We start from the raw sequence: 57,671 nt of genomic DNA, 5'->3' as shown, positions 1-57,671 counted from the left end.
ATCCATGGGCGACATGGCCGATTTGAATTACGACGCCGCAACCCTTGTCGTGTGGGGCTGGTCGCGATAAGTACGCCGATGTCGCTGGCAGGAATGTTCAAGGTCGCAAGCTTGAGCATCATCCGAGCCATAAAAAGGCCAACTGTCGGCTGCTGGAGATGAACATGTCCGAAACCTTCCTCAATCCGGTCACTACCCAGACCTGGGCCAACGGCCGCCACATCGTGCGCTGCGTCAAGGTCATCCAGGAGACCTGGGACGTGCGCACCTTCTGCTTCATGGCAGACCAGCCGATCATGTTCTTCTTCAAGCCCGGGCAATTCGTGACCCTGGAGCTGGAAATCGAAGGCAAGCCGGTGATGCGTTCCTACACCATATCCAGCTCGCCATCGGTGCCCTACAGCTTCTCCATCACGGTCAAGCGCGTACCCGGCGGACTGGTGTCCAACTTCCTGCATGACACCATGCACGAAGGTGCCGAGCTGCCGGTACACGGACCTGTGGGGCTGTTCAACGCCATCGATTTTCCAGGCGCCAAGGTGCTGTACCTGTCTGGCGGCGTGGGCATCACCCCGGTCATGTCCATGGCCCGCTGGTTCTATGACACCAACGCCAATGTCGACATGGTCTTCGTTCACAGTGCCCGTTCACCCAAGGACATCATCTACCATCGCGAACTGGAGCAGATGGCGTCCCGCGTGCCCAATTTCAGCCTGCACATCATCTGCGAGAAGCATGGCCTGGGCGAGCCTTGGGCGGGCTACCGTGGCTACCTGAACCAACGGCTGATGGAGCTGATCGCGCCGGACTACATGGAGCGTGTGGTGTTCTGCTGTGGCCCGACCCCTTACATGACGGCGGTCAAGCGCATGCTCGAGGCTGTCGGCTTCGACATGAACAATTACCACGAGGAGTCGTTCGGGGCGACGCCAGCCGAAGCCAAGGCCGATGCGGTCGAACACGCCGAAGCGGCCGCCGAGGCACCCGAAGTGGACGCCGCCGACCTCAACCTGGTTGAGTTCATCGGCAGCGAGAAGAGCATCCGCATCGCCCCCGGCGAAACCGTGCACGCTGCAGCGGCCAAGGTCGGCCTGATGATCCCGAAAGCTTGCGGCATGGGCATTTGCGGTACCTGCAAGGTGCTCAAGCTGGGCGGCGAAGTCGAAATGGAGCACAACGGCGGTATCACCGAGGAAGATGAAGCCGAGGGGTACATCCTGTCGTGCTGCAGCGTGCCGAAAGGGGATGTGCGCATCGATTATTGAGGGCCAGGCTGGGGTTGTGTTTGTGCAGCCTGACTGACCGGTGGTTGACTCAGGTCGGAACAAGCAGGTGGATACCCTGTCAATCTGCGGGGCGGAAACCTTGTGAATCCGATATTTAATGGCGATGGGCGGCACTTTTCTTTATCGTGTGCGCCCCTCGCAACAACCTGAGATAGACCCATGCTTGAAGCCTCCCTCAATCAAATCGAGCAGCTGGTCAGCGACCTGATGCAAAAAAACGCTCAACTCACCGAGCAGAACACCGCCCTGGGCCAGGAACTGGCCAAGGCAAAGGAAGAAAACGAAACCCTGCAGCTGTCGCTGATGGAGCAGGAAGAGCAGAACGGCAGCACTGCCGCCCGCCTGCAGGCCCTGCTGGAACGCGCCAACGCGGGTGCAGTAGGCGCATGACCTCCCACTCAAGCCCGGTCAATGTCGTTTCCATTCTGGGCAATGACTATTCCCTCAAGGCACCCGCTGGTCAGGAAGAAACCCTGGCCCAGGCTGCTCGCATGCTCAATGCAGTGCTGGCTGAGACCAAGCGCCAGTTTCCGACACTCATCGGCGACAAGCTCATGGTCTTGGCAGCACTGAACCTGTGTTCGCGGCAGATCGAACAGCAGCGTGAACATCAGCAAGTGTTGGAGCAGACTCAGGCCAAGGTTGATGCGACCGTCGAGGCGATCGTCAAGACTCTGCAGGCTCCCGAAGGCCTCGGATAGTTTGCAGTACGATACCGGGGGGGGGCTGCCTTCTGTTCGAAAGCAATTGCCCCACCCGCCTCACGGTATAACGGCCAACATGCATGGCAGCATCTTTTATGGGCCCGATCAAGGTCACTTCCCCGGCAGCGTAGATGAGCGACTGCATTCCGGGTATTAGCCCTGCGACGCCCTCAGTGCGCAGCGTCGAACCTAACGCTACTGCCGCTTCTGTTGTGAAAAGTCCGGCGCTGGCCAGGCCGAGATTGTCGACCAAACCTGTACGGTCCGCCGCCTCAGGTGGCAAAAACAACTCGATGGTATCCGACACTGCCGGTGTTGCCAGAGCATGAAACCCCGCAATTCTGCGAGCCCTGTGAAGGGCCGGAAAAGATGCCCCTGGCTGCTGACGCTGCAGTTGGCGGTGCTCAATGGCTATCTCGGCGAATGACATGCCCATACCCACCACAGAGCCGAACGCGTTTGCCCCCCTCGCTGCGTAATGCTGGACAAGAGAAGGCTGTGAATTTACTGGACTTCGGCGCAGCGGTGCGTGGCCAGACGGGTCTGTGAAGTTGACCGGATCGTTGGTGCAGTACGCATAACAGTTGGGGCCACCGGCCCCCATCGGGCTGAGCGGATCGGGGGATCGGAACCTCATTAGCAAAGGGGAGTAGGCCCGCCGTCCGTTACCTAGCAAATAGGCAGAACTTGCCGGGTCCAGCACTTCACCGACAAAGGCTATGTGCATGTTGCACAGAGGTGGCTTATACCCGAATGGCGTAAAGGCCGGTGAGGGCCTCAACGTGGATCGTGGACACGCTGGTGATAAACGGGTTGGCATGAGGGGTGCTTTCGTGGGACCGTACGCCCACCATAACAACCCTGCACCGGCCCACCTACTGGCACATTTGTCAGTACGCCTGTGTCAATGACTGACAAAGCTGCGTATGTCCACTGCCAGCTCTCGCATCTTCCCTATCCCAAGCGCGCATGAACCCTGCGCCGTCGCTGCCGATGAGGGTGTTGAACCACAAGCCCTTCACGATTTTTTTTATCGTTATTGAATGACTGAAGGTATTTTTTACATTGATCGCGTTTCTCCAGTTCACAAGAGTGATTCCCCGGCCAGGTGCAAGCAGCCTATCGTTCTGTCCGGGAGGGAGAAACTGGCAGAAGTATCAAGTGCCGGCGATGGCCCGGATGTCTGCCGCCAGCTCGCGCACACGTTCTTCTTCAGTGTCCCAGGAACACATGAACCGCGCACCGCCGCTGCCGATGAAGGTATAGAAGCGCCAGCCCTTGCCTCGCAAGGCCTCGATCACCGGTTCGGGCATTTGCAGGAACACCCCGTTGGCTTCCACTGGGAACATCAGCTCGATGCCTGGCAAATCACTCACCAGTGATGCCAATAATTGGGCGCAGTGGTTGGCATGCTTGCCGTGCCGCATCCAGGCGCCGTCTTCGAGTATCCCGACCCAAGGCGCAGACAGAAACCGCATCTTCGAAGCCAATTGCCCGGCTTGCTTGCAACGGTAGTCGAAGTCTTCGGCCAACTGCCGGTTGAAGAACAGGATGGCTTCCCCGACGGCCATGCCGTTCTTGGTGCCGCCAAAACACAATACGTCGACGCCGGCTTTCCAGGTCAGTTCGGCCGGGCTGCAGCCCAGGAAAGCGCAAGCATTGGTAAAGCGCGCGCCGTCCATGTGCAAGTTAAGGCCCAATTCCTTGCAGGTGGCGCTGATCGCCTTGAGTTCGTCGGGGCGGTAGACGGTGCCGACTTCCGTGGCTTGCGTGAGCGTGACCACGCGGGGCTTTGGATAGTGAATGTCCTGGCGCTTGAGCGCCACTTCGCGGATCGACTCGGGGGTGAGCTTGCCGTTGGTACTTGGGGCGGTAAGCAGCTTGGAGCCGTTGGAGAAAAATTCCGGGGCGCCGCACTCGTCTGTTTCGACATGCGCGGTCTCCGAGCAGATCACGCTGTGGTAGCTCTGGCACAGCGAGGCCAGGGCCAGCGAGTTGGCGGCGGTGCCGTTGAAGGCGAAGAACACTTCGCAGTCGGTTTCGAACAAGGCCCGAAAGTATTCCGAGGCGCGCGCCGTCCATTGATCGTCGCCGTAGGCGCGGTCGTGGCCGTGGTTGGCTTTTTCCATCGCAGACCAGGCTTCCGGGCAGATGCCGGAATAGTTGTCGCTGGCGAATTGTTGGCTCTTATCTGTCATGACACTGTCCTGTGAACGACGCAGGACAGCACTCTAAACCATCGATTCAGCGGTTGACTATACAACCCCGATACCCATGCGTTTCAAGCGCACTTGTTCACGGGCTTCGCTGTATCCAAATCCAGGCAGGCGTGCCGAAGCGTCAGGTCAGTGAGCTTGGCCCGATGAAGAAACGGGCCGTGGCCTGGCGGGTGTTCAGGCCAGCGCCCCCCAACGCAAGCCGTACGTGTGGTCAGTGTGATCGGGACGCTGACCAATGTCGTAAACGCGCCATTGCAAGGCGTGCGCAGGCATCTGGCACACCCCGGCCAGCCCTACCATCGCCACAAAGGGTCAAAGTGAACCCTCCGAACAAAAAATGATCGCTGCCGGGAGATACAAGATGTTCAGCAAGCAAGACCAGATTCAAGGTTACGACGATGCACTGCTGGCGGCGATGAGTGCCGAAGAGCAGCGTCAGGAAGACCACATCGAGCTGATCGCCTCGGAGAACTACACGTCCAAGCGCGTGATGCAGGCCCAAGGCAGCGGCCTGACCAACAAATACGCCGAAGGCTACCCAGGCAAGCGCTACTACGGTGGCTGCGAGCATGTCGACAAGGTCGAAGCGCTGGCCATCGAGCGCGCCAAGCAGCTGTTCGGTGCCGACTATGCCAACGTCCAGCCGCACTCCGGCTCCTCGGCCAACAGCGCTGTATACCTGGCGTTGCTGCAGCCTGGCGACACCATTTTGGGCATGAGCCTGGCCCATGGCGGCCACCTGACCCACGGCGCCAAGGTGTCGTCTTCGGGCAAGCTGTACAACGCCGTGCAGTACGGCATCGACACCGATACCGGCCTGATCGACTACGACGAAGTCGAGCGACTGGCGGTCGAGCACAAGCCTAGAATGATCGTCGCAGGCTTCTCGGCCTACTCCAAGACCCTGGATTTCCCGCGTTTTCGCGCCATCGCCGACAAAGTCGGGGCGCTGTTGTTCGTGGACATGGCCCACGTGGCCGGCCTGGTCGCTGCGGGCCTTTACCCGAACCCGGTCCCGTTCGCGGACGTGGTGACCACCACCACCCACAAGACCTTGCGCGGCCCGCGTGGCGGCCTGATCCTGGCCAAGTCGAACGAAGAGATCGAGAAGAAACTCAACGCTGCCGTCTTCCCGGGCGCCCAGGGCGGCCCGCTGATGCACGTGATCGCCGGCAAGGCGGTGTGCTTCAAGGAAGCGCTTGAGCCTGAGTTCAAGAGCTACCAGAAGCAGGTCATCGAAAACGCCCAGGCCATGGCGCAGGTGTTCATCGAACGCGGCTATGACGTGGTTTCCGGTGGCACCGACAACCACCTGTTCCTGGTCAGCCTGATTCGCCAGGGCCTGACGGGCAAAGATGCCGACGCTGCCCTGGGCCGCGCGCACATTACCGTCAACAAGAACGCCGTTCCCAACGACCCGCAATCGCCGTTCGTGACCTCGGGCCTGCGCATCGGCACCCCGGCGGTCACCACCCGTGGCTTCAAGGTCGCCCAATGCGTGGCCCTGGCCGGCTGGATCTGCGACGTGCTCGACAACCTCGGTGACGCTGACGTCGAAGCCGATGTGGCCAGCAATGTCGCGGCGCTGTGCGCAGATTTCCCTGTTTACCGCTGAGTGGAGTCCCACACCATGCAACGTTACTCGGGCTTCGGCCTTCTCAAGCACTCCCTCAGCCACCACGAGAACTGGCAGCGCATGTGGCGTACGCCGACACCGAAGAAGGTGTACGACGTGGTCATCGTCGGCGGTGGCGGCCACGGCCTGGCCACGGCCTACTACCTGGCCAAGGAACACGGCATCACCAATGTCGCGGTGATCGAAAAAGGTTACCTGGGCGGCGGCAACACCGCCCGTAACACCACCATCGTGCGCTCCAACTACCTGTGGGACGAGTCGGCCCACCTCTACGAGCACGCCATGAAGCTGTGGGAGGGCCTGTCCCAGGACCTCAACTACAACGTCATGTTCTCCCAGCGCGGCGTGTACAACCTGTGCCATACCCTGCAGGACATGCGTGACTCCGAACGCCGGGTCAGCGCCAACCGCCTTAATGGCGTCGATGGCGAGCTGCTCAATACCGCCCAGGTCGCGGCCGAGATTCCGTACCTGGACTGCTCCAAGAACACCCGTTACCCAATCCTGGGTGCTACCGTACAGCGCCGTGGCGGCGTTGCCCGTCACGATGCCGTGGCCTGGGGTTACGCCCGTGCCGCCGACGCCCTGGGCGTGGATTTGATCCAGCAGACCGAAGTGACGGGTTTCCGCAAGGAAAACGGCGCGGTCATCGGCGTGGAAACCACCAAGGGCTTCATCGGCGCCAAGCGCGTGGGCGTGGTCACGGCAGGTAACTCCGGCCACATGGCCAAGCTGGCCGGCTTCCGCCTGCCGCTCGAATCGCACCCCTTGCAGGCACTGGTTTCCGAACCGATCAAGCCCATCATCGACAGCGTCATCATGTCCAACGCCGTGCACGGCTACATCAGCCAGTCGGACAAAGGTGACCTGGTGATCGGTGCGGGTATCGACAGCTGGGTCGGCTACGGCCAGCGTGGTTCTTACCCGGTGATCGAGCACACCTTGCAGGCCATCGTCGAGATGTTCCCCAACCTCTCGCGTGTACGCATGAACCGCCAATGGGGCGGCATCGTCGACACCTCGCCGGACGCCTGCCCGATCATCACCAAGACCCCGGTCAAGAACATGTTCTTCAACTGCGGATGGGGTACTGGCGGCTTCAAGGCGACCCCAGGTTCGGGCAACGTCTTCGCCGCGAGCCTGGCCAAGGGCGAGATGCACCCACTGGCCGCGCCGTTCTCCATGGACCGCTTCTACAACGGCGCCCTGATCGACGAACACGGCGCTGCCGCCGTCGCCCACTAACCGGAGACACCGTCATGTTGCATATTTTCTGTCCCCACTGCGGCGAGCTGCGCTCCGAAGAAGAGTTCCACGCCTCTGGCCAGGCGCACATTGCCCGCCCGCTGGACCCCAACGCCTGCTCCGACCAGGAGTGGGGCACGTACATGTTCTACCGTGACAACCCGCGCGGTATCCACCACGAACTGTGGGATCACGTTGCCGGCTGCCGTCAGTATTTCAACGTCACCCGTAACACCGAAACCTACGAGATTCTGGAAACCTACAAGATTGGCGAGAAGCCGCAAGTCAGCGCCCGTGAACACACACCGGCGCGCTCGGCTGCTGTAAACGAACGGGGAGTCAACGTATGAGCCAGACCTATCGCCTCGCCAGCGGCGGCCGTATCGACCGCAGCAAGGTGTTGAACTTCACCTTCAACGGCAAGACTTACCAGGGCTATGCCGGCGACAGCCTGGCAGCGGCCCTGCTGGCCAACGGCGTCGACATCGTTGGCCGCAGCTTCAAGTACTCGCGTCCGCGCGGCATCATTGCCGCAGGCACCGAGGAGCCGAACGCCATCTTGCAGATCGGCTCCAGCGAAGCCACCCAGATCCCCAACGTGCGCGCCACCCAGCAAGCCCTGTATTCGGGCCTGGTCGCCACCAGCACCAATGGCTGGCCGAACGTCAACAATGACGTCATGGGTATCCTCGGCAAGGTGGGCGGCAGCATGATGCCGCCGGGCTTCTACTACAAAACTTTCATGTACCCTAAGTCGTTCTGGATGACGTACGAGAAGTACATCCGTAAGGCAGCCGGCCTTGGCCGCGCGCCGCTGCAGAATGATCCGGACAGCTACGACTACATGAACCAGCACTGCGACGTACTGATCGTCGGTGCAGGGCCTGCGGGCCTGGCGGCAGCTCTTGCCGCTGCGCGCAGCGGTGCTCGCGTGATTCTGGCGGACGAGCAGGAAGAATTCGGTGGCAGCCTGCTGGACACCCGTGAAACCCTCGACGGCAAGCCGGCCGCTGAATGGGTCAGTGGCGTCATCAAGGAGCTCGAAGGCCTGCCGGAAGTGACCTTGCTGCCACGCGCCACGGTCAACGGTTACCACGACCACAACTTCCTGACCATCCATGAGCGCCTCACCGACCACTTGGGCGACCGTGCTCCGCTTGGTCAGGTGCGCCACCGCGTGCACCGTGTACGGGCCAAACGTGTCGTACTGGCCACCGGCGCCCATGAGCGCCCGCTGGTGTACGGCAACAACGACGTGCCGGGCAACATGCTGGCCGGCGCTGTTTCGACCTACGTCCGTCGCTACGGCGTAGCACCTGGCCGCAAGCTGGTGCTGTCGACCAACAACGACCACGCCTATCGTACCGCGCTGGACTGGCACGATGCTGGGCTGCAAGTGGTGGCCATCGCCGATGCGCGCCACAACCCACGTGGCTCGCTGGTCGAAGAAGCGCGCGCCAAGGGTATTCGTATCCTCACTTCCAGTGCCGTCATCGAAGCCAAGGGCAGCAAGCACGTCACCGGCGCTCGTGTGGCGGCCATCGATGTGCAGGCCCACAAGGTCACCAGCCCTGGTGAAACCCTCGAGTGCGATTTGATCGCCACCTCCGGGGGCTATAGCCCTGTGGTTCACCTGGCTTCGCACCTGGGCGGCCGTCCGGTATGGCGTGAAGACATCCTGGGCTTCGTGCCGGGCAATGCCCCGCAAAAGCGCGAGTGCGTTGGCGGCATCAACGGTGTCTACCCGTTGGGCGATGCCATTGCCGACGGCTTCGAAGGCGGCGTGCGTGCAGCCACCGAAGCAGGTTTCAAGGCCAGCGTAGGCACCTTGCCGAAAACCGTTTCGCGCAAGGAAGACGCCACCCTGGCGCTGTTCCAGGTGCCACACGACAAGGGCACCGCCCGTGCGCCGAAGCAGTTCGTCGATCAGCAGAACGACGTCACGGCCGCTGCCATCGAGCTGGCTACCCGTGAAGGCTTCGAGTCGGTCGAGCACGTCAAGCGCTACACCGCGCTGGGTTTCGGTACCGACCAGGGCAAGCTGGGCAACATCAACGGCCTAGCCATTGCGGCGCGTTCGATGGGCATTACCATTCCGGAAATGGGCACCACCATGTTCCGCCCCAACTACACGCCGGTGACGTTCGGCGCGGTGGCGGGCCGTCACTGTGGGCACTTGTTCGAGCCCGTGCGCTTTACGGCCCTGCATGCCTGGCACGTGAAGAACGGCGCCGAGTTCGAGGACGTCGGCCAGTGGAAGCGCCCGTGGTACTTCCCCAAGGCCGGTGAAGACATTCACGCCGCCGTTGCCCGCGAATGCAAGGCCGTGCGTGACAGCGTCGGCTTCCTGGACGCCTCTACCCTGGGCAAGATCGATATTCAGGGCCCGGATTCGCGCGAGTTCCTCAACCGCGTGTACACCAACGCCTGGACCAAGCTCGATGTGGGCAAGGCGCGCTATGGCCTGATGTGCAAGGAAGACGGCATGGTGTTCGACGACGGCGTGACCGCCTGCGTCGGCGACAATCACTTCATCATGACCACCACCACTGGCGGCGCGGCGCGCGTGTTGCAGTGGCTGGAGCTGTACCACCAGACCGAGTGGCCGGACCTTAAGGTGTACTTCACCTCGGTGACCGACCACTGGGCGACCATGACCTTGTCCGGGCCGAACAGCCGCAAGCTGCTCAGCGAGTTGACCGACATCGACATGGACAAGGAAGCCTTCCCGTTCATGACCTGGAAGGAAGGCAACGTCGGCGGTGTGCCGGCCCGTGTCTTCCGTATCTCGTTCACCGGTGAACTGTCGTACGAAATCAACGTGCAGGCCAACTACGCCATGGGCGTGCTGGAGCAGATCGTCGAGGCAGGCAAGAAGTACAACCTGACCCCGTACGGCACCGAGACCATGCACGTGTTGCGTGCCGAGAAGGGCTTCATCATCGTCGGCCAGGACACGGACGGCTCGATGACCCCGGACGACCTGAACATGAGCTGGTGCGTAGGGCGCAACAAGCCGTATTCGTGGATCGGCCTGCGCGGCATGAACCGTGAAGACTGCGTGCGTGAAAACCGCAAGCAGCTGGTTGGCCTGAAACCGATCGACCCGAACCAGTGGCTGCCTGAAGGCGCTCAACTGGTGTTCGATCCGAAGCAGCCCATCCCGATGGACATGGTTGGCCACGTTACCTCCAGCTACGCTGCCAACTCTCTGGGCTACTCGTTCGCCATGGGTGTGGTCAAGGGCGGCCTCAAGCGCATGGGCGAGCGTGTCTACTCGCCTCAGGCCGATGGCAGCGTGATCGAGGCGGAAATCGTGTCTTCGGTGTTCTTCGATCCGAAGGGTGAGCGGCAGAACGTTTGACTCCGGGCTCCATTAGGAGCAGGCCAGGCCTGCTCCTAATGGCGCGATGCAGATGTCAAGGATCGGCGCAGGCTCGCCGGCGATGAGGCCGGCAGAGTTTGCAGGACCGGATGTCTGCATCCCATCGACGAACAAGAATTCTAGGCAGGTATGAAATGAGCGCTATCAACGTCTTCGAGCAAAACCCTGGTGCCTTGGCCAAGGCCGAGTCGCCATTGCACCACGCCGACCTGGCGAGCCTGGTGGGTAAGGGCCGCAAAAATGCCGGCGTGACCTTGCGCGAGCGCAAGTTCCTCGGTCACCTGACCCTGCGTGGCAACGGCCATGATCCCGCCTTTGCCGGTGGCGTCCACAAGGCCCTGGGCCTGGAGTTGCCGGTGGCGCTGACCGTCGTTGCCAATGGCGACCTGTCGCTGCAATGGGTCGGCCCTGACGAATGGCTGCTGATCGTTCCGGGTGGGCAGGAAGTGGCGATTGAGCAGAAGTTGCGCGATGCCCTGGAAGGGCAACACATCCAGGTGGTCAACGTCAGCGGTGGGCAGAGCCTGCTGGAACTGCGCGGCCCGAACGTGCGCGAAGTGCTGATGAAATCCACCAGCTATGACGTGCATCCGAACAACTTCCCGGTCGGCAAGGCTGTCGGCACGGTGTTTGCCAAGTCGCAACTGGTGATTCGGCGCACCGCCGAAGACACCTGGGAACTGGTCATCCGCCGCAGCTTCTCCGATTACTGGTGGCTGTGGCTGCAGGACGCATCGGCTGAGTACGGACTGGCCATCGAGGCTTAAGGAGAAACACCATGAGTCGGGCACCGGATACCTGGATTCTCACCGCCGACTGCCCGAGCATGCTCGGTACCGTCGACGTGGTGACGCGTTACCTCTTCGAGCAACGCTGCTACGTGACGGAGCACCATTCCTTCGATGATCGGCTGTCAGGGCGCTTCTTCATTCGCGTGGAGTTTCGCGTGCCTGATGGCTTCGACGAAGACGGGTTGCGTGCAGGCCTTGCCGAGCGCAGCGAGGCGTTTGGCATGGCGTTCGAGCTGACGGCGCCCAACCATCGCCCCAAGGTGGTGATCATGGTCTCCAAGGCCGATCATTGCCTGAACGACCTGCTGTATCGCCAGCGCATCGGTCAACTGGGCATGGACGTGGCGGCGGTGGTTTCCAACCACCCCGACCTCGAGCCTTTGGCACACTGGCACAAGATTCCCTACTACCACTTCGCGCTCGATCCCAAAGACAAGCCTGCGCAGGAGCGCAAGGTATTGCAGGTGATCGAGGACACGGGCGCAGAGCTGGTCATCCTCGCCCGCTACATGCAGGTGCTCTCGCCTGAACTGTGCCGCCAGCTCGATGGCCGCGCGATCAACATCCACCATTCGCTACTACCGGGTTTCAAGGGCGCCAAGCCTTACCACCAGGCGTACAACAAAGGTGTGAAGATGGTCGGGGCCACGGCGCACTACATCAACAACGACCTGGACGAAGGGCCGATCATCGCCCAGGGCGTGGAGGTGGTGGACCACACCTATTACCCCGAGGACCTGATCGCCAAAGGGCGAGACATCGAGTGCCTGACCTTGGCGCGGGCGGTGGGGTACCACATTGAAAGGCGGGTGTTTCTGAACGCCAATCGGACGGTTGTGCTCTGACCGGTTGTGCTGGCTGTTTGGACATCAGGGCAGTGGATGCCCGTGTGGGAGCCGGCATGCTGGCTATGAGCCATAGAAATTAGATGGATCATGTCGACGGCTGTAAAAAGAGCTTTGGCGAATATCGATAGTTCTCTGAACGAAGTCGGGTATCAGTCCAGATGGAGGACTGGATGATCGACTTTCAGCGGGCGTCGAGTCCCTTGACGAGTTCGCTGAAGATGCAGGGGAGTGGGGCTGCTGCCGGTAGGGGCTTGATGGCCGTGAAGTTTGAATGGGTGTGACCACGGCCGTGGGTTTTGGGTTTATATTTACGTTGAATATAAATGAGTCACTTCTGGGGTCCTCTATCCAATCAGACCTAGGGCTGGGATTGGGGTTGTCAGAACGTAATACGGCCTGCCGGGGTAAAAGCCCAGCGGGTTTCCTTGACGCAGGCGGTTGTGCGGCCGCCACCGTCTTGTTGTTGTTTGTTAAGTTTGACAACCCGGTGGTGGGAGGCGGTGAGTGGCGGGGTCGTCGGGTACTCGCATTATGAGCACTCACGGACGGCTTGGCGTTCCTCCCTAAGCGTTTCATTTGCCCGCTGGGGTCTATGTAATTGACGGGATCCCCTTCACAGTAACAGTAAGTATTCAAACCGCCCGCCTCGAAAGGGCTCAACCTATCGGGCGTATTGAAGCGCATCCTCACCGGACTGAAACAGCGATGGCCTTGGCCAAGGGCGTAGTCATCTTGCAACGCAATTAATACTTCGCCGTTGAACCCCAGCAGCGTCATGTAGGACGGCAGTTTCGGATCGTACCCGTAAGCTGTGTAGTGGTGTGGTTCGTTCTGACCAGCACAGCCGGCCCGCAGTACGGTGCCGCTCCCCTCGACTGCGAGCAGGCTCGTGCCCAGTTGTCCTGATAATTGTTCGGCTAAGGGTGTGCCTGCGGTGCGAAAAACTGAGCGGTGGTCGCCACTCTGTTGCACTGCGATGAGTCTGTTGGCCTGGTAGAAATAAAGTGAACGGTTCGTTGTCGTCATGATGAACGTCTCTGTGCAACGGATGAGCGCGGTTGACACACGTCCATTCTCAACACCCGCCGTGCCTCTACCACTGGCAAAACTAATAGGTTGCCAAACGGGGCACGGTGAAAAAGTATCCCCTGCTGTCTCCAGTCACCGCACAGCGGCTTAACACGCCCACCACCCCTACATTTCAATGACACGGGCTGCCCATGGAGGGTGACGCGTTCACCACCGCTGGCTGCATACAAATAAATGTCAGGTAGCGGCTTGGCTGCGACCGCTCACCCTCCAGGCGGTAGGCGCCGCTAACAGGCATACCCCTGTCGCAACCAGTCACTGTGACATCGCCCATCGAGCCCACAATTCCCCCATCCAGTAACACATGCCGCCCATGGATGGCGGCGCGTTCACCACCGCTGCATAAATACAAATAAAGCGAGGTAAGAGCATGTCTGGCAATCGTGGAGTGGTGTATCTCGGCGCGGGCAAGGTCGAGGTGCAGAAAATCGACTACCCGAAAATGCAAGACCCACGCGGCAAGAAGATCGAGCACGGCGTGATCCTCAAGGTGGTTTCCACCAACATCTGCGGTTCCGACCAGCACATGGTCCGAGGCCGTACCACGGCCCAGGTCGGTCTGGTGCTGGGCCACGAAATCACCGGCGAAATTGTCGAGAAGGGCAGTGACGTCGAGCGCATGCAGATCGGCGATCTGGTCTCGGTACCGTTCAACGTCGCCTGTGGTCGCTGCCGCTCCTGCAAGGAAATGCATACGGGCGTCTGCCTGACCGTCAACCCGGCCCGTGCTGGTGGTGCCTACGGTTATGTCGACATGGGTGACTGGACGGGCGGCCAGGCCGAATACGTGCTGGTGCCGTACGCTGACTTCAACCTGTTGAAACTGCCAGAACGCGACAAGGCCATGGAGAAGATCCGTGACCTGACCTGCCTGTCCGATATTCTGCCGACCGGCTACCACGGTGCGGTGACCGCTGGGGTCGGCCCTGGCAGCACCGTCTACGTAGCCGGTGCTGGCCCTGTAGGCCTGGCTGCTGCCGCTTCGGCCCGCCTGCTGGGCGCCGCCTGCGTCATCGTCGGTGACCTGAACCCTGCGCGCCTGGCCCACGCCAAGTCCCAGGGTTTCGAAGTGGTCGACCTGTCCAAGGACACGCCGCTTCACGAACAGATCGTGGACATTCTCGGCGAGCCGGAAGTGGATTGCGCCGTCGATGCCGTAGGCTTCGAAGCTCGCGGTCATGGCCATGAAGGCGCCAAGCACGAGGCGCCGGCAACTGTATTGAACTCGCTGATGCAGGTGACCCGTGTGGCTGGGCAGATCGGTATTCCGGGCCTGTACGTGACCGAAGACCCGGGTGCGGTGGACGCTGCTGCCAAAATCGGTGCACTGAGCATCCGCTTCGGCTTGGGCTGGGCCAAATCGCACAGCTTCCACACCGGCCAGACCCCAACCATGAAGTACAACCGCCAGCTGATGCAGGCAATCATGTGGGACCGCATCAACATTGCCGAAGTGGTGGGCGTGCAGGTGATCAACCTGGATCAGGCGCCAGAAGGGTATGGCGAGTTTGATGCGGGTGTGCCGAAGAAGTTTGTGATTGACCCGCATAAGATGTGGGGGGCGGCGTAATTAGCGTCGAATAATGGAGGCCCCTCAATTCGAGGGGCTTTCTGCATCAAGGGAACAAGTAAGTTGATCCCAGGCGTATTTATAGCAAGTTAATTTAATCACGCTGATTCGACCGTGGTTCATTCTCCCAGCAGACTGTCGCGACGCAAACGATTTGCGTGTGCATCATACTCCCCGTTAAATCTTATAAGTCGGACAACGTTTCGGATGCCGCCAAGCGCTGCTCTATGAATTGAGCTTAAAGCGTTTATGTCTCGCAGATAGGGATTCAGCTCCAAGCCCAGGCTTTGTCCAAACCTCCTAGGGACACCGGGGAGTACGCCAGACCGGACGGCTTCCATGGTGGCATCTGTATCTGAGATTATTGACATGTACCGCTCGATGACCGGCACGGCATAGCTTCTATTGGATTGGGCGGTCTTTGCAAAGGCGGCGGCATCTTGGAAAGTAAGATTGCTGATGATTGATTCAAATATGTCAGGCTCCCTGATCCTCTTGTAATAGTCTTCTGTGGGAGGAACATATTTGGGTGGGTTTGGATTCAGCGCGCTAGCATGAGAGGTTGTGCGTCTTAGCCTGGATAGCTTGAACACATTAGGCAGGGGCCCCGCGTGGTTCTTATAAGGTTGCAGTGTTTGACCATTTTTCAAGTGGACAAGTGCATGGCCTGTGGGGTCGGTGTAGTTGACGGGGGCATTGCTACAGTAGGCATAACAGTTGATCCCCCCCCCGCCTAAAAGGGCTTAGGTTGTCTGGCGATTGAAAGCGCATCAGTGCAGGCGTATACATGCGGTATTCCAAATCTAGTAGATAGGCGCCGAGCTGTAGCTCAATGAACTCTCCATTGAAGCCTTGTAGTATTCGCTGGCTGGGGAATTTACTGAATATCCGAAAGGCAGATAGGTGTGAGCGTCTAGATCCCGGCCAGAGCGGTCATGCAGAATGATGTTTCTTTGGTCCGTAGCCTAGCAGAAGAGGTGCTCCACTCCTATCGGAATTATGTTCTGCCAGACTATGTTTATCGGACCGAAAGAGGGAGCGTTGACGATGAGCGTCAGTGACTGTGCACAAGGTGCTGTGTTGGTAGAATAGATTAAGCAAGAAAGCCTCCATTGCCCTATGGGTCAACTACTCGTAAGATATTTGAGGCCGGTTGGGGCGTCATTGTTGTGTCTTGAAAAGGCTAAAGCTTTCTTCATGCTCAAATTTTTGTACATTTCTTAGTGTGGCACTAGAGCTGTCTCGAACCTATAAATTTCCGACTGGTCAGTCTTGCCTTACCTTTTTTTGTTGATCAATTGGCATGAATATTTTGGGGCGGTAGTTGAAGGGCACGTCCGGAGAGACACTGATTTGCGCATCGGTGTGATTGCGAGCGTCCTTTTTCAAGATTTGAATTTCAAATTTTCCGGATTTTTTATATTCACTCACGAGGTGAAATACGATGCCATCGAACGCTTTGATTGGACGGCCGGTAAAGTTGGCGAATGTTTGCCCAAAAGAAATCGAATTATTCTCGGCGGTGCTGGCTGAATAACACATGCATAACGTTATTTTTTTGTATTTTTCAGCAAACACGCCATTCTCTTGAAGAAACGCATTAAATTCCGCTGCACCCAGTCTTTCACTGCCCACGAGCGCCTCGCCTGGCCCACCATGAGCCTGGATGGTAAGCGACCTGCTAAAAGGTTTTTTTTCGCGATTGCCAGTACACCTAGTTTGTTTATCAGCGGTATGCCTGGGGCACGTCCGGAAGGATCGGATTTATTGATGGGGTCGTCTAGCACGTAGCAATAGGGATTGATGCCGCCAATGTCGAATGGGCTAAGGCTGTCAGCCGCCAAGTAACGCAACAGTGCCGGACTGTATAGCCGGTAGCCATTGCCGAGCGGGTAACCTGCCGATATTGGATCGAGCCGTTCACCGTTAAAGGCTACGAGTTGCAGCCCTGATGGCGCAGCGCGGTGGTAGCCGTATGGGGTATACACCTTGAGTTGGTCAGCTGAGTTAACAGCGTGCATGGCTGAGCCGTTTTGATCGGTTGCGAGCAATCCCGTAGGGAGCGTGCTGTTGAGTTCAGCCAGTGGCAGGACTCCGCCACGCAGGAGGACGCTGTGAGTTGCTCCTGAAACGGTATGCAAATGGCTACCAGAGTAGAACAATTGAGTGATATTCATACTCGTTGGCATGGGAGACTTCCCGTCATGATTCACTGAGATGTGACCGATCATGGATCGGATGAGGGGGGAGCCGCTACTGACAAAAATGCTAGGCGCTGTACGAATCCCTAGAACGCCGACCCGCGCCCTTCGGACGGCACGTTCACAACGACGGGCCGAGACCATCATGCAGCCCAGTGTAAAAGCGACCTAGAGCGCCGGCAAGTATCTTTCAAAAGCCTCCACCAGGGAATAATGCACATTCAAATGTTCGGGAATTTGAGCAACCTCCGGTGCGGATGGAGTCATGGCGACGGTAGCAGCGTTCGTTTAATAAAGTAAATCAGTCCGTTGGTTAGGGTTTCTGATGGCTTGGCTGTTTGTAGTATGCCTCCGAGCTGATCTGATGGGTTCGAAAACTACCCGGCTGGAGTAAGCTGATTTACTGCCGGTCAACTTATTGAACGTAGACTCTTTTTCGATGAGTTTGAAATTGGAGTGGAGTGCGGGTGCGCGGATAAAGGGGGCGTTCACAATGTCTTTATAAGCAATGGTTTCGATGTTATAGTCTTTTGTGATTGATTCGGCCAAGTGTGCAGATCTGCAGCCTATGATATGTAAGGGCATTCCTTTCTTGAGTACCTTGGCATTGGTTAATAACGTCATTAATTCTCGATAGTCTACAGTTGTTCTATTGCCAAAGCCCTGCTCTCCAGAATGCGCCATTATCGTTAGAGCCTTCACCTCGGGGTTAACAGGGGAGGGGGCATAGAAGGCTTTGCCCGGGAGATTTTTGACTGGCAATAATGGATATTTGTAAGTTATGCTTTTACTGAATATCGTAAAGTGGCCCGTTGGATCGCTACCGTTAATCGGGTCGTTGAGTGTGAAGCAATAGCAATTCAGGCCCCCTCTGAAAAATGGGCTCTCTGTATCGGGGCTTATGAATCGCATTAATGCCGGGTAATAGCCGCGGGTGCCATTTCCTAAAAGGTAGAGTGTTAAAGACTTATCTATGGGCTCTCCGTTGAACCCTAGGCGTGTCGCGTTCGATGACAACGCTCGCCACTGCCCATAGGCAGTATAAGTACGTGTTTCAATCAACTCCATCTTTCAGACCTCCTGGATGTTTGAGAGTACTTGGCGTCCCATGGACTATCAGTATCTTGATTGGTTTATGTCCATCTACTGGTATAAGTGATAGGTGAAGGATCGCTGCCTCAGCACCTGGTTTCATCCTGGCGATTGAGGGGCTAAAGCAAAAGTTGCTTGAGCAAAAGAAGGTCATCAGGAAGGTCACCAGACAGAGAATTCATGGCCCCGGTTTATACAGGGTTTCACCACGGAGCGCGGCCCCAGAACCTGATCAGGACGATTAAGCCCAGATCGTGTCTCTAGTTTCTGCGCAAACGCACGTCACTGTCGTAACTCCCGGCTACGCCATCGGTTCCTTTAGGAGCGCTCGTTTCTGACCATCGAGCAGTCAACCAAACTGCCGGACTTCCGCCGCATGCTGTGGGGCGACCGCCTATAATCGGTATGGTAGCTATAATACAGATTGCGTAATGTACTGTATCGGAACTCCAGCTTTTCAATGCGCTCAAGATTGTCTAGCGATACTGACTCCTGCCGGATCGCTTTATATTCAAGATATGACCTTGCTCGATGAAGCTTAGTGGTTGTTGTACTGTAGATTGTAACCAATCCTCGATAACCCTCTGTCAATTTTTGACGTGAAGGTATGGGTAATAAGGTTGGGCCGCGAATGGGGGCTGTGTCATGTCTGGCTCAAGCTTTATAGGTTTCATCTCAGTATAGAGCTTTGCAGATCTCATGCGAACCTCCTCGTCGTAATAGTGGAATTTAACCCAGTCGGCTGTTTGAACCTGTCTGCGTGGCGTACCCGTTTCAGCAAACATAGACACGGAGGTCGAGGTTCTTTTCAGGATGCTTCTTGGGCGTCCCGCCACACTTCTAAAATTGCCCGTTGGGTCTGAATAGTTGATAGGGTCTCCAGAACAATAACTGTACATATTGATACCCCCCCGTCATCAAATGGGCTTAAGCTGTCCGATGCATTGAAGCGCATCAGCATGGGACTGTATGATCGAAAGCCCTGCCCTAGCATGTGTAAGCTACTGAGTAGGTCGCACCGCTCTCCGTTAAGCCCAAGGATGGCGAGCTGGTGAGATTGACTGTTGTACTCGTAAGCGCTGTAGGCCGTTGTCACCGTGTAGGCTCCGCAAGGACGTGTCGGCTAAGTGTTCCTCACAGTAAGGCCATCCACAACTAGCAGAATTGCTAGACGCCACGCGTTCAAGCTGTGTTTCACAAGCCGACCTGTCCCAACACAAAGCACGTCTGCTTCTAGGCTCTGTCTGAAATCCCAAGAAACTGAAATGTGGCCGCGGAACAGCCTGGGTTCGGTACAGTCGCCGACCATCAACGGAAAGGAATTCTGTGATGGCAAAGCGTTATGAGCTCTCTGATGAAGCATGGGAGGTGGTCGCCGACCTCTTTACGGCAGTCCACGTCAGGGGCAGGCCCCGCAGCAGTGATCGCTTGATGCTCGATGGTGTTCTCTGGGTGCTCTGCTCAGGAGCAGCCTGGCGAGATATGCCCGAGCGTTTCGGGTCTTGGGCGACTGTCTATCACCGCTTCCGAGTCTGGCGAAACCGCGGAACGTTCGATCAGATGCTCAGACGATTGCACCTCAGACTCAATGACAAAGGCTTGATCGATCTCCACACCTGGATGATCGATTCGACCGCTGTTAGAGCAACCCGTGCTTCATCTGGAGCGCGGAAAAAAGGAGGCCTGACGAGCCTGCCGATCACGCTCTAGGCCGAAGTCGTGGCGGCCTGACAACCAAAATCCACATGCTCTGCGATGCCAACGGGATACCGTTGCGCTTTCTCCTCTCTGGCGGTCAAGCCAGTGACATCAGCTACGCACAACCACTGCTGGACGAGGTCAGCATTCCATCGAGCCGACGTGGCCGTCCGCGCAAGCGCTGTAAATGGCTACTTGCCGACAAGGGCTACGACGCCGAAGCGCTACGCCGCTACTGCGATCAATATCGAATGCAACCCGTCATCCCGCTGCGCTCGATGAAGCGCAAGCCCAAGCCTGGCTTACCCAGACTGTTCGACCGGCCCAAATACCGACAGCGCAACATCATCGAACGCATGTTTGGCTGGTTGAAAGAGAACCGCCGGATCGTCACGCGCTTCGACAAGCTCGCAAAAAGTTACGCCGCGATGGTTTCGCTGGCTTGTGTCCTGCGGTGTATGCGACGGCTTTTTTCAGACAGAGCCTAGGCTCTGTACAAAATTCGTAGAAACCCAGTTATCTCCACGCATCCCCAATGATTTCGTACATTCCCCGGCCATCAACGGAAAGGAATCCTGTGATGGCAAAGCGATACGAAATCTCGCATGAGGCCTGGGATGCGGTTTCCGATCTTTTAATCGAAACCCGTAGGCATGGTCGGCCTCGAGTAAGTGACCGGCTGATGCTCGATGGCGTGCTTTGGGTACTTTGTTCCGTTGTGCTCGCTTTGAAGGCGGAACATATTTTTCGCCCCGTTACCATGGGTACTGCTTAGTATCTCGGCGATCTGCGCACACCGCTACTGGCAGAAATAACAGGGAGTGGCTAACGGTTCTGGTCGGAAAACACCCGCTGACAACAGTATCGGAACAATCTCCCAATTACCGAGTCAAAATCGTCGTTTCCCAGGCCATCCCGGCCAACGAGGTCCCTCCCGATGCAAGCGTTCACCCTGGCAACCCTGGTGACCCTCACCGCAAGCCCTGTGTTCGCCTTCAACCTCAGCGACGCTGCCAACGCCGTCCCCGCCATGCAGAACCCGCAGCAACAAAGCCAGGTGTAGGCGCCTGAAGGGCAGGCCAACCTGCTCAACACGCTGGGCAGCCGGTTGAATATCACCCCCGAGCAGGCCGTGGGCGGGGCAGGGGCGATGCTGGGGCTGGCGCGTAACAACCTGAGCAGCGACGACTATGGCCAGTTGACCAAGGTCATGCCGCGCCTGGACCTGCTGTCGGGCGCCAATGTCCTGGGCGGGTTGAGCGGGCTGGGTGAATTGCTGGGCAATGACAAGGGCAGCCAGTCCGCCTTGAACAAGGCGTTGGGCTACGATGTGCAGAGCCGGAGCGACCTGGACAATGCGTTCAAAGCGCTGGGGATGGATACCGGGATGATCGGGAAGTTTGCGCCGTTGATTCTGCAGTACCTGGGGCAGCAGGGGATTGCCGGGTCGTTGTTGCAGAATCTGGGTAGTCTATGGACTATGCCAGCAGCGGCAGCCACTCCGTCGGTGTGAAATAGCGTGCTTTATCGCCGGATTTGTTGCAGGCGTAACTGGATTGCTTCCTTTTTCAACTGCACTTTACGGAGGCTGTGATTGATCGACTCAAGCCGGCGCCGATAATCGGGTAAGAGGTCATACGCTCGATAGTTGCTTCGAGTGACAGGGCTCCAGAGTTGATTGAGGTCGTTATTCAGTTCCTCATTGAATGTATGAAGCCGATTCATTTCGTTGATAAGTTTTTTTCGCTCTTGGTACTCCCTGTAATGAGCAGAGCGGTTCCTTTCAAAGATGGTGTCTTCCGCAAAACTCACGCTTTTTGCCTTCTGCTTCATTTTAATCGCACGGGCGGCGGGTTGCTCGTGGTGCCTATTTGTTTTGGTAAAGATTTGCTGTTCGGCACGGGCCGATGAAACAGGCTTCAGCTTATTGATGGCCGCAGTCAGTTGCGCGGGCGTCGGAGCACGCCCTGAGTCGTCTTGGTAATTAACGGGATCACCCTTGCAATAAATATAGGTATTAAACCCTCCTTCTAGAAACGGACTGAGGTCGTCTGGCCCTTGGAAACGCATCAATGTCGGGCTGTAGCAACGGTAGCCTTGACCCAAGGCATACCCATAAGTAAACGGGTCGTATCGCTCACCATTGAAGCCAAGCATAGATGCAGGGCTTGCTTGATTTTGGTGGTACCCATAAGGGCAATAGGCAGGCAGCGTTGTTGACACAGGGTTTGGCCTTGCAAGTCGGTAAGCCTGAGTCTTGGCGCTTTCGAGGCCAGGTACAACTAGCAGAATTACTAGTGCACGCCGCTGGCTTCAGACTACTTCAGGGGAGCTGCCCTGGCGTAGCGGCTCCGGAATTTCAGCTTCGCCGTGGAGACTGCCAGGACAGCTACGCGGCCCTTTCCGACCGGTCCGGCGCCCCGGCAAGGCCGCTCAAGGGGCCGCGCAGGCCGCGAGATGATTGGGTCAGGCAGCCTCGGTGAAGTCCACCAGGCGCACCGGGCGGCGGAAGCCGGCGGTAAGCACTGCCAGGTATGCCAGCCCCAGCGCAAACCAGCACAGGCCAATCACCAAGGTCAGCGCCGACAGACTGGTCCACAGCCACAGCGTCAATCCCAAGCCCACCAGTGGCACTACGCCATAGCTCAATAGCCCTTTCGCAGTGCGCAGGCTTGCATCGTCCATCAGATGCGTCTTCACCACCGCCAGGTTCACCGCCGAGAACGCCACCAAGGCGCCGAAGCTGATCAGCGAGGCCAGGGTGGACAAGTCGATCACCAGCGCCAGCAGTGAGAACGCCGACACCACCACGATGGCGAATACCGGTGTACCGAGGCGTGGCGACAGGTGACCGAAGGTGCGCTGCGGCAGCACCCGGTCACGGCCCATGGTGTAGAGAATGCGCGACACTGCGGCCTGCGATGCCAAGGCCGAGCCGAGGCTACCGGCGACATAAGCGGCAGTGAAGAAGTTGGCCAGGAACTGCCCGCCTGCCTTGAGCATGACCTCATTCGCAGCAGCATCGGCATTGGCGAAGGTGCTGCCTGGCAGCACCAGTTGGCTCGCATAGGCCAGCACGGTGAACAGCAGGCCGGCGAACAGCGTGGTGAGGATGATTGCCCGAGGCACGTCACGCCGAGCATCGCGGCTTTCCTCGGCGAGGGTGGAGACGGCATCGAACCCCAGGAAGGACAGGCATAGCACTGCCGCGCCTGCCATCATCGGACCAAAGCCAGGTGCGCTACCGTCACCGTGCAGCGGCGCCAGCCAGTCGATGGGCTGGCCGTGGTTGAGGGTCTGCCAGGACAGCGCGATGAACACCCCAATGAAGACGATTTGCGCGCCCACGATCAGGTTGCTGGTCTTGGCCACCGAGCTGATACCGAGCACGTTGAGGACGGTCACCAAGGCGATGCAGGCGAGTACGAAAGCCCAAGCCGGCACTGCTGGGAAGGCGATATTCAGGAACAGGCCGATGAGCAGGTAGTTGATCATCGGCAGGAACAGGTAGTCGAGCAGCAGCGACCAGCCCGCCAGAAAGCCTGTGTTCTGGCCGAAAGCCATGTGGGTGTAGGAGTAGGCCGAACCCGCGACCGGGAAGCGTTTGACCATGAAACTGTAGGACGCGGCTGTGAACAGCATGGCCATCAGCGTGATCAGATAGGCGCCTGACGTGCGGCCACCGGTAAGCTCGGTGACGATGCCGTAGGTGGTGAAAATGGTCAGCGGGACCATGTACACAAGGCCGAAGAATACCAGGGCAGGGAGGCCCAGAACTCGACGGAGTTGGGGTGGGGCTGAGCTTGATGGTTGGGTCATCGATCGATCCAGAGTTTTTTGTAGTTGTCTGTGATCGATCTTTATCCACAAAAGGGGTGTGTGACAAGAAGTATCAGGAGGCCGAAAAAAAAACTTGGCGGGCATTGGCAGGCTGTTCCAGCGTCAAGTAGCCCGGCCGCCTTAATGTCCGATGGCTATCATGATCCTTCAGGCCCCGGCTTGCCGGCGCTAGAGCCACAGAAGCAACAAAGTGCATTCATTCCCAACGCAACCGCCCGATCCGCTCATCCTTTTCCAGCCACAGCTGGTTCACCCACGCCTGCACTGTCTGACGGAAAACAGGATCGCTTTCGTAATCGCCCGCCCACAGCGCTGGGTCGAGCTCGCGCACCTGAATGTCGATAATTACCCGGCTGACACTGCCATTGAGCAAGTCCCAGAAACCTGGCGCCTTGTCGCCTGGGTACACAATGGTGACGTCCAGCAACGCATCGAGCTGCTCACCCAGCGCTGCGAGCACGAACGCCACGCCACCGGCCTTGGGCTTTAGCAGATGGCGGTAAGGTGAGTGTTGCGCCTGGCGCTTGGCCTCGGTGAAGCGGGTGCCTTCCAGGTAATTGACCACGGTCACCGGTTGGCGCTTGAACAGCTCGCAGGCAGCCTTGGTGATTTCCAGATCCTTGCCCTTGAGCTCGGGGTGCTTCTCCAGAAAGGCCTTGCTGTAGCGCTTCATGAACGGATAGTCCAGGCCCCACCACGCCAGGCCCAGCAGCGGCACCCAGATCAATTCCTTTTTCAGGAAGAACTTGAAGAAGGGGGTACGCCGGTTGAGGCTCTCGATCAAGGCGGGAATGTCCACCCAGCTCTGGTGATTGCTCATTGCAAGGTACGAGGTGTCACGACGCAGGTTTTCGATACCGCGAATGTCCCATTGGGTGGGTGTGCACAAGGCAAAGATGGCTTTGTCGATTTCCGACCAGGTTTCGGCCACCCACATCACGGCCCCTGATGCACGGTCGCGCCCACGGCCAGGTAGCACCAGTTTGAACAAGGCGAACACCAGCAGGGGCCCGATCAACACCAAGGTGTTGAGCAGCAGCAAGGTGGCTGTGAGTATGCCGGTCAGCACGCGACGCATAAGGAGACTCTTTCTGTCAGAACCATAACGATCGGCAATGATAAGCAGGCTTGCAGACTACGCCAAACCTCCAATGCCCGGCGGCACGGACAAATGTTTCACATTATGTTGGTTAGGCTTTGGACCGCGAACCTGGGCTGCTTGTGCGGTCTAACCCGTAAATCGATCAAGGAAGCTTGCTTGTGAAATCACTGTTTGCCGTGCTGACGTTGTTGACGCTACCGGTGATGGCCGCCGAACCTACGCTGTACGGGCGCTACGAGAATATCGCGCTGCCGGAGATTGGCCAGACGCTCAAGGCCAAGATGGATACTGGCGCCTATACGGCGTCGCTGTCGGCCAAGGACATCGAGTTGTTCACCCGCGATGGGCAGGAGTGGGTACGTTTCCGCCTGGCGACCAAGGATGCCGACGGCAAGGTTTACGAGCACCAGGTCTCGCGTATCAGCAAGATCAAGGGCCGTGCCGATGACGAGGATGAGGGCGATACACCCGAGAGTGCCAAGCGCCCGGTGGTAGACCTGGAACTGTGCCTGGGAGACGTGAAGCGAACCGTGGAGGTCAACCTGGTGGATCGCAGCAACTTCAACTACCCGCTGTTGGTGGGTGCCAAGGCGCTGCGCGAGTTCAAGGGCGCGGTGAATCCGGCAAAACGATTCACCGCTGGCAAGCCTGACTGCTGATCATCGTTGCCTGAGCAGGCGCATCGGTGCGGCCGCTCCACTGGCCGTCTGTCAGGCAGCCGGTGCCGTTGCCACCATCGAAGGCCGCGTGCTCACCTCGGCATACCAGGCCGCCAGGCCAGGCTGGCGTTCACGCCAGCCGAACGTAGGCTGGCGCAAGTCCAGGTACCCCAATGCGCAAGCCACGCCGATCGCGGCCAAGTCGAACCCTGACGTCAGCTCCGCCAGGTGGGCTCGCTCAAGGTTGGCCAGGCTGCGGCGGATCTTGTCCCCCTGCGCTTCTAGCCACCCATCCCAACGTTTCTCGACCGGTCGCACGAATGTTTCGTAGCGGCTCGAGACGGCCGCATCCAGAATGGCATCCGCCTGAGAGGCCAGCGTCATGCGTCGCCAGCGAGCAGAGCCTTCACGGGGCAGCAGCGGCAACCCCACATGTTGCTGATCCAGGTACTCGCAGATCACCCGGCTGTCGTGCAGCACGGTACCGTCTGCCAGGCGCAGCGCCGGAATCTTGCCAATCGGATTGCCGGCGTTGAGCAGCTCGTCCCCGTTGACCGGGCTGATGTTCACAGGCTCAAGTGCCACTCGGTCCAGTTGGCCGGTCTCGTGCAACACCACCATGACCTTGCGTACGAATGGCGACAGGGGCGAGTGGAACAGGGTCATGGTGCTCATGCTCAGTTTCCTTGCAAACTGGCCGGCATGCACACGCCCGTGCCGCCGATACCGCAGTAGCCGTCCGGGTTCTTGGCCAGGTACTGCTGGTGGTAGGCCTCGGCGAAGTACACCGTCGGTGCCTGGTCGATTTCAGTGGTGATTTCGCCGAAGCCAGCCTTGCTCAGTTCGGCCTGGAAAGCGTCGCGGCTGGCCTTGGCTTGTTCCAACTGTTCGGGGCTGGTGCAGTAGATGGCCGAGCGGTACTGCGTGCCGACATCGTTGCCCTGGCGCATGCCCTGGGTCGGGTTGTGCAGTTCCCAGAACATGGTCAGCAGTTCACCGTAGCTCACTTTGCTCTTGTCGAAGACCACCAGCACCACTTCGGTGTGCCCGGTCAGGCCTGAGCAGACCTCTTCGTAGGTAGGGTTCGGCGTAAAGCCGCCGGCATAACCCACAACGGTACTGACCACCCCCTCACGCTGCCAGAATCGGCGTTCCGCGCCCCAGAAACACCCCAGGCCGAAAATCGCGAAATCCACGTCCTCGAAGAATGGCCCAAGCAGCGGCGTCTCCTTGAACACGTAGTGGAACTCGGGCAGGCTCATCGGCGTTTCGCGGCCGGGCAGGGCCTGCTCCGCAGTAGGCATGACATTTTTGTTCACCAGTATTTCCGAACGCAGGACCATGGCCGTTCCTCTGTGTCTATTCAGTTGGATAGCGTCAGGGCCATCGCCGCCAAGTCCGTTCCCGATCACATGACCTGCGCGATCTGTGAGGACGGACCAGCCTGCGATGCAGCCCGAATGGTTTCTAGTGTGCCCGAGGTTTGCGCTGCTGTCAGGCGGCTGGGCCTCGCGGGTAGCGTTGCAGGCGCTCTGCCAGCTCTCGCCCCGGGATAGGCCGGTCAAACAGATAGCCCTGCCCGATGTCACACCGGTGTCGACGCAGGAAACCCAGCTGCGCAGGAGTTTCAATGCCCTCGGCCACCACCTTCAGCTTGAGGTTGTGGGCCATGGCGATCACCGCCGAGGTGATTTCCATGTCGTCCTGGTTGTCGGGGATGTCCTTGATGAAGCTGCGGTCGATCTTGAGAATGTCGATCGGAAACTTCTTCAGGTAGCTCAGCGAGGAGTAACCGGTGCCGAAGTCATCCATGGCCAGGGTCAGACCCAATGCCTTGAGCTCGTCGAGTTGCCGATGGGTGTCTTCACTGGCTTCGAGCAGCAACCCTTCGGTCAGCTCCAGCTCCAGTTGGTGCGCAGGCAAGCCTTCTTCCCCGATGATGCTACTGATCGAGGCGACCAGATCAGGGTCGGAAAACTGCTTGGGCGACAGGTTGATCGCAACGTGCAGGTTGCCAAGCCCTGCTGCACGCAGATCGTTGCTCATGCGGCACGACTGGCGCACCACCCATTTGCCGATGGGAATGATCAGACCGGTTTCTTCGGCCACGCTGATGAACTGGTCAGGGCGGATCATGCCCCGTTCGGGATGGTTCCAGCGCAGCAGGGCTTCCAAGCCCAGCAGCCGGCCGCTGCGCAGGCACAGCTTGGGCTGATAGAACACCTCCAGCTCGTTCTGGGTCAATGCGCGGCGCAGGTTGTTCTCGACGAACAGTTTGTAGCTGGCTTCGGCGTTGAGGACCTCAGTGAATACCTGCACCTGGTGCTTGCCGTTGGCCTTGGCCTTGTGCAGTGCCAACCCGGCGTTTTTCATCAGGCTGGTGGGGTCGGCACCATGCTGGGGAGCGCTGGCCAGGCCCACCGATGCAGTGACATTGATCAGCTGGTTGTCGACGAACATTGGTTTGTCGAGGGTGCGCAACAGTTGTTGGGCAACCCCCTGGCCGGCCTCCAGGCTGGTGTCGTCGAGCAACACGGCAAACTCGTTGCTGGCAAATCGGGCCAGGATGCCGCCGGCATGCAGGCTGTTGCGCAGGCGCCTGGCCAGGCTGATAAGCAACTTGTCGCCCGTATGATGGCCCAGGCTGTCGTTGATGCGCTTGAAGTTGTCGATGTCCACCAGCAGCAGGCACATCGGATTCTGCACATCCCGGGCGAAGCATTCGTCCAGGCTGCGGATGAACGCCGGACGGTTACCCAGGTTGGTCAGGTTGTCAGTGTAGGCCAGCCGCTCGATGCGCTGCTGCGCAAGCTTGCTCTGGGTGACATCTTCGTAGATGCCGATGTAGTGGGTCAGCTCGCGGTTGTCACCATACACCTTGGAAATCGACAGCTGCCCCCAGTAGGGCTCCAGGTTCTTGCGCCGGCTCTTGAATTCGCCCTGCCAGCTGTTACCCATGGCCAGGCTCGAAGGCGAGTCGAACAGCAACTCGTTGAGGTTCTCCAGGGCGGGCAATTCACCCAGGTGACGCCCTTGCACTTCCTCGGTGCTGTATTGGGTGATGGCAGTGAAGCTCGGGTTCACATACTCAACCTGCCCATCCCGGTTCACCAGCAGGAAGGCACTGGCGCTCTGCTCCACGGCGCGTTGGAACAGGTGCAGCGCACTGGCCGCCGCACGGCGGTTGTGGTTGGTGATGACCTGGGCGAACTGGTCGGCCAGCTCACCGGCAAAGGCGATCTCATCGGACTGCCAGGCGCGTGGCTGGCCGGCCTGCTCCAGGCACAAGACGCCCACCACCTGTCCGTCGACGCGGATGCTGGCATCGAGCATCGCCTTGTTGCCAGGCCCCAGGCTCTGCATTAATGCACGTGTACGGGGATCGTGCCCGGCGTTGTGCGCGTCGATCGCACGGCTGGCATGCAGGGCCTCGAGGTAATCCGGGAAACGGCTGGCATCGATGGCTTCGGGCTGGCGGTGCGCTTGCACGTCGCTGTACCAGGCGGTGATCGGCTCAAGCCGTTGGCCTTCCAAGTGCCAGATACCGGCGCAGTCGATCTTGTAGATCTCACAAGCGCTACGGGTGATCAGTTCGGCGGCTTCGAGCAACGAGTTCTCGGCGCTGTAGCGTTGACGGGCCAGGCGCAGGATGAGGTCCTGCTGGCTGCGCACGCGCTCCAGGTGCTCGAGCTGCTCACGCTGGGCACGCTGGTTCAGTTGCAGGGCCAACTGCAGGCGGTTGTTGCGTGATTCCAGGTCACTGGCGGTCTCGCCCGTGTCTTCCGGGTGATCGTCGAGTACGCTCAGGTAACCACATAACAACTGGCGGGCATGCTGTTTGAAAACTTCGCCGACCTCCAGCATGCGCACGCAGGCGCCTGGCGTGTGCAGGGTGTAGCGCACGCGGTAATAGCCGCGTTGCGACAGTTGCAGCTGGATGTCGTCATGAAGTCGGTAGCGGGCCTCGGGTTCCATGAGGCTGGCGTAAGGGGCATCGACCAGCGCGCAAAGGTCACTGGCATGAACGCCGAACTGGCGCTCGCAGGCTGGGTCCAGGTAGAGCAGCGACCAACTGGCTTCGTTGAGCCTTTCAAAGCGCAGCATGCCCAACCGCGAGGGCACGGGTAACTGCGTGACGACCTCGCCCGTCACACGGTTGCCAGCATCGGGTTGGCTTTTCATCGAAGACTCGCTTGAAGAGGGAACGCGCCCGTTGGACCGCGTCGAATCTGGCAAGGTTGCATCATGTCCCTATAGCTGGCAAGCGGCCATGTACGAAGCTGTAACAGGGTTATCGGCCGACACCACGGAATCTGTAGGACGGCTGTTCAGTGCGGGTTTGCAGCGATGCTCGGCAACGCGGCCGTACGCCGGGGCCATCCTGTTCCCGCTCAGCGCCTACTTTGCTCCAGGCAAAAAAAGCCCCGTCAATCGACGGGGTTGAGGTACGAGCGTGGCAGCTCGAAAAAGAAGCTGCCCCTCACCAGGAGGGGCAGTGCGCTGCCTTACAGCAGCATGGTGCGGATATCGCCCAGCACATCGCCCAGACGCTTGGTGAAGCGCGCAGCGGCGGCGCCGTTGATCACACGGTGATCGTACGACAGCGACAGCGGCAGCATCAGCTTGGGCTGGAAGGCCTTGCCGTCCCAGACAGGCTGCATGGTCGCCTTGGAGACGCCCAGGATGGCCACCTCGGGGGCGTTGACGATCGGCGTGAAGCCGGTGCCGCCAATGTGACCAAGGCTGGAGATGGTGAAGCAGGCGCCCTGCATCTCGTCCGCCGACAGTTTCTTGGTGCGCGCCTTCTCGGCCAGCGCAGCCGCTTCGGCAGCCAGCTGCAGCAGGCTCTTCTGGTCGACGTTCTTGATTACCGGTACCAGCAGGCCGTCAGGCGTGTCCACGGCAAAACCGATGTGCACGTATTTCTTGCGGATGACTGCTTTGCCGCTTGGTGCCAGCGAGCTGTTGAAGTCTGGCAGTTCCTTGAGCAGGAAGGCGCAGGCCTTGAGCAGCAGCGGCAGGACGGTCAGCTTGACGCCGGCCTTTTCTGCGACGGCTTTCTGGGCAACGCGGAAGGCTTCGAGCTCAGTGATGTCAGCGGAGTCGAACTGGGTCACGTGCGGCACGTTCAGCCAGCTGCGGTGCAGGTTGGCAGCACCGACCTGCATCAGGCGGGTCATGGCCACTTCTTCGACTTCACCGAACTTGCTGAAATCGACTACCGGAATTGGCGGAATGCCAGCGCCGCCGGTTGCACCGGCAGCTGCCGGCGCTTCCTTGGCCTTCTGCATCATGGCCTTGACGTAAACCTGCACGTCTTCTTTCAGGATGCGGCCGTGTGGGCCGGTCGCTGCCACGGCACCGAGTTCTACGCCGAACTCACGGGCCAGCTGACGCACGGCTGGGCCGGCATGCACCTTGGCGTTGTTGCCGGCAGCCGGGGCGGTTGCGGCTGGCGCAGGCGCAGCGGCAGCCGGGGCAGCAGCGGCAGGGGCAGCGGCGGGTGCGGCTTCGGTCTTGGCCGGTGCAGCGGCGGCTGGAGCCTGCGCTGGGGCAGGCGCTGCACCTGCAATTTCCAGCTTGAGGATCAGGTCGCCGGTGCCCACTTCGTCATCAAGCTTGGCAATGACTTCCTTGACCACGCCAGCGGCAGGCGAAGGGATTTCCATGGAGGCCTTGTCGGACTCCAGGGTGATCAGCGACTGATCGGCTTCGACGGTATCGCCTGCCTTGACCAGCACTTCGATGATCTTGGCCTTACCCGACGAGCCAATGTCCGGCACGTGGATGTCCTGCACGCTAGCGGCAGCCGGAGCGGCAGCGGATGCTGGCGCGGCCTCGGCAGCAGGTGCCGGTGCGGCCGCTTCGGCCTGCGCTGGCTTCTGTTCGGCCGCAGGTGCCTCAGGGGCCGCATCAGCGGCACCCTCGGCTTCCAGAACCAGGAGTTCGTCGCCTTCTTTCAGGCGATCACCCAGCTTGACTTTCAGTTCCTTGACGATGCCGGCCTTTGGCGCCGGAATCTCCATGGAGGCCTTGTCGGACTCCAGGGTCAGCAGGCTTTGGTCAGCCTCGATACGGTCACCGACCTTGACGAACAGCTCGATGATTTCACCTTCACCGCTGCCGATGTCAGGTACGCGAATGAGTTCGCTCACTTAAAAATACTCCTCAGCAGTCCAATGGGTTGCGCTTGTCCGGGTCGATGCCGAACTTGACGATGGCGTCAGCCACAACCTTGGGTTCGATCTCGCCACGGTCAGCCAGCGCTTCCAGGGCAGCCAGTACCACGAAGTGACGGTCTACTTCGAAGAAGTGACGCAGCTTCTTGCGGCTGTCGCTGCGACCGTAACCGTCGGTACCCAGGACCTTGAACTCTTTGCTCGGCACCCACTGGCGGATCTGCTCGGCGAACAGCTTCATGTAGTCGGTGGAAGCGATGACTGGCCCCTTGCGGCCGCTCAGGCACTGCTCGACGTAGGTCTGCTGTGGCTTCTGGCCAGGCTTGAGGCGGTTGGCACGTTCCACGGCCAGGCCGTCGCGACGCAGTTCGTTGAAGCTGGTGACGCTCCACACGTCGGCACCGACGTTGAACTCTTCACGCAGAATCTTCGCCGCTTCGCGCACTTCGCGCAGGATGGTGCCCGAACCCATCAGCTGCACGTGGTGTGCGGCTTCGCGAGTGTCTTCCTCGAGCAGGTACATACCCTTGATGATGCCTTCCTCGGCACCGGCCGGAATGGCTGGCTGCTGGTAAGACTCGTTCATCACGGTGATGTAGTAGAAGATGTCCTGTTGTTCTTCGGTCATCTTCTTCATGCCGTCTTGGATGATCACCGCCAGCTCGTAGCCGTAGGTCGGATCATAGGTGCGGCAGTTCGGGATGGTACCGGCCATCATGTGGCTGTGACCGTCCTCGTGCTGCAGGCCTTCGCCGTTGAGCGTGGTACGGCCGGCGGTGCCGCCGATCAGGAAGCCACGGGTACGGCTGTCGCCAGCGGCCCAGGCCAGGTCGCCGATACGCTGGAAGCCGAACATCGAGTAGAAGATGTAGAACGGCAGCATAGGCTGGTTGTGGCAGCTGTAGGAAGTACCGGCAGCGATGAACGACGACATGGCGCCGGCTTCGTTGATGCCTTCTTCGAGGATCTGACCTTTCTTGTCCTCGCGGTAGAACATCACCTGGTCCTTGTCGACCGGCTCGTAGAGCTGGCCAACCGACGAGTAGATGCCCAGCTGGCGGAACATGCCTTCCATGCCGAAGGTGCGGGCTTCGTCAGGAATGATCGGGACGATGCGCTGACCGATTTCCTTGTCCTTGACCAACTGCGCCAGGATGCGCACGAACGCCATGGTAGTGGAAATTTCGCGGTCGCCCGAGCCGTCCAGGATCGCCTTGAGGGTTTCCAGAGGCGGGGTCGGCACGCTGAAGCTCTTGGCGCGACGCTGAGGCACGAAGCCGCCCAGGGCTGCACGGCGCTCGGCCAGGTAACGGGCCTCGGCAGAACCTTCTTCGGGCTTGTAGAACGGCAGGTTCTCCAGGTCCGCATCCTTGACGGGAATATCGAAGCGGTCACGGAAGTGACGCAGGCTGTCGACATCGACCTTCTTGGTGTTGTGCGCGGTGTTCTTGGCTTCGCCGGCACCGGTACCGTAACCCTTGATGGTCTTGGCCAGGATGACGGTAGGCTGGTCCTTGTGGTTGACCGCCTGGTGGTAGGCCGCATAGACCTTGTACGGGTCGTGGCCGCCACGGTTGAGCTTCCAGATCTCGTCGTCGGACAGGTCTTCGACCATGGCCTTGAGCTCTGGGGTGTTGAAGAAGTGCTCACGCACGTAAGCGCCGTCTTTGGCCTTGTAGTTCTGGTACTCGCCGTCGATGACTTCGTCCATACGGCGTTGCAGGGCACCGTTGGTGTCCTTGGCCAGCAGCGGATCCCAGAAGCGACCCCAGACCACTTTGTTGACGTTCCAGCCACCGCCGCGGAACACGCCCTCGAGTTCCTGGATGATCTTGCCGTTGCCGCGAACCGGGCCGTCGAGGCGCTGCAGGTTGCAGTTGATGACGAAGATCAGGTTGTCCAGCTTCTCGCGGCCGGCCAGGGCGATTGCGCCCAGGGATTCGGGCTCGTCGCACTCACCGTCGCCCATGAAGCACCAGACTTTCTGCTTGCCTGCCGGAATGAACCCACGGGCTTCCAGGTACTTCATGAAGCGTGCCTGGTAGATGGCCTGGATTGGGCCCAGGCCCATCGAAACGGTCGGGAACTGCCAGAAGTCAGGCATCAGCCAAGGGTGTGGGTACGAGGACAGGCCGTTGCCATCGACTTCCTGGCGGAAGTTGTTCATCTGCTCTTCGCTGATGCGGCCTTCCATGAAGGCGCGGGCGTAGATGCCCGGCGAGGCGTGGCCCTGGAAGAAGATCAGGTCGCCGCCGTGTTCTTCGGTCGGCGCCTGGAAGAAGTAGTTGAAGCCGATGTCGTACAGGGTGGCGCTGGAGGCGAAGCTGGAGATGTGTCCGCCCAGGTCCGAGTCTTTCAGGTTGGTGCGCACGACCATGGCCAGGGCGTTCCAACGCACCATCGAGCGAATGCGGCGTTCCATGAACAGGTCGCCAGGCATGCGTGCTTCGTGGGTGACAGGGATGGTGTTGCGGTATGGCGTGGTGATCGCATATGGCAGCTGGGAGCCACTGCGGGTGGCCAGCTCGCCCATACGGGTCATCAGGTAATGAGCGCGGTCTTCGCCTTCTTTGTCGAGGACCGACTCCAGGGCATCCAGCCATTCCTGGGTTTCGATTGGATCGAGGTCTTGCATGGCTTGCTCCAGGGCGGAAAGGCAACCAGAATCGATTGCCTGAGATTGCGACTGGCCTTATGGGCAGACGTCGTGAATTCTTGGATTACCGGGATCTTCGTCCGGCGCCGTGTAGTTTTACTACATTTGCTTTCGCATTTCATGCTTTTGCGCGACAGGCACAGTAGTAAAACTACATTTGTGCGACGTTTGGTCGCATCCTGGCTTGTGAGGAAAAACGTTCATGTTGGTTGGCAATGTTCCACGAACGGGTAACTGTTGATGTTCCATGCCACGAATTCGATGTTTTCAGCTATTTCCAACTTTTGTATGACAGTCCAACCGTGGTCCGGCTTTGCCTTGGCCGTCTTTCCTCATCCATTTCACGCCGATCAAGGATAGCCCATGCGCCTGCCTTTGCCTTGCCAGCTGCCTGCCGTTCTTCAACCACTGACCCTGCGCAACCAACAGTTTCTGCACGAGGCAGTGGCCGCACACCCCGAACTGGACTTGGGCAGTTGGAGCGAGTGGCATGCTCGGCAGTTCGACCAGGTGGCGGCCGTCAGCGACTTCGTGCTGACCCAGGTGCAGCGCGACCCGGGCCTGCTCTGCGGCCTGATGCGCAGCGGCGAGCTGGAGCGCAGCTACGGGCCAGGCGAGCTGCGCGGCCATGTTGCCAAGGTTGCCCAGGCGGCGCAAAGCGAGGACGAGCTTGCCCGCAACCTGCGTCGCGAGCGCAACCGCCAGCAGGTACGCATCATCTGGCGTGACATTACCCGCCAGGCCGATCTCGGTGAGACCTGCCGCGATCTCTCCGACCTGGCCGATGCCGCCATCGACGAGGCCTACCAGTGGTTGTACCCACGGCACTGCCAGCAATTCGGCACGCCGATCGGCAACCGCAGCGGCCACCCACAACACATGGTGGTGCTGGGCATGGGCAAGCTCGGTGCACGCGAGCTGAACCTCTCCTCGGACATCGACTTGATCTTCGCATTCCCCGAAGGCGGCGAAACCGAAGGCGTGAAACGCTCGCTGGACAACCAGGAGTTCTTCACCCGCCTGGGTCAGCGCCTGATCAAGGCCCTGGACCCGGTCACGGTCGATGGCTTCGTGTTTCGCGTCGACATGCGCCTGCGCCCTTACGGGTCGTCCGGTGCACTGGTGCTCAGCTTCAACGCGCTGGAACAGTATTACCAGGACCAGGGCCGCGACTGGGAACGCTATGCCATGATCAAGGCACGGGTAGTTGCAGGCGATCAGGCCGCCGGCGCTCAGCTGCAGGACATGCTGCGCCCGTTCGTCTACCGGCGGTACCTGGATTTCTCGGCCATCGAAGCCCTGCGCACCATGAAGCAGCTGATTCAGCAGGAAGTGCGGCGCAAGGGCATGGCGGACAACATCAAGCTGGGAGCAGGCGGCATTCGCGAAGTGGAGTTCATCGCCCAGGCCTTCCAGCTGATTCACGGCGGTCGCGACCTCAGCTTGCAGCAGCGGCCTCTGCTCAAGGTGCTGGCTACCCTGGAGGGCCAAGGCTACCTGCCCCCTGCCGTGGTCACCGAGCTGCGGGAGGGTTATGCGTTTCTGCGCTACACCGAGCACGCCATCCAGGCCATTGCCGACCGCCAGACGCAGATGTTGCCGGAGAACGAAACCGATCAGGCCCGTGTCGCCTACATGCTGGGCTACGCCGACTGGCAAGCCTTCGACGCTCAACTTGGCCAGTGGCGTGAGCGCATTGACTGGCATTTCCGGCAGGTCATCGCCGACCCCGACGAAGACGAAAGCGAAAGCGAGTTGGTGGTCGGCGGTGAATGGTCGCCGTTATGGGAGCAGGCCCAGGATGAAGAGGCTGCTGGCCGTCAGCTGGAGGAGGCCGGCTTCAAGCTGCCGGGCGAGGCCTTGCGGCGCCTGGCAGCTCTGCGCGCCAGCCCGCAGCTGCGTTCGATGCAGCGCCTTGGGCGCGAGCGGCTGGACGCCTTCATTCCGCGATTGCTGGCCCAGGCGGTCGAGCACGAGAACCCCGACCTGGTGCTTGAGCGAGTACTGCCGCTGGTCGAGGCCGTGGCCCGGCGCTCTGCCTACCTGGTATTGCTCACCGAGAACCCCGGTGCCCTGCGCCGTCTGCTGACCCTGTGCGCAGCCAGTCCATGGATTGCCGAGCAGATCGCACGCTACCCGTTGTTGCTCGATGAGTTGCTCAATGAAGGCCGCCTGTTCAGCCCGCCCCTGGCACCGGAGCTGGCCAGCGAATTGCGCGAGCGCCTCACGCGCATTCCGGAAGATGACCTGGAACAGCAGATGGAGGCGCTGCGTCATTTCAAACTGGCGCACAGCTTGCGCGTGGCTGCCTCGGAAATCAGTGGCAACCTGCCGTTGATGAAGGTCAGCGACTACCTGACGTGGCTAGCCGAGGCCATCCTCGACCAGGTGCTTGCCCTGGCCTGGCGCCAGACCGTTGCCCGCCACGGTCAGCCGATGGGCAGCGACGGCATACCCTGCGACCCGGGTTTCGTCATCATCGGCTACGGCAAGGTTGGCGGCCTGGAAACGGGCCATGGGTCGGACCTGGACCTGGTGTTCATCCATGATGGCGACCCCCAGGCCGAAACCGACGGCGCCAAGCCTATCGACGGTGCGCAGTTCTTCACGCGGCTGGGGCAGCGCATCATTCACCTGCTGACCACCCAGACCAACTCGGGCCAGCTGTATGACGTGGACATGCGTCTACGGCCCTCAGGCGCCGCGGGCCTGTTGGTCAGCTCGCTGGGCGCATTCGAGCGCTACCAGCAAAGCGAGGCCTGGACCTGGGAGCACCAGGCACTGGTCCGTGCCCGCGTGCTGGTGGGCTGCCCGCGGGTTGGACAGGCGTTCGAGAGGGTGCGGGCGCAGGTGCTGGGGCAACCCCGCGACCTTGAGAAGCTGCGTATCGAAGTCAGTGAAATGCGCGCCAAGATGCGCGCCAGCCTGGGCACGAAGGCCACTGTCGCCGGCACCGCACCCAACGCCTTCGAGCCGGGTATGCCCTTTGACATCAAGCAGGATGCGGGCGGTATCGTCGATATCGAATTTATGGTGCAATACGCCGCTTTGGCCTGGTCCCATGAACACACGGGCCTGGTTCGATGGACCGATAACATCCGCATTCTGGAAGAGCTGGAGCAAGTGGGGCTGATGCCTGCCGCCGACGCGGTGCTGCTGCGCGAGGTATACAAGGCATTTCGCGCGGCCTCTCACCGCCAGGCGCTGCAGAAGCAGGCCGGGGTGATCGATGCCGCGCAGTTTGCCGATGAGCGCCGCCAGGTGCGGCGTATCTGGAGCGAGCTCGGCCTGAGCTGAGCCCAGTCGAGGCGGCTCCTCAGGGTGAGGATCCGCCGTGAGTGAGGCGTGAAGCAGCCCCGGTGTTACACTGTCGGCCACATAGCCTGAATATAAAGAGGGGAGGCCGGGCTGAATTGCAGCCTGTCGCCTCCCCGAGCGTTTCTGGACCTAGCATGAGAATACTGATCATTGGCCCCAGCTGGGTCGGCGACATGGTGATGGCGCAGACCTTGTTCCAGTGCCTGAAACAGCAGCACCCCGACTGCGTGATCGATGTGCTGGCCCCCGAATGGAGCCGGCCAATCCTTGAGCGCATGCCCGAGGTGCGCCAGGCCTTGAGCTTCCCGCTCGGCCACGGTGCGCTGGAGCTGGCCACACGGCGGCGCATCGGCAAGTCGCTCAGCGGTCAGTACGACCAGGCCATCTTGTTGCCCAATTCGCTGAAATCGGCGCTGGTACCGTTCTTTGCCGGTATCCCCAAGCGCACCGGCTGGCGTGGCGAAATGCGTTTCGGTTTGCTCAACGATGTCCGCAAGCTGGACAAAGCGCGTTACCCGTTGATGATCGAGCGCTTCATGGCCTTGGCCTATGCCCCCGGTGCCGAGCTGCCAAAGCCCTACCCCCAGCCCAGCCTGCAGATCGAGCCACACAGCCGTGAAGCGGCGCTGACCAAGTTCGGCCTGGAGTTGGACCGTCCGGTGCTGGCGCTATGCCCAGGCGCTGAGTTCGGCGAAGCCAAGCGCTGGCCGGCCGAGCACTATGCCGCCGTGGCCGATGCCATGATCCGCCAGGGGTGGCAGGTCTGGCTGTTCGGCTCGAAAAGCGATCACCCAGTGGGTGAGCAGATCCGCGAACGGCTGATCCCTGGGCTACGCGAAGAGTCCGTGAACCTGGCCGGTGAAACCTCCCTGGCCGAGGCGATCGACCTGATGTCCTGCGCAGACGCCGTGGTCTCCAACGATTCCGGGTTGATGCATGTGGCAGCGGCGCTCAATCGCCCGCTGGTCGCCGTGTACGGCTCCACATCGCCTGGTTTCACACCGCCGCTGGCCAGCCAGGTCGAGGTGGTGCGCCTGGGCATCGAATGCAGCCCGTGTTTCGATCGCACCTGCCGCTTCGGTCACTACAACTGCCTGCGTCTGCTAGAACCCGGTCAGGTCATCGCCGCGCTGACCCGCCTGGGCGGTGCGAACATCATCGACGTGCTGACCGAGGTCGACTAAGTGCGGGTACTGATCATCAAGACGTCCTCGCTGGGTGATGTGATCCACACGCTGCCAGCGCTCACCGATGCAGCCCATGCCATCCCCGGCATCCGCTTCGACTGGGTCGTCGAGGAAGGTTTCGCAGAGATACCCAGCTGGCATCCGGCGGTCGATCAGGTTATTCCGGTGGCCATCCGTCGCTGGCGCAAGCACCTCTGGCAGACCGTTCGCAGCGGCGAGTGGAAGGCCTTCAAGCAGCGCCTGCGCGAGCGCCAGTACGACTTGGTGATCGATGCCCAGGGCCTGGTCAAGTCAGCATGGCTGACCCGCTATGTGAAGGCGCCGGTCGCAGGCCTGGACCGGTACTCGGCCCGTGAAGGCTGGGCCAGCCGCTTCTACGACCGACGCCTGTCGGTTGCGGTCGGCCAGCATGCCGTCGAGCGCGTGCGCCAGCTATTCGCCATGGCGCTGGCCTATGACCTGCCCGAGGGCATCGGCCGTTACGGCCTGGACCTTGAACGCTTGCAGTTGCCGCCGGCAGCGCCCTATGTGGTCTTCCTGCACGGTACCACCTGGGCCACCAAGCACTGGCCCGAGGCCTACTGGCGCGAGTTGGCCGAGCGCATGGGCCGGCGCAGGCTGGAAGTGCGCCTGCCCTGGGGCAACCCGGCCGAGAAGGCCAGGGCCGAGCGCATCGCCCAGGGCTTGAACAATTGCCAAGTGCTGCCCAAATTGAACCTGGCCGGCGTTGCACGGGTGCTGGCCGCTGCAAAGGCCTGCGTCGCCGTCGATACCGGCCTGGGCCACTTGGCCGCAGCCCTCGATGTACCGACGCTTTCGCTGTTCGGCCCGACCAACCCGGGCCTGACCGGCGCTTATGGACGGACCCAGATCCACCAGGCCAGTGACTGGCCGTGCGCACCCTGCTTGCAGAAGAAGTGCACCTACAAACCGAGCGCCGAAGACCTGCGCCGGTACGATCTGAACCGCGAGTGGCCACTGTGCTTCACTCGCCTGAATCCCGAGCATGTAGCGAGCCGCCTGAGCGCGCTGCTGCTGGCTGAGGATGTCCGTTGATGCAACTGGCTTTCGTACTTTACAAATACTTCCCCTTTGGCGGCCTGCAGCGCGATTTCATGCGCATCGCCCTGGAATGCCAGCAGCGCGGCCACCAGATCCGCGTCTACACGCTGATCTGGGAGGGCGATATTCCGCCAGGTTTCGAAGTGCTGGTGGCGCCGGTCAAGGCGATCTTCAATCATCGGCGCAATGAGAAACTCACCGCCTGGATGCAGGCCGACCTGGCCAAGCGTCCGGTGGACCGGCTCATCGGTTTCAACAAGATGCCTGGGCTGGATGTGTACTACGCCGCCGACGGCTGCTTCGAGGACAAGGCGCAGAACCTGCGCAGCGACCTGTACCGGCGTTGGGGCCGCTACCGGCATTTCGCCGAATACGAGCGGGCGGTGTTCGCCAAGGAGGCCGGTACCGAGATCCTGATGATCTCCGAGGTGCAGCAGCCGCTGTTCATCAAGCACTACGGCACGCCGGTCGAGCGTTTTCACCTGCTGCCGCCGGGCATCTCCCAGGATCGTCGTGCACCGCCCAACGCCGCTGAAATCCGTGCCGACCTGCGCAGGGAGTTCGATCTGGCCGAGGATGCGTTGCTGATCGTGCAGATCGGTTCAGGGTTCAAGACCAAGGGCGTGGACCGCAGCCTCAAGGCGTTGGCGGCATTGCCCACGGCCTTGCGCAAGCGCACCCGATTGCTGGTGATCGGTCAGGATGACCCCAAGGTCTTCCAGTTGCAGAGCGCGACGCTGGGCCTGGGCGACCAAGTGCAGTTTCTCAAGGGGCGCAGCGATATCCCGCGCTTCCTGCTGGGCGCCGACCTGCTGATCCACCCGGCCTACAACGAGAACACCGGTACCGTGCTGCTCGAAGCCCTGGTCGCGGGCTTGCCGGTGCTGGTGTCGCGCGTGTGCGGCTATGCCCACTACATCGCCGAGGCCGACTGCGGTCTGGTGCTGGACGAGCCGTTCGAGCAGGAGCAGCTCAACCGCTACCTGCAGCGTATGCTCGATGACCCCGCGGCGCGGGCCGATTGGTCGCGCAACGGCCTGGCGTATGCCGATACGGCCGACCTTTACAGCATGCCGCAGCATGCCGCCGATGTGATCCTAGGGCAGGAGGGCGCATGAAGTTGATCGTGGCAGAGCCCTTCAAGCGGCTTTGGGCGGGGCGCGATGCCTTCGAGGCGGTAGAAGCGCTGCAAGGCGAAGTCTATCGGGAACTTGAAGGGCGCCGTACCCTGCGTACGGAGGTCGCCGGCGAAGGCTTCTTCGTGAAGATCCATCGTGGCATCGGCTGGGGCGAGATCTTCAAGAACCTGCTCACGGCCAAGTTGCCGGTACTGGGCGCCGGCCAGGAGTGGCAAGCCATCGAGCGCCTGCATCAGGTCGGCGTGCCAACCATGACGGCCGTGGCCTTCGGTGAGCGGGGCGGCAATCCGGCCACCCAGCACTCCTTCATCATCACCGAGGAACTGGCGCCGACCGTCAGCCTGGAAGACTTCAGCATCGACTGGCTCCGGCAGCCGCCTGCGCCACGCCTCAAGCGTGCCCTGATCGCGCGCGTGGCCGAGATGACCGGTGGCATGCACCGTGCCGGCGTCAACCACCGGGACTGCTACATCTGTCACTTCCTGCTGCACACCGACCGGCCCGTGACGGCCGATGATTTCAAGCTGTCGGTGATCGACCTGCACCGCGCCCAGACACGCCCCGCCATTAGCCGCCGCTGGCGTAACAAGGACCTGGCCGCCCTGTACTTCTCAGCCCTGGACATTGGCCTGACCCAACGCGACAAGCTGCGTTTTCTGCGCAGCTACTTCCAGCGCCCGCTGCGTCAGGTCATGAAGGACGAAGCTGCACTGCTCGCCTGGCTTGAGCGCAAGGCGCAGAAACTCTACGACCGTAAACAACGCTATGGGGATGCACTCTGATGGCCAGTTGGACACTGGCGCCAGGTTACGAGCACCTGGCGAAGGATTTTGGCAGCCTCGAGGCGGTATTCGCCGTTCAGGGCGAACGCCTGACCCGTGATCCGCTCAGCGAAGTGGTGCGTGTCGAGCGTGAAGGCGTCAACTATTACGTCAAGCGCTACACCGGCGCTGGCAAGCACATGCGCCGCTACCTGGGCCGCCCACGTATCAAGGCCGAATGGCAGAACCTCAAGCAGTTCGCCAAGTGGGGCATTCCCACGGCCGAGGTGGTCGCCTGGGGGCTCGAACGCAATGGCCTGGCGTTCGGCCGTGGCGCGATGATTACCCGCGAGCTGCCCAACACCGAGGACCTCTCGGCGCTGGCCGAGCGCAACGATGCCCGCCTGGCCGATCGCGCCTGGGTGGACCACATCAGCCGCCAGCTGGCACGCCATACCCGGGTCATGCACGAGCACCGCTTCGCCCATAACGATCTGAAGTGGCGCAACCTGCTGGTCGATGACCAAGGGACGCTGTTCTTCATCGACTGCCCCACAGGTGATTTCTGGCGTGGGTTCATGTGGCGCCATCGCCTGATCAAGGACCTGGCCTGCCTGGACAAGGTCGCCAAGTACCACCTTTCGGCAACCCAGCGCCTGCGCTTTTACTTGCAGTACCGAGGCCGCGACCGGCTGAACGCCCGGGACAAGAAGCGCATTCGTCAGGTACTGGGCTTTTTCGAGGGAAGGGAATGACCGACTATATGGCCAGTGCAGACCGTGCCTTGCTCCAGCGCCATGGCCTGGACGACTTCGAGGCGCTGTGGGCACTCGAACTCGACGCGGTGGACGAGCCCAATACCGGCCGCGGCGGTTGGAGCAGCGTTTACCGCCTGGAACTCGAGGGCAAGGGCTATTACCTCAAGCGCCAGAGCGACTACCTTACCCGCAGCCTGCACAAGCCCTTTGGCGAGCCGACCTTCGCCCGCGAATTTCGCAATATCGTTCGCTACCAGAAGCTGCACATCCCTGCGCTGGAAGCCGTGTTCTACGGCGAGCGCAAGCAAGGTGGCCAGCATCGAGCCTTGTTGATGACCCGCGCGCTGGACGACTGGCACGACCTCGACAGCCAGTTGCTGCAATGGCCCGAACTCGATGCATCGGTGCGCATTGGCATGCTCCAGGCCTGCGGCCAGTTGGCGCGCACGCTGCACGGTGCTGGGCAGGTGCATGGTTGCTTCTATCCCAAGCACATTTTTCTGCGTAAGCGCAGAGAAGGCTGGGACGCGCAGTTGATCGACCTGGAGAAAACCCGTCCCTTGCTCTTTGGCATGCGTGACCGCCTCAAGGACCTCGAGCCCTTGCTGCGCCGGGCGCCGGTATGGAGTGACGGCGAGATACGTACATTGCTGGCAGCCTACCTCGCACAACCCATCGACAGCACGCTGGTCGAAACCTGGGTCAACCGCCTGGTACAACGCCGTCATCATAAGGAGGCTCGCTGATGCAGCTTTCCGAGCTGAAGGAAACAGGTCGCAGCCCATCGCTGCCGCTTGCCGTCAACCTCGCCGATGCCGCCGGTAGCGCTGAGCTGCAATTGCTCAGCCTGCTGCGCGTGCTGCCGGGCCAGCGTTACGTGGGGGCCGGGGTTTGGCGTGGCAGGCCGGTCCTGGCCAAGTTGCTGGTGGGCAGCAATGCCGCGCGTCACTTCCAGCGTGAGCTGCAAGGGGTAAAGCTGCTCGCGGCGCAGGGGCTGACCACGCCGGTACTGCTCGCCGATGGCCTGGTGGAAGGCGAGGGCGGCTGGCTGTTGTTCGAGTACCTTGATGGCGCCCAAAGCCTGGCCGATGCCTGGTCCGTGGTCGAGCACCTGCCTGTGCTTGCCGACGAGCAGCAGCAGGTGCTGGGCGAGGCCCTGGCGGCTGTGGCGCAGATGCACCGCCGGGGGCTGTGGCAGGAAGACCTGCACTTGGACAACCTGCTGCGTCATGCAGGCAAGCTGTACCTGATCGATGGGGCCGGTATCAAGGCTGAAACGCCAGGCCAGCAGCTTTCGCGTCCTCGCGTACTGGAAAACCTGGGTGTGTTCTTCGCGCAGCTACCCAAGCGGCTGGAGCCGTTCACCGAAGAGCTGCTGGTGCATTACCTGTTGGCCAATGCCGAGCACGCATTGCCCATGGAGGCCTTGCAGAAGCAAATAGACAAAGTCCGCGCCTGGCGCCAACGCGACTTCCTGGACAAGGCCGGCCGCGATTGTAGCCTGTTCAGTGTCGAGCGCAGCCTGATCGCCCTGCGGGCGGTGGTCCGTAGCGAGGCCCAGGCCCTGTTGCCAGTGCTTGAACAGGCGGATGCGCTGATCGATCGTGGGCACCTGTACAAGACTGGCGGCGCGGCCAGCGTGGCACGGGTCGAGGTGGATGGCCGCAAACGGGTCATCAAACGCTACAACATCAAGAACACTGTCCACTGGCTCAAGCGCTTCTGGCGACCGAGCAGGGCCTGGCACTCATGGATCGAAGGGCATCGCCTGTCATTTCTCGACATCGCTACCCCGCGCCCACTGGCGGTGCTGGAGCAGCGAGTGCTGGGATTGCGCACGCGTGCCTACCTGGTCACCGACTACATCGACGGCCCCGACCTCATCGAATGCTTTGCCCCCTTCGTCGAGCAGGGCGATGCGCCGGCCGAACAGGTGGAGGCCCTGGTGCAGCTCATGCAACAGCTGATCCGCGAGCGCATCAGCCACGGTGACTTCAAGGGCCACAACCTGTTTTGGGATCAGGGTCGGTGGTCGCTGATCGACTTGGACGCCGTGTGCCAGCACAGCAGCCAGGGCAGCTTCGCGCCGGCCTTCGCTCGGGACCGGGCACGATTGCTGCGCAACTGGCCGGCTGAAAGTGCCTTGCACCAACGGCTGGATCAGGTGCTGCCCACGTTGGCGGCATAAGCGGCAGGCAGAGCCAGCCAGTCGCTGCTTCGCCCCGGTTGGCGCACACGTATACGCCACTGGCCGTCGCGCCAGCGCAGGATTGCCCAGGCGGTGGTGGTCGCGGCAGGCTGTCCGGGTATCAGCAGATGGTAGTGATCGGCTAGCAGGTGGGCACGCACGGGCAAGGCATGGCCACCGGCGAGCAAGTAGGGTTGGCCATCGCTCTCGTACAGTTCACTCGCCCCTTCCAGTGATACCCCATCCGGGGTCGCGGGAAGCTGGCAGTGTTCCAGCAATGCGGTGAGGTCTGGCAGGCCGTCGTGCCACAGGACGGGTGAGTCGACGATCCACTCGCCTTCAGCGCTCCGTCTGACCGCCACCTTGCTGTAGGCATCGGGTTGCCTGGGATCGATGGCGCGCCAGCGATAACCGTCGAACGCCACCTGGTAGTACCGGCCTTGCTTGTCCTGGATGTAGTAGAGAGCCAGCCCTGCACGTTCGGATGGCTTTTCATACACGCCTTCGCTATGGATACCATCGATTCGGTAACGCAACTTGGCGGTGTCCGGGCGTACCTGGAAGGTAGGTGGTAGCATCAATGGCGGAGTAGGAGGCATGGCGCGAATGGCGCGCCTGATCACTGTCGTGCCGCCGATGCTGTTGATGCCATCGTTCATATGGGTAAAAGCCTCCACCATATGCTTGAGCACGCCTACCTGATCCTCCTTTTCCAGTGCTTCAAGGCTGTCCAGTACGCTCAGCACAGCGCGGGCGAATGCCAGCGGCGTCAGGGCACGGACCGGAATCACGAAGCTGATCAAATCGAGCATGATCCACAAGGCATGCAGGCTGGCCTCGCCCAGCAGCTCCTGTTTGGTATTAGTGCTGGCATCGACCGCCGATATGAACGCGCGGACCTCTGCCAAATAACAGGCATGCAAAAAATTGCCGGAGATGACCGGACGACTCAGCCGTTGAGCGAGCCCGCCCTTGCTCAACAGGCGCTCGGCGGTTTTGCGCCGGGCCAAGGGCATGCGGTCGATCACGTAAGTGCGTAGATCCGGGCTGGCGCGAAGCGATCGGAGCAGCGCACGCGCATTGGCGTATTCGCGCCATGGCCTGCGATCCGGTGCATCTGGCGCATACACCAGAAAGCGCTGCATCTGGGGTGTTTCAGGCGTGATCAGCAATACCCCCTGTACGGTGTGCCCGGCAATCAACAACTGCCGGACACTCAGGCGGTTCTCTTGCACCAAGGGGCGCCAGTCGCTGTCGGGGTAGTTGAGAACGGCCCTGCTCCAGCGATAACCCTGTTCGAGCGGGTCGGGTATGAAGTGGCCAGCATAGCGGGCCTTGGCGGCCTCTGCCCGCATGCGAGCACAGTTGATTCGGGCATGTGCATCCCGTCGCCACTGCCCTTGCGCGAGGTCGATCAGGTGGCTGCGCAGGAAACGCGAATAGCTGTCGCCGACATTGAGTTCACGGACCATCTGGCGAGCCTGCGCAGGGGACAAGCCTTGAATGTTCGTCTCGTCCCTATGGTGGACGCGAGCGGTTAGCCAATAGTCCAGGTCTAGCAAGCCCACGTTCAGCAACGCCAACTGATCCAGGCTGTAGGTTTGCCTGACCAACTCCACGGTGTTCCCTGTCTGCGGTCGGCTAGCGATGGGTATATAGCTGCTGGGCTGACCGGGAGGCATCACCGGGCCGGTCTGACGGGCAATGGTGACACTGATGAAGATCTGCTCCGGTGCCAGATCGAGTTGGTGGTCCAATCTCAGGCGCTCGCTGAGGCGGGCACGGGTCCACTGCAGCAGGCTGTTACGTTCGGTGAATTGTTCAAGCGTAGGAATGCCCGGCGCTGCGGCCTGATCAATGGCCACGATCAGCTCTTGCATCGTCTGCATGATATGCGTGAGCCCTTGGGTAGAGGTCTTCTTGAGCCAGGCAGGAGCGTGCTTTTCAAGCAGCAGGCCATAACGCGTCGGCATCGCTGCCTTGCTGGTCACCCAGGGCAGCAGGTCTGCGGCCTTGGTCAGGCGCTCGGCAAAACCCGGTTGATCCATGGGTTGGCTACTCCATGCCTCGTTCAATCGCCCATGCTGGGCATCGATCAAGGCCTGGATCTGGACTTCCACAAGATCGTCGGGCAGCCAGTCGTAACGCAGTCGCTGTGCGTTATGGGCGCGGTCGGCATCAGCCGGCGCCAGCAGCGTGAGCATCGGCTGACTTTGCAGGGGATCATCCAGCCGCTCGCACAGCTCCAGGTGCAGGCTCTGAACATCGGCGAACGCTTCGATGCCGTGGGAGAGGCTGCATAACAAGGCTGGGCCGCTGACCGCATCGCCCGTCATCATCTGCCCCTCGACACCGCCTTGTACAAGCAGTACGGCGCCTGGCAAGTAGGCCCTCCAGTTGGGTCGTGAGCAGTCGAGCAGCAGGCGATAGAGCTGTGGACGCCTGGACGCCTCGATGCCTTGGCGAGCCCAGGACATGGGTTGGTCAAGGCACGTCTGTAACAGCGATGCCGCCACAGGCTCCAGTGTTGCGTCAGTGATGCGCAGGTCCATTTCGGCCTGAAGCTGTTGTCGCCGAAGCGCAATGAGCCGAGTACGGCGGTTATTGCCTGTTGCGTCCGGCAGGTTCCAGTAGTCTGCAAGCGCGCCGAAGAACTGTTGCCGGCCCGCCACCGGTGGAAGCTGCAAGTCTGGTGAGGGCAGGGGGGACAACAGGGCAGTGATTGCCGCGTCGAATGACTCGAAATGTTGCAAGGGTGAGACGGATGGCATGATGCGAGCTCCTTTAGAGAGATCGCGAGCCTGGGCGATATGGCAGGGGCATGCGTGCTAACCCGCTACTGCCATTACGCAGTAAGGCGCGGCTGCCAGACCACGCCCCCGTTGCCTATAGGCCGTGGCGCTGGGCCATCCGGCGTCGCCAGTTGTGTAGGCATTGCTCAAGTTGCGCCGGGCTCTGGATGTGCTGGCGGCGCGCCTGGCTCAGCAGAATCAACGCCAGCTCGGCGGTCACCTGTGCGTCGGCGCTGGCGTGATGACGCGCCTGTACCTGCAGCCCGAAACGCGCCACCCAGTCATCGAGCCCGGCCTCTCGCAACACCGTGTCGGGATTGAGCATGGGTGCCATCTCGGCCACATCTAGGAAGGGTATTTGCAGACGATAACCCAGGCTCTGTTTGAGGGCCCGTGCAAGCATGCGTTCGTCGAATGGCGCGTGGAATGCCAGTACCGGGCTGGTGCCAATGAACTCGAGCAGGTCAAGCAGTGCGTGCCCTGGGTCGCACCCCGCTGCCAGAGCGCTTGGGCCCAGGCCGTGTATCAGGACGCTGGGGTTGGTTTTCTGCTCAGGTCGGTACAGGGTTTGTTCGAACTGCTGCGAGAAGTCCAGCGCCCCGTCCTCGATAGCCACTGCGCCTATGGACAGCACTTGATCGCGGTTGGTGTTCAGGCCGCTAGTTTCCAGGTCAAGCACCACCCAGCGCTGCTCGCGCAGGGTGCAGGTGCCAAGCGCAGTGGGTGCAGGCAAGGCCGCCAGGCGTTCACGCTGCGAAAGCGCAAGCTGCGGAGCATGGGGACGCAGCCATGCGAACAAGCTCACAGCTGGTACCGCATGGCCAGGCTGCTCTGCAACCGCTGAGCTTGGCGCAGGGACTCGCGCAAGATGCGCCGGTCCAGGTGGTTGAGGCTATCTGGGTCCAGGCGGTTGGAGTAGGCCAGGTGCTCGCGTGCCTGGCGTTGATGTTGCTGCATGCGGGTCTGTTGGATGAAATGGTACGCCTCTTCGTACGCGGCGCCGTCCAGTGGGTTGATCACGCCCTTGCCCACCAGTTGGCGAATGCGCTCCAGGGTATTGCAGGCGCTGATCCCGTGAGCCAGCGCCAGCACACGTGCGCCGTCGACGAAGGGCGTCAGGCCCTGAACCTTGAGGTCCAGCGTGCCAGCCTTGTCAGCACCCTGGCGGGTCAGCACGAAGTCGCGCAGACGGCCCACAGGCGGGCGTTGGCGCAGGGCATTGTCAGCCAGCATGCGTTGGAAGATACGGTTGTCGCCTATCTGCTTCAGCAATGTGCTGCGCAACGCCTCGCAGGTGTGCTCATCGCCCCAGACCACCCGCAGGTCGAAGTAAATGCTCGAGCCCAGGAGGTTTTCCGGGCTGGCCTCACGCACGAAGCCGGCAAAGCGCCGCGACCACTCGCTGTGCGACAGGCACAGCGCAGGGTTGCCGGCCATGACATTGCCCTTGCACAGCGTAAAACCGCACTGCGCCAGGCATTGGTTGATGTACTGCGCCAACGGTAGCAACCGCGCCCGAATGGCCTGGGCTTCGGTGTCATCGGCCGCGTCGAAAAGAATGCCGTTGTCCTGGTCGGTGTGCAGGGTCTGCTCGCGCCGCCCCTCACTGCCAAAACAGAGCCAACTGAACGGCACCCCCGGATCGCCACGCTCTGCCAGCGCCAGTTCGATGACTCGGCACACCGTGTGGTCGTTGAGCAAGGTGATGATTTGGGTGATCTGTGTAGAGGAAGCACCGTGTGCGAGCATGCGCTCGACCAACTGGCTGATTTCGCCTCGCAGGGAAACGAGGGTGTCCAGGCGCGGTGCATGACGAATGGTGCGTGCCAAGTGAACAAGGTCTACCCGCTGCAGGGAAAACAGATCGCGCTCGGACACCACCCCACACAATCGCCGGTTCTCCACCAGGCAGACGTGCGCGATGTGTCGCTCGGTCATTGCCATGGCGGCATCGAAGGCACTTGCCTGGGGGCTCAGGTAGAACGGTGCGGCGGTCATGTGCCGCGCCACGGGTGCACCCAGGTCGGCATCGGCTGCGGCCACCACCTGGCGCAGGTCGCGCAAGGTGAAAATGCCCGTGGGCTGGCGCTGCCCATCGACGATCACGATCGAGCCAACCTGCTGCTCATGCATCAGCCTTACGGCTTCGCGCAGCGGAGTCTCAGGGGCGCAGGCCACGGGATGACGCATGGCCAGTTCGCCCAGCGGTGTATTCAGGGAGTACTGGGTGCCCAGGGTCTGCACCGCCTGCTGACGGACTTGTTGGTTGACTTGGTCCAGCAGGCTGCTGACCCCTCGCAAGGCGAAATCGCGGAACACCTCGGAGAGGGAAAAGACGCGGATGAATGCCGCTTTGTTCAGTTGCAGGCAGAAGGTGTCGTCACCGGCCAGGTGCTCCGTACGCGTGGCTCGCTCGCCGAGCAGGGCCGCCAATGGAAAACACTCGCCATGGGTAATCTCGAACGTGGTCTCAACCCCCGGTTTGACCAGGTGCTGCCGTTCACCGACGACGCGGCCCTGCTTGACGATGTAGAAATGCTCAACCGGCCCGTCGCTTGGCTTGATGATGCTTTCGCCGCTGGCGTAGAAGCGCAGCTGGCACTGCTCGACCAGATAGGCCAGATGGCTCTGCTCCATCTGATTGAAGGGTGCAAAGCGTTGGAGGAATTGCAGGGTGCCCTGAATGTTCTGCAGCACCGCAGTTCTACCCGCTTGCTGGTAGGCGTCTTTTTTGCTCATCGACCTGACCGTATCGCTACGCCGAACTATATATATCTATCTATAGGGCCGGCTTTGTTGTTTTCGGCGTTCATGGTCGGCCTGCAGGGGCTTGGTGCCCATTGGACGTAAGTCTAGGGCGCGACCACGTCAATGATCCGACGAAAGGTAAATCGGGTGTCGGAAAATCCGCGGTCTTACCTGTAGAGCGAATGGATACGAGACGACCATGTCTGAGCACACCGATATTTTGAGCGACGCAGAGCGCGCGGCACTGGCTGCTGTGAGCGCGCCACCGCCTGCCCGGCCGGTGGTGCTCGTGGTCGACGACAATCCGGTCAATAGCGAAGCCTTGATGTTGTACCTCAAAAGCAAGGGTATCGACGGCATGACGGCCGATGGCACCCAGGAGGCGCTGTTCAAGCTTCATTACGAACCTCGAATCGCGCTGATGATCACCGATCTGCGGATGCAGCCCGAGGATGGGCTGTCCCTTATCCACAAGGTGCGCGAGATGCCGGAGGCGGACCGGGCCGCGCTTTCGATCATCGTGGTATCAGGCGATACCGATGTGAAAGAGGCCGTTGATGTCATGCACCTGGGGGTTGTGGACTTTCTGTTGAAGCCCGTGGACCTCACGAAGCTGCTCGAACTGGTGAAGCGCGAACTGAAGATGGCCTGACGCGCAAGCGGGGCCCTAAGGCCCCGCCGATCAACGCTGCAAGCAGCTCACTTTACCCACCGGTCGTTCAAAGTCCGTTGCGTGCCTTGAACTCACGGCGACGGCGATGCAGCACAGGCTCGGTATAGCCGTTGGGTTGCTTGGCGCCTTCGAGTACCAGCTCGACTGCCGCCTGGAAGGCAACGTTGTCGTCGAAGTTGCCCGCCATCGGGCGATACAGCGGGTCGCTGGCGTTCTGCTTGTCGACCACCGCCGCCATGCGCTTGAGGCTTTCGAGCACCTGCTCCTGGCTAACTACGCCATGGCGCAGCCAGTTGGCCAGCAACTGGGCAGAAATGCGCAAGGTGGCACGGTCCTCCATCAGCCCCACGTTGTTGATGTCGGGCACCTTGGAGCAACCCACGCCCTGGTCGATCCAGCGAACCACATAGCCCAGGATGCCCTGGGCATTGTTGTCCAGCTCGTTGCGGATTTCCTCGTCAGACCAGTTGGGGTTGGTCGCCAGCGGAATGGCCAGGATGTCATCGACCGAAGCCGGTGTGCGCGAAGCCAGCTCGCGCTGGCGCGCCTGCACGTCCACCTTGTGGTAATGCAGGGCGTGCAGGGTGGCGGCCGTTGGCGAAGGCACCCACGCGGTATTGGCACCGGCCAGCGGGTGAGCGATCTTCTGCTCCAGCATGGCGGCCATCAGGTCGGGCATGGCCCACATGCCCTTGCCGATCTGCGCACGCCCTTGCAGGCCGGTGGCAAGGCCTACATCGACGTTGTTGTTTTCATAGGCGCCGATCCACTTCTCGTTTTTCATGGCGCCTTTGCGCACGACCGGGCCTGCTTCCATGGAGGTATGGATTTCGTCGCCAGTGCGGTCGAGGAAGCCCGTATTGATGAACACCACGCGCTCGGCAGCGGCCTTGATGCAGGATTTGAGGTTGACCGTTGTGCGGCGCTCCTCGTCCATGATGCCGACTTTGACGGTATTGCGCTTCATGCCCAGCAGGTCTTCGACCCGGCTGAATATCTCGGCGGCGAACGCCACTTCTTCCGGGCCATGCATCTTCGGCTTGACGATGTACACACTGCCGGTACGGGTGTTGCGACGGCTAGTGGTGCCGTTGAGGTTGTGCAGCGCCATGAGGTTGGTGAACAGACCGTCCTGGATACCTTCCGGGACTTCGTTGCCTTGGGCGTCGAGGATGGCCGGGTTGGTCATCAGGTGACCCACGTTGCGCACGAACAGCAGCGAGCGACCATGCAGGGTGACGCTGCCCCCGTTGGGCGCTGCGTACTCGCGATCAGGGTTCATGGTGCGGGTGAACGTCTTGCCGCCTTTGCTGACGCTTTCGGCCAGGTCACCTTTCATCAGCCCCAGCCAATTGCGATACACGACCACCTTGTCGTCGGCATCGACTGCCGCCACGGAGTCTTCGCAGTCCATGATGGTGGTCAGTGCCGATTCCATTAGGATGTCCTTGACGCCTGCAGCATCGGTGCTGCCCACCGGGGTACTGGCATCGATCTGGATTTCGAAGTGCAGGCCGTTGTGCTTGAGCAACACGGCAGTCGGGGCGTTGCTGTCGCCGTGGAACCCAACCAGTTGGGCATCGTCGCGCAGGCCGGTGTTGCTACCGCCTTTGAGGGTGACGACCAACTGGCCGGCCTCGATGCGATAAGCCGTGGAATCGACGTGCGAACCTGCCGCCAGCGGTGCCGCTTCATCGAGGAAGGCACGGGCGAAAGCGATCACTTTGTCGCCACGTACCTTGTTGTAGCCTTGCCCCTTCTCGGCACCGCCTTCGTCGCTGATGGCGTCGGTGCCGTAAAGCGCGTCGTATAGCGAGCCCCAGCGGGCATTGGCGGCGTTCAGGGCAAAGCGTGCGTTCATGACCGGTACCACCAACTGCGGACCGGCCATGTGGGCGATTTCTTCGTCCACATTTTGCGTGGTGGCCTGGAAATCGTCGGCTTGTGGCAGCAGGTAACCGATTTCCTGAAGGAAAGCCTTGTAAGCCGGGGCGTCGTGGGCCTGGCCTTTGCGGGCCTGATGCCAGGCGTCGATCTGGGCTTGCAGCTCGTCGCGCTTGGCGAGGAGGGCTTTGTTCTTTGGAGCGAGGTCGTTGATGATCTTTTCAGCACCTGCCCAGAACTGCTCGGCGACGATGCCGGTTCCGGGGATGGCTTCGTTGTTCACGAAGTCGTACAGGACCTTGGCGACCTGAAGGCCACCGACTTGAACGTATCCAGTCATTGCTTGCCTCACTCTGCTCAGCTATTTCGCTCTTTTGTATTGAGCCTGTAGCGCTTCTCCTCGCACGGCACCAGTGCATGCCTCCGGTAGGAGCCCGGACGCGGCTGGGTGCGGTTTGCCTGCCTGACGGCAAGCAGCGTGCATTCTTCACAGGCGCCTCGACAGACCTTCAAACGACGTTGTGTAGTCCGCGCCCACGGATACTACATGAAGCAGCCGGCTGGGCACTATCAGACTAAAAGCGGCGTCAGGCGACCTGTTGGTCGCACAAGATCGTGCAAGGAAACGCCATGTTCGCAAAAAACGGAGTGATTGTTCCAGATAAATCTAAAAACAGTACACGATTTATAAGTCAGATTGCCCTGCGGCAGGTTGACGCGCCGTGCCTATACTGTGGCGACACCCCGGCCCCTGCAGGGCCTGAACCCCACTCGAGGAACATCCCGTGGAACATCTTGTGCTTACCGCGATCGCCCCGGACAAGGCTGGCCAAGTCGAGCGGATCGCCCAGTGCATCGCTGATTTCGAGGGCAATTGGCTGGAAAGCAGCATGTCGCGCATGGCTGGGCAATTTGCCGGCATCCTGCGGGTAGCAGTGCCGGCGGATCGGTATGACGCGTTGGTAGACGCGCTTGGGGCATTGTCCGCACACGGCATTCGCGTGCAATTGGCAGAAAGTGGCGGCGAGCCTACCCATGCATCCAAACCCTTTGGCATGGACCTGGTTGGTAACGACCGGCCAGGGATCGTGCGCGATATCACCCGTGTGCTGGCCGAGCTGAACGTGAACGTCGAACGGATCGCCACGCAGGTACGTCCGGCACCGATGAGCAACGAACCGCTGTTCCATGCCGAGGCCCTTCTGGCAGTGCCCGCGTCCCTTCCTCTGGAGCAACTGCAGCAACGTTTGGAGGCCCTGGCCGATGACTTGATGGTGGAGTTGCGACTACGCGCGGATGAGTGAATGCCGATCGCGCTTGCAGTAAAGCTTGCAGGGGTTATCCCTATTTAAAGGGGACGGCCTTGTGGATAAGCTGGGGCTATCGCGCCCGAGCGCCCGGCCTGCAAGGGCTGCGGAGATTTGATCGAAAATTGATCAATGCAGAGGGGGTTGTTCACAAACGACGGGGAAGAGGGTGTGGATAAGCTCTGGAGATGTCTCTGCAGCCTTTGGAAACCAAGGTATACAGAGACATGATCATTTTTTGATCAGCGGCTTTTACGCAAACTCCACCACGCATCGACGCTGTACAGCGCCAGCCCCGCCCAGATGAACATGAATGCCGTGAGCGTGCTTGGGGACAGATGCTCGTCGAACAGCCATATGGCCTGGAGCAAGACCAGCGTTGGTGCCAGGTACTGCAGAAAGCCCAGCGTGGTGTAAGGCAGGTGCCGTGCGGCAGCGTTAAAGCACACCAGCGGCACCAGCGTCACAGGGCCTGCAGCCATGAGCCACAAGGCCTCGCTTGTGGTGTAGAACGTGCCTTGCGCGCTCATGGCGGCGGGGTGCAGCAGCAGCCAGCCAAGCGCCAGCGGTACCAGCATCCAGGTCTCGACCACCAGCCCGGGCAGGGCCGCCACGGGGGCTTGTTTGCGAATCAGCCCGTAAAACCCGAAGGTCAGCGCCAGTGCCAAGGATACCCAGGGCAAGCTGCCCACTTGCCAGACCTGTTGCATCACGCCGAGCGCGGCCAGGCCGACCGCCAGCCACTGCAGGCGGCGCAGTCGCTCGCCGAGGATGAGCATGCCGAGCAGGACGTTGATCAGCGGGTTGATGTAGTAGCCAAGGCTGGCCTCGAGCATGCGTCCATTGTTCACCGACCAGACATACGTCAGCCAATTGGCTGCGATCAATGTGCCGCTCAACGCCAGGATGGCCAGGCGCCGCGGGTTGTCGCGCAGGTCACGCCACCAGCCGGGGTGCTTCCAGAAGGCGAGCAGTACCGAGCCGAACAGTGCTGACCACAGCACACGGTGGACGATGATCTCCACGGCGGGCACGCTCTGGATGGCTTTGAAGTACAGGGGGAACAGGCCCCAGATGATGTAGGCGCTCAGGCCCAGGAGATACCCGCGACGCGGGTTTGCAGCGTGCATGCAGAGTCCTTGCTTAAGATGCTGATTAACGGCAGTTATTGTAGACAGAGCCGACGGTCGATCTAGAACAACTTGAGTGGGGCCTCATCGAGGGCGGCCATTTGCTCACGCAGCGCCAGAATCTGATCGCCCCAGTACCGCGGCTGACCAAACCAGGGGAAGCTGGGTGGGAATGCCGGGTCATCCCAGCGACGCGCCAGCCAGGCACTGTAGTGCAGTTGACGCAGGGCACGCAGCGGCTCGATCAACGCCAGCTCGCGCGGGTCGAAGTCGTGAAATTCGTTGTAGCCCTCAACCAATTCGGCCAGCTGGCCCTGACGCTCATCCCGATTGCCCGCCAGCAGCATCCACAGGTCCTGCACCGCAGGGCCCATGCGGCAGTCGTCCAGGTCAACTACATGGTAGATCTCGTCGCGGTGCATCAGGTTGCCCGGGTGCAGGTCACCGTGCAGGCGGATGGTCTGGTGCGGGGTGCGGGCATAGGCGGCTTCCACGCGTGCCAGCACATCGCGCGCAACCGATTCGAATGCGGGCAGCAATTCTCGGGGAACGAAATCGCCCTTGAGCAGTGTATCCAGCGAGTCATGCCCGAAGTTATCCACAGCCAGCGCCTCCCGGTGTTCGAACGGTCTGCTGGCAGCCACGGCATGCAGACGACCGATCAACTGGCCAAGGCGGTACAGCTGGTCGAGGTTGCCGGGTTCCGGGGCATGGCCACCACGTCGCGGAAACAGCGTAAAGCGAAAGCCACCGTGTTCGAACAGCGTGTTGCCTTGATGCTGCAGGGGCGCTACCACCGGCACTTCGCAGGCGGCCAGTTCGGCCGTGAAGCGGTGCTCCTCGACGATGGCTGCATCGCTCCAGCGTCCGGGCCGGTAGAACTTGGCGATCAAGGGCTGCTCGCCCTCGATACCCACCTGGTAAACGCGGTTTTCATAGCTGTTGAGCGCCAATACCCGCGCATCGCTGAGAAACCCCAGGGATTCCACGGCGTCGAGCACCAAGTCGGGGGTAAGTGTGGCGAACGGGTGGGACATGATGACTCCGGCGGTAGGCAGCGTGGTCCTCATGTTACCGCGTTGGCCAGCCAGGCGCCGCAGGGGACTCGGCCATTTGCCAGGGCCGCGACAGGTCAGGCCGGGATGCCAATCACCACATCAGCGGCAGAGAACTGCACACGCAGAGCGCTACCCACTGTCACCTGGTGCTCTGCCAGCCAGGCCGGTTCGGCGAAGGCGCACAGGATCTGACCATTGCCAAGCGCAAGGCGCACTTCGTGGGGGCCGTCGGTGCCCGTGAGAAGCGCGTCCACGGTCACCTGCAGGCAATTGTGCTGTTGATCCGCCTGGTCGCTGTGGCCCAGCAGGCGCACCCAGCCTGCCTTGAGCAAGGCCACCACCGTCGTGCCCAGGGTTAGCCCCAGGCGCTCGGTGCTGTCGTGGGTGATCAAGGCTTGGATCTGTAACCCCCCACTTAGTGCGAGCCCAACTCGGTCATGCCATCCCACGCGATGCAGGTCGCTGACCTGCCCTTGCAGCTGGTTTCGGGCGCTGGTGCGCAGCATCAGGCGACCGAGCAGGTCAAGGTCGCTCACATCATCGGTGGCTTCGAGTAACTGAGCCTGCAGGGCTTGCAGACGCTGATACAGCCGCAGCACCCGTTCGCCTTCGGCAGACAGGCGTGCCCCCCCGCCACCGCGACCACCAGTGCTGCGCTCCACCAGAGGGCTGCTGGCCAGGTTGTTGAGTTCATCGATGGCATCCCAGGCAGCCTTGTAGCTCATGCCGGCAGCCTTGGCGGCGCGGGTAATGGAACCCTGCTCGGCAATATGCTGCAAGAGGGCCACGCGCTGTGGGCGGCAGGTAATGTGGTGGGTCAGTGGGACAGGTAGGGGCATGGGCATCCGACCGGTTCGGTGATGGGCCAGTGTACGGGGTGGGCGTAGCGTACCACTGCGTCGCCATCACTGGTCTGCAGGCTATGCATGGCCGGGCTTGGGTGTACGTGCCAGGCAATAGACGTCCACACGTGCGGCACCTGCCTTGCGCAGGACCTGTGCAATAGCCTGCGCCGTCGCACCGGTGGTCAGTACATCGTCGACGAGCGCGACATGTTGGCCGTGCAGGCCATCGCACACGGCGAACGCCTGGCGCAGGTTGCGCCATCGAGCCTTGGCGCTCAAATGCTGTTGGGCCGTGGTGTGGCGGGTGCGTACCAGCAGATGTTCGACACAGGGCACTGCCAATTGCCTGGACCACCAACGCGCCAGCATCGCGGCCTGGTTGAATCCCCGTTCGCGCAGCCGGCGCTGTGCCATGGGTACGGGAACCAGCACGTCGGGACGGGGCAGGTCTTCGGCGTAGTGATGGCTCAATGCATGACCGGCAATCTCAGCCATCAGGCGTCCCAGCGGCCACTGGCGGTTGTGCTTGAATCGACTGATCAGGGTGTCCACCGGAAAGGTGAAATGCCAGGGTGCAAGCACCCGTTCGAATGCTGGCGGCCTGCGGTTGCACTGCCCGCA

The 57,671-nt window shown here is 60.8% G+C and carries 44 protein-coding genes and 2 pseudogenes (1 of these 46 cut by a window edge); 24 read left to right on the top strand and 22 right to left on the bottom strand.

Going from position 1 to position 57,671, the window contains the following annotated elements; translation table 11 throughout:
* Window positions 1-164: 164 nt before the first annotated feature.
* From gbcB to B2J77_RS19530, 3 genes are all read left to right on the top strand, one after another.
* Window positions 165-1,265, top strand: coding sequence for a glycine-betaine demethylase subunit GbcB (gbcB, locus tag B2J77_RS19540; RefSeq protein WP_058638089.1), 1,101 nt, complete (start codon window positions 165-167; stop codon window positions 1,263-1,265).
* Window positions 1,266-1,445: 180 nt separating this feature from the next.
* Window positions 1,446-1,676 carry a hypothetical protein gene (locus tag B2J77_RS19535; RefSeq protein WP_058638088.1) on the top strand — a complete coding sequence of 77 codons (231 nt, stop codon included), beginning with the start codon at window positions 1,446-1,448 and terminating at the stop codon, window positions 1,674-1,676.
* Complete coding sequence (locus B2J77_RS19530) at window positions 1,673-1,987, top strand: cell division protein ZapA (RefSeq protein ID WP_058638087.1); 315 nt, start codon at window positions 1,673-1,675, stop codon at window positions 1,985-1,987. The genes B2J77_RS19535 and B2J77_RS19530 overlap by 4 nt, the downstream gene beginning before the upstream one ends.
* Here the strand turns inward: B2J77_RS19530 and B2J77_RS21555 are convergent.
* Both B2J77_RS21555 and B2J77_RS19520 read right to left on the bottom strand, forming a co-directional pair.
* The gene (locus tag B2J77_RS21555; RefSeq protein WP_078479260.1) at window positions 1,953-2,810 is read right to left on the bottom strand and encodes an RHS repeat-associated core domain-containing protein; all 858 of its coding nucleotides are present in this window, start codon (window positions 2,808-2,810) and stop codon (window positions 1,953-1,955) included. The two genes, B2J77_RS19530 and B2J77_RS21555, sit on opposite strands and share 35 nt — an antisense overlap.
* A 337-nt stretch (window positions 2,811-3,147) precedes the next feature.
* The gene (locus B2J77_RS19520) at window positions 3,148-4,188 is read right to left on the bottom strand and encodes a low specificity L-threonine aldolase (protein ID WP_078479259.1); all 1,041 of its coding nucleotides are present in this window, start codon (window positions 4,186-4,188) and stop codon (window positions 3,148-3,150) included.
* 382 nt (window positions 4,189-4,570) lie between these two features.
* On the opposite strand from B2J77_RS19520, the gene B2J77_RS19515 reads away from it, so the two are divergent.
* The 6 genes from B2J77_RS19515 to purU all read left to right on the top strand — a co-directional run bounded on the left by B2J77_RS19515 (window position 4,571) and on the right by purU (window position 12,111).
* Entirely contained in the window at window positions 4,571-5,824 is a 1,254-nt protein-coding gene (locus B2J77_RS19515; RefSeq protein ID WP_078479258.1) for a serine hydroxymethyltransferase, read from the top strand.
* A gap of 15 nt (window positions 5,825-5,839) precedes the next feature.
* A complete protein-coding gene (locus B2J77_RS19510; RefSeq protein WP_058602973.1) occupies window positions 5,840-7,090 on the top strand; it encodes a sarcosine oxidase subunit beta family protein in 1,251 nt (416 codons plus the stop codon).
* Window positions 7,091-7,104: 14 nt separating this feature from the next.
* Complete coding sequence (locus tag B2J77_RS19505) at window positions 7,105-7,440, top strand: sarcosine oxidase subunit delta (protein ID WP_027913567.1); 336 nt, start codon at window positions 7,105-7,107, stop codon at window positions 7,438-7,440.
* The gene (locus B2J77_RS19500; protein WP_058638085.1) at window positions 7,437-10,454 is read left to right on the top strand and encodes a sarcosine oxidase subunit alpha; all 3,018 of its coding nucleotides are present in this window, start codon (window positions 7,437-7,439) and stop codon (window positions 10,452-10,454) included. The genes B2J77_RS19505 and B2J77_RS19500 overlap by 4 nt, the downstream gene beginning before the upstream one ends.
* A gap of 155 nt (window positions 10,455-10,609) precedes the next feature.
* The gene (locus tag B2J77_RS19495; protein WP_078479257.1) at window positions 10,610-11,242 is read left to right on the top strand and encodes a sarcosine oxidase subunit gamma; all 633 of its coding nucleotides are present in this window, start codon (window positions 10,610-10,612) and stop codon (window positions 11,240-11,242) included.
* A gap of 11 nt (window positions 11,243-11,253) precedes the next feature.
* Window positions 11,254-12,111: a formyltetrahydrofolate deformylase gene (purU, locus tag B2J77_RS19490; RefSeq protein WP_058638083.1), complete on the top strand. Its 858-nt coding sequence runs from the start codon at window positions 11,254-11,256 to the stop codon at window positions 12,109-12,111.
* A gap of 63 nt (window positions 12,112-12,174) precedes the next feature.
* Here purU and B2J77_RS19485 read toward each other — a convergent pair whose 3' ends face one another.
* On the bottom strand, window positions 12,175-13,140 hold the full coding sequence (locus B2J77_RS19485) for an RHS repeat-associated core domain-containing protein (protein WP_153302523.1): 966 nt from the start codon (window positions 13,138-13,140) through the stop codon (window positions 12,175-12,177).
* Window positions 13,141-13,573: 433 nt separating this feature from the next.
* Here B2J77_RS19485 and fdhA point away from each other — a divergent pair, with 433 nt between their 5' ends.
* The gene (fdhA, locus tag B2J77_RS19480) at window positions 13,574-14,773 is read left to right on the top strand and encodes a formaldehyde dehydrogenase, glutathione-independent (RefSeq protein ID WP_023532721.1); all 1,200 of its coding nucleotides are present in this window, start codon (window positions 13,574-13,576) and stop codon (window positions 14,771-14,773) included.
* Between the two features lie 1,266 nt (window positions 14,774-16,039).
* Here the strand turns inward: fdhA and B2J77_RS21425 are convergent.
* From B2J77_RS21425 to B2J77_RS19470, 3 genes are all read right to left on the bottom strand, one after another.
* Window positions 16,040-16,351 carry a hypothetical protein gene (locus tag B2J77_RS21425; protein WP_153302522.1) on the bottom strand — a complete coding sequence of 104 codons (312 nt, stop codon included), beginning with the start codon at window positions 16,349-16,351 and terminating at the stop codon, window positions 16,040-16,042.
* A complete protein-coding gene (locus B2J77_RS19475; RefSeq protein ID WP_228385156.1) occupies window positions 16,324-16,962 on the bottom strand; it encodes an RHS repeat-associated core domain-containing protein in 639 nt (212 codons plus the stop codon). The genes B2J77_RS21425 and B2J77_RS19475 overlap by 28 nt, the downstream gene beginning before the upstream one ends.
* A gap of 300 nt (window positions 16,963-17,262) precedes the next feature.
* Window positions 17,263-18,042 carry an RHS repeat-associated core domain-containing protein gene (locus tag B2J77_RS19470; RefSeq protein WP_078479254.1) on the bottom strand — a complete coding sequence of 260 codons (780 nt, stop codon included), beginning with the start codon at window positions 18,040-18,042 and terminating at the stop codon, window positions 17,263-17,265.
* Window positions 18,043-19,395: 1,353 nt separating this feature from the next.
* Here B2J77_RS19470 and B2J77_RS19465 point away from each other — a divergent pair.
* The 3 genes and pseudogenes from B2J77_RS19465 (at window position 19,396) to B2J77_RS19455 (ending at window position 21,277) form a co-directional block, all read left to right on the top strand.
* A protein-coding gene (locus B2J77_RS19465) for an IS5 family transposase (RefSeq protein ID WP_194286090.1) occupies window positions 19,396-20,252 on the top strand; the annotation gives its coding sequence in 2 pieces (ribosomal slippage) (window positions 19,396-19,747 and window positions 19,747-20,252; 858 coding nt in all).
* A 92-nt stretch (window positions 20,253-20,344) separates the two neighbouring features.
* Window positions 20,345-20,479: pseudogene (locus B2J77_RS21685) on the top strand (transposase); the annotation flags it as partial.
* 222 nt (window positions 20,480-20,701) lie between these two features.
* Window positions 20,702-21,277, top strand: a pseudogene (locus B2J77_RS19455) (DUF2780 domain-containing protein).
* Window positions 21,278-21,288: 11 nt separating this feature from the next.
* Here B2J77_RS19455 and B2J77_RS19450 read toward each other — a convergent pair.
* From B2J77_RS19450 to B2J77_RS19440, 3 genes are all read right to left on the bottom strand, one after another.
* The gene (locus tag B2J77_RS19450; RefSeq protein WP_228385155.1) at window positions 21,289-21,987 is read right to left on the bottom strand and encodes an RHS repeat-associated core domain-containing protein; all 699 of its coding nucleotides are present in this window, start codon (window positions 21,985-21,987) and stop codon (window positions 21,289-21,291) included.
* Window positions 21,988-22,230: 243 nt separating this feature from the next.
* Window positions 22,231-23,583, bottom strand: a complete 1,353-nt coding sequence (locus tag B2J77_RS19445; protein ID WP_058639068.1) for an APC family permease — start codon at window positions 23,581-23,583, stop codon at window positions 22,231-22,233.
* Window positions 23,584-23,800: 217 nt separating this feature from the next.
* A complete protein-coding gene (locus B2J77_RS19440; RefSeq protein WP_058639069.1) occupies window positions 23,801-24,682 on the bottom strand; it encodes an acyltransferase in 882 nt (293 codons plus the stop codon).
* 182 nt (window positions 24,683-24,864) lie between these two features.
* Here B2J77_RS19440 and B2J77_RS19435 point away from each other — a divergent pair, with 182 nt between their 5' ends.
* On the top strand, window positions 24,865-25,365 hold the full coding sequence (locus B2J77_RS19435; RefSeq protein WP_058602983.1) for an ATP-dependent zinc protease: 501 nt from the start codon (window positions 24,865-24,867) through the stop codon (window positions 25,363-25,365).
* A gap of 51 nt (window positions 25,366-25,416) precedes the next feature.
* Here B2J77_RS19435 and B2J77_RS19430 read toward each other — a convergent pair whose 3' ends face one another.
* From B2J77_RS19430 to aceE, 5 genes are all read right to left on the bottom strand, one after another.
* Window positions 25,417-26,040: a glutathione S-transferase gene (locus B2J77_RS19430; protein ID WP_078479252.1), complete on the bottom strand. Its 624-nt coding sequence runs from the start codon at window positions 26,038-26,040 to the stop codon at window positions 25,417-25,419.
* A 2-nt stretch (window positions 26,041-26,042) separates the two neighbouring features.
* Window positions 26,043-26,708 (bottom strand): peptide-methionine (S)-S-oxide reductase MsrA, encoded by a 666-nt coding sequence (gene msrA, locus B2J77_RS19425; protein ID WP_058639072.1) that lies wholly within the window; start codon window positions 26,706-26,708, stop codon window positions 26,043-26,045.
* Window positions 26,709-26,859: 151 nt separating this feature from the next.
* Window positions 26,860-29,547, bottom strand: coding sequence for a putative bifunctional diguanylate cyclase/phosphodiesterase (locus tag B2J77_RS19420; protein ID WP_058639073.1), 2,688 nt, complete (start codon window positions 29,545-29,547; stop codon window positions 26,860-26,862).
* A 323-nt stretch (window positions 29,548-29,870) separates the two neighbouring features.
* A complete protein-coding gene (gene aceF, locus B2J77_RS19415; protein ID WP_078479251.1) occupies window positions 29,871-31,520 on the bottom strand; it encodes a dihydrolipoyllysine-residue acetyltransferase in 1,650 nt (549 codons plus the stop codon).
* Between the two features lie 13 nt (window positions 31,521-31,533).
* Window positions 31,534-34,179, bottom strand: a complete 2,646-nt coding sequence (gene aceE, locus B2J77_RS19410; RefSeq protein WP_058639075.1) for a pyruvate dehydrogenase (acetyl-transferring), homodimeric type — start codon at window positions 34,177-34,179, stop codon at window positions 31,534-31,536.
* Between the two features lie 384 nt (window positions 34,180-34,563).
* Between aceE and glnE the strand changes: the two genes are divergently transcribed.
* The 8 genes from glnE to B2J77_RS19365 all read left to right on the top strand — a co-directional run bounded on the left by glnE (window position 34,564) and on the right by B2J77_RS19365 (window position 44,613).
* Window positions 34,564-37,497: a bifunctional [glutamate--ammonia ligase]-adenylyl-L-tyrosine phosphorylase/[glutamate--ammonia-ligase] adenylyltransferase gene (gene glnE / locus B2J77_RS19400; protein ID WP_058639076.1), complete on the top strand. Its 2,934-nt coding sequence runs from the start codon at window positions 34,564-34,566 to the stop codon at window positions 37,495-37,497.
* 155 nt (window positions 37,498-37,652) lie between these two features.
* Complete coding sequence (gene waaF, locus B2J77_RS19395) at window positions 37,653-38,702, top strand: lipopolysaccharide heptosyltransferase II (RefSeq protein WP_058602990.1); 1,050 nt, start codon at window positions 37,653-37,655, stop codon at window positions 38,700-38,702.
* Window positions 38,703-39,761 carry a lipopolysaccharide heptosyltransferase I gene (gene waaC, locus B2J77_RS19390; protein ID WP_058639077.1) on the top strand — a complete coding sequence of 353 codons (1,059 nt, stop codon included), beginning with the start codon at window positions 38,703-38,705 and terminating at the stop codon, window positions 39,759-39,761.
* On the top strand, window positions 39,761-40,885 hold the full coding sequence (locus B2J77_RS19385; RefSeq protein ID WP_058602992.1) for a glycosyltransferase family 4 protein: 1,125 nt from the start codon (window positions 39,761-39,763) through the stop codon (window positions 40,883-40,885). The genes waaC and B2J77_RS19385 overlap by 1 nt, the downstream gene beginning before the upstream one ends.
* A complete protein-coding gene (gene rfaP / locus B2J77_RS19380; RefSeq protein ID WP_058602993.1) occupies window positions 40,882-41,688 on the top strand; it encodes a lipopolysaccharide core heptose(I) kinase RfaP in 807 nt (268 codons plus the stop codon). The genes B2J77_RS19385 and rfaP overlap by 4 nt, the downstream gene beginning before the upstream one ends.
* Complete coding sequence (locus tag B2J77_RS19375; protein WP_058602994.1) at window positions 41,688-42,422, top strand: lipopolysaccharide kinase InaA family protein; 735 nt, start codon at window positions 41,688-41,690, stop codon at window positions 42,420-42,422. The genes rfaP and B2J77_RS19375 overlap by 1 nt, the downstream gene beginning before the upstream one ends.
* A complete protein-coding gene (locus tag B2J77_RS19370) occupies window positions 42,419-43,171 on the top strand; it encodes a lipopolysaccharide kinase InaA family protein (RefSeq protein WP_058639078.1) in 753 nt (250 codons plus the stop codon). The genes B2J77_RS19375 and B2J77_RS19370 overlap by 4 nt, the downstream gene beginning before the upstream one ends.
* Window positions 43,171-44,613, top strand: a complete 1,443-nt coding sequence (locus B2J77_RS19365) for a lipopolysaccharide kinase InaA family protein (RefSeq protein ID WP_078479249.1) — start codon at window positions 43,171-43,173, stop codon at window positions 44,611-44,613. The genes B2J77_RS19370 and B2J77_RS19365 overlap by 1 nt, the downstream gene beginning before the upstream one ends.
* Here B2J77_RS19365 and B2J77_RS19360 read toward each other — a convergent pair.
* The 3 genes from B2J77_RS19360 to B2J77_RS19350 all read right to left on the bottom strand — a co-directional run bounded on the left by B2J77_RS19360 (window position 44,586) and on the right by B2J77_RS19350 (window position 50,144).
* Window positions 44,586-47,384: a dermonecrotic toxin domain-containing protein gene (locus B2J77_RS19360; RefSeq protein WP_078479248.1), complete on the bottom strand. Its 2,799-nt coding sequence runs from the start codon at window positions 47,382-47,384 to the stop codon at window positions 44,586-44,588. The genes B2J77_RS19365 and B2J77_RS19360 overlap by 28 nt on opposite strands.
* A 115-nt stretch (window positions 47,385-47,499) precedes the next feature.
* Complete coding sequence (locus B2J77_RS19355; RefSeq protein ID WP_078479247.1) at window positions 47,500-48,210, bottom strand: PolC-type DNA polymerase III; 711 nt, start codon at window positions 48,208-48,210, stop codon at window positions 47,500-47,502.
* Window positions 48,207-50,144 carry a putative nucleotidyltransferase substrate binding domain-containing protein gene (locus B2J77_RS19350; protein WP_078479246.1) on the bottom strand — a complete coding sequence of 646 codons (1,938 nt, stop codon included), beginning with the start codon at window positions 50,142-50,144 and terminating at the stop codon, window positions 48,207-48,209. The genes B2J77_RS19355 and B2J77_RS19350 overlap by 4 nt, the downstream gene beginning before the upstream one ends.
* Before the next feature lie 208 nt (window positions 50,145-50,352).
* Between B2J77_RS19350 and B2J77_RS19345 the strand changes: the two genes are divergently transcribed.
* A complete protein-coding gene (locus B2J77_RS19345; protein WP_078479245.1) occupies window positions 50,353-50,805 on the top strand; it encodes a response regulator in 453 nt (150 codons plus the stop codon).
* Window positions 50,806-50,872: 67 nt separating this feature from the next.
* On the opposite strand, the gene B2J77_RS19340 is transcribed toward B2J77_RS19345, so the two are convergent.
* On the bottom strand, window positions 50,873-53,050 hold the full coding sequence (locus B2J77_RS19340) for a malate synthase G (protein ID WP_078479244.1): 2,178 nt from the start codon (window positions 53,048-53,050) through the stop codon (window positions 50,873-50,875).
* Between the two features lie 445 nt (window positions 53,051-53,495).
* Here B2J77_RS19340 and B2J77_RS19335 point away from each other — a divergent pair, with 445 nt between their 5' ends.
* Window positions 53,496-54,014, top strand: a complete 519-nt coding sequence (locus tag B2J77_RS19335; RefSeq protein WP_058639085.1) for a glycine cleavage system protein R — start codon at window positions 53,496-53,498, stop codon at window positions 54,012-54,014.
* A 245-nt stretch (window positions 54,015-54,259) separates the two neighbouring features.
* Here B2J77_RS19335 and rarD read toward each other — a convergent pair whose 3' ends face one another.
* From rarD to B2J77_RS19315, 4 genes are all read right to left on the bottom strand, one after another.
* Window positions 54,260-55,147: an EamA family transporter RarD gene (rarD, locus tag B2J77_RS19330; protein ID WP_078479243.1), complete on the bottom strand. Its 888-nt coding sequence runs from the start codon at window positions 55,145-55,147 to the stop codon at window positions 54,260-54,262.
* Window positions 55,148-55,209: 62 nt separating this feature from the next.
* On the bottom strand, window positions 55,210-56,184 hold the full coding sequence (locus tag B2J77_RS19325) for a serine/threonine protein kinase (protein WP_078479242.1): 975 nt from the start codon (window positions 56,182-56,184) through the stop codon (window positions 55,210-55,212).
* Between the two features lie 95 nt (window positions 56,185-56,279).
* The gene (locus B2J77_RS19320; protein ID WP_058639105.1) at window positions 56,280-57,044 is read right to left on the bottom strand and encodes a TOBE domain-containing protein; all 765 of its coding nucleotides are present in this window, start codon (window positions 57,042-57,044) and stop codon (window positions 56,280-56,282) included.
* A gap of 81 nt (window positions 57,045-57,125) precedes the next feature.
* A protein-coding gene (locus tag B2J77_RS19315; protein ID WP_078479241.1) for a ComF family protein crosses the window boundary here: on the bottom strand, window positions 57,126-57,671 show its 3' portion. 189 nt of this gene lie beyond the right edge of the window; the window shows 546 of its 735 coding nt (coding positions 190-735); its start codon lies off the right edge, out of view; the stop codon is at window positions 57,126-57,128.

It is taken from the genome of Pseudomonas parafulva (genome assembly GCF_002021815.1).
GTDB classification, from domain to species: Bacteria; Pseudomonadota; Gammaproteobacteria; order Pseudomonadales; family Pseudomonadaceae; genus Aquipseudomonas; species Aquipseudomonas parafulva_B.
Note: the sequence above shows the minus strand (reverse complement) of the source record. Positions and strands in the feature narration are given on the sequence as shown.

What these genes read in the sequence shown, in the direction of transcription:
- B2J77_RS19515 (WP_078479258.1), top strand. Translation starts at nt 4,571, where the DNA reads ATGTTCAGCAAGCAAGACCAGATTCAAGGTTACGACGATGCACTGCTG.
- aceE (WP_058639075.1), bottom strand. Translation starts at nt 34,179, where the DNA reads ATGCAAGACCTCGATCCAATCGAAACCCAGGAATGGCTGGATGCCCTG.
- B2J77_RS19510 (WP_058602973.1), top strand. Translation starts at nt 5,840, where the DNA reads ATGCAACGTTACTCGGGCTTCGGCCTTCTCAAGCACTCCCTCAGCCAC.
- B2J77_RS19535 (WP_058638088.1), top strand. Translation starts at nt 1,446, where the DNA reads ATGCTTGAAGCCTCCCTCAATCAAATCGAGCAGCTGGTCAGCGACCTG.
- B2J77_RS19385 (WP_058602992.1), top strand. Translation starts at nt 39,761, where the DNA reads ATGCAACTGGCTTTCGTACTTTACAAATACTTCCCCTTTGGCGGCCTG.
- purU (WP_058638083.1), top strand. Translation starts at nt 11,254, where the DNA reads ATGAGTCGGGCACCGGATACCTGGATTCTCACCGCCGACTGCCCGAGC.
- msrA (WP_058639072.1), bottom strand. Translation starts at nt 26,708, where the DNA reads ATGGTCCTGCGTTCGGAAATACTGGTGAACAAAAATGTCATGCCTACT.
- B2J77_RS19485 (WP_153302523.1), bottom strand. Translation starts at nt 13,140, where the DNA reads ATGACGACAACGAACCGTTCACTTTATTTCTACCAGGCCAACAGACTC.
- B2J77_RS19360 (WP_078479248.1), bottom strand. Translation starts at nt 47,384, where the DNA reads ATGCCATCCGTCTCACCCTTGCAACATTTCGAGTCATTCGACGCGGCA.
- B2J77_RS19325 (WP_078479242.1), bottom strand. Translation starts at nt 56,184, where the DNA reads ATGTCCCACCCGTTCGCCACACTTACCCCCGACTTGGTGCTCGACGCC.
- rarD (WP_078479243.1), bottom strand. Translation starts at nt 55,147, where the DNA reads ATGCACGCTGCAAACCCGCGTCGCGGGTATCTCCTGGGCCTGAGCGCC.
- B2J77_RS19340 (WP_078479244.1), bottom strand. Translation starts at nt 53,050, where the DNA reads ATGACTGGATACGTTCAAGTCGGTGGCCTTCAGGTCGCCAAGGTCCTG.
- waaF (WP_058602990.1), top strand. Translation starts at nt 37,653, where the DNA reads ATGAGAATACTGATCATTGGCCCCAGCTGGGTCGGCGACATGGTGATG.
- B2J77_RS19350 (WP_078479246.1), bottom strand. Translation starts at nt 50,144, where the DNA reads ATGAGCAAAAAAGACGCCTACCAGCAAGCGGGTAGAACTGCGGTGCTG.
- B2J77_RS19475 (WP_228385156.1), bottom strand. Translation starts at nt 16,962, where the DNA reads ATGCCAACGAGTATGAATATCACTCAATTGTTCTACTCTGGTAGCCAT.
- rfaP (WP_058602993.1), top strand. Translation starts at nt 40,882, where the DNA reads ATGAAGTTGATCGTGGCAGAGCCCTTCAAGCGGCTTTGGGCGGGGCGC.
- fdhA (WP_023532721.1), top strand. Translation starts at nt 13,574, where the DNA reads ATGTCTGGCAATCGTGGAGTGGTGTATCTCGGCGCGGGCAAGGTCGAG.
- B2J77_RS19375 (WP_058602994.1), top strand. Translation starts at nt 41,688, where the DNA reads ATGGCCAGTTGGACACTGGCGCCAGGTTACGAGCACCTGGCGAAGGAT.
- B2J77_RS19420 (WP_058639073.1), bottom strand. Translation starts at nt 29,547, where the DNA reads ATGAAAAGCCAACCCGATGCTGGCAACCGTGTGACGGGCGAGGTCGTC.
- B2J77_RS21555 (WP_078479260.1), bottom strand. Translation starts at nt 2,810, where the DNA reads ATGCCAACCCGTTTATCACCAGCGTGTCCACGATCCACGTTGAGGCCC.
- B2J77_RS19520 (WP_078479259.1), bottom strand. Translation starts at nt 4,188, where the DNA reads ATGACAGATAAGAGCCAACAATTCGCCAGCGACAACTATTCCGGCATC.
- gbcB (WP_058638089.1), top strand. Translation starts at nt 165, where the DNA reads ATGTCCGAAACCTTCCTCAATCCGGTCACTACCCAGACCTGGGCCAAC.
- B2J77_RS19345 (WP_078479245.1), top strand. Translation starts at nt 50,353, where the DNA reads ATGTCTGAGCACACCGATATTTTGAGCGACGCAGAGCGCGCGGCACTG.
- B2J77_RS19320 (WP_058639105.1), bottom strand. Translation starts at nt 57,044, where the DNA reads ATGCCCCTACCTGTCCCACTGACCCACCACATTACCTGCCGCCCACAG.
- glnE (WP_058639076.1), top strand. Translation starts at nt 34,564, where the DNA reads ATGCGCCTGCCTTTGCCTTGCCAGCTGCCTGCCGTTCTTCAACCACTG.
- B2J77_RS19430 (WP_078479252.1), bottom strand. Translation starts at nt 26,040, where the DNA reads ATGAGCACCATGACCCTGTTCCACTCGCCCCTGTCGCCATTCGTACGC.
- B2J77_RS19470 (WP_078479254.1), bottom strand. Translation starts at nt 18,042, where the DNA reads ATGGAGTTGATTGAAACACGTACTTATACTGCCTATGGGCAGTGGCGA.
- B2J77_RS19370 (WP_058639078.1), top strand. Translation starts at nt 42,419, where the DNA reads ATGACCGACTATATGGCCAGTGCAGACCGTGCCTTGCTCCAGCGCCAT.
- B2J77_RS19505 (WP_027913567.1), top strand. Translation starts at nt 7,105, where the DNA reads ATGTTGCATATTTTCTGTCCCCACTGCGGCGAGCTGCGCTCCGAAGAA.
- B2J77_RS19500 (WP_058638085.1), top strand. Translation starts at nt 7,437, where the DNA reads ATGAGCCAGACCTATCGCCTCGCCAGCGGCGGCCGTATCGACCGCAGC.
- B2J77_RS19440 (WP_058639069.1), bottom strand. Translation starts at nt 24,682, where the DNA reads ATGCGTCGCGTGCTGACCGGCATACTCACAGCCACCTTGCTGCTGCTC.
- B2J77_RS19365 (WP_078479249.1), top strand. Translation starts at nt 43,171, where the DNA reads ATGCAGCTTTCCGAGCTGAAGGAAACAGGTCGCAGCCCATCGCTGCCG.
- B2J77_RS19445 (WP_058639068.1), bottom strand. Translation starts at nt 23,583, where the DNA reads ATGACCCAACCATCAAGCTCAGCCCCACCCCAACTCCGTCGAGTTCTG.
- B2J77_RS19530 (WP_058638087.1), top strand. Translation starts at nt 1,673, where the DNA reads ATGACCTCCCACTCAAGCCCGGTCAATGTCGTTTCCATTCTGGGCAAT.
- B2J77_RS19495 (WP_078479257.1), top strand. Translation starts at nt 10,610, where the DNA reads ATGAGCGCTATCAACGTCTTCGAGCAAAACCCTGGTGCCTTGGCCAAG.